The 48,097-nt window shown below is 44.6% G+C and carries 36 protein-coding genes, 1 pseudogene and 1 riboswitch; of the genes and pseudogenes, 17 read left to right on the forward strand and 20 right to left on the reverse strand.

All coding sequences use genetic code 11. The features are described from left to right. Positions 1 to 70: 70 nt before the first annotated feature. The 11 genes from AB4371_RS13680 to AB4371_RS13730 form a co-directional block, all read right to left on the reverse strand. Positions 71 to 1,483 carry an NUDIX domain-containing protein gene (locus tag AB4371_RS13680; RefSeq protein WP_372130448.1) on the reverse strand — a complete coding sequence of 471 codons (1,413 nt, stop codon included), beginning with the start codon at positions 1,481 to 1,483 and terminating at the stop codon, positions 71 to 73. Between the two features lie 86 nt (positions 1,484 to 1,569). Further along, a complete protein-coding gene (locus tag AB4371_RS13685; protein WP_009846623.1) occupies positions 1,570 to 2,049 on the reverse strand; it encodes a GNAT family N-acetyltransferase in 480 nt (159 codons plus the stop codon). Positions 2,050 to 2,270: 221 nt separating this feature from the next. Continuing rightward, complete coding sequence (locus AB4371_RS13690; RefSeq protein ID WP_017062298.1) at positions 2,271 to 2,672, reverse strand: glycine zipper domain-containing protein; 402 nt, start codon at positions 2,670 to 2,672, stop codon at positions 2,271 to 2,273. Between the two features lie 236 nt (positions 2,673 to 2,908). Next, the gene (locus AB4371_RS13695) at positions 2,909 to 3,355 is read right to left on the reverse strand and encodes a hypothetical protein (protein ID WP_050648228.1); all 447 of its coding nucleotides are present in this window, start codon (positions 3,353 to 3,355) and stop codon (positions 2,909 to 2,911) included. Between the two features lie 147 nt (positions 3,356 to 3,502). Next, entirely contained in the window at positions 3,503 to 5,407 is a 1,905-nt protein-coding gene (locus tag AB4371_RS13700) for a propionyl-CoA synthetase (protein WP_372150105.1), read from the reverse strand. Positions 5,408 to 5,525: 118 nt separating this feature from the next. Then, on the reverse strand, positions 5,526 to 6,698 hold the full coding sequence (gene prpF, locus AB4371_RS13705; protein ID WP_372130446.1) for a 2-methylaconitate cis-trans isomerase PrpF: 1,173 nt from the start codon (positions 6,696 to 6,698) through the stop codon (positions 5,526 to 5,528). Positions 6,699 to 6,707: 9 nt separating this feature from the next. Beyond that, positions 6,708 to 9,362 (reverse strand): Fe/S-dependent 2-methylisocitrate dehydratase AcnD, encoded by a 2,655-nt coding sequence (acnD, locus tag AB4371_RS13710; protein WP_372150108.1) that lies wholly within the window; start codon positions 9,360 to 9,362, stop codon positions 6,708 to 6,710. A gap of 101 nt (positions 9,363 to 9,463) precedes the next feature. After that, positions 9,464 to 10,678 carry a 2-methylcitrate synthase gene (gene prpC / locus AB4371_RS13715; RefSeq protein ID WP_372150110.1) on the reverse strand — a complete coding sequence of 405 codons (1,215 nt, stop codon included), beginning with the start codon at positions 10,676 to 10,678 and terminating at the stop codon, positions 9,464 to 9,466. 146 nt (positions 10,679 to 10,824) lie between these two features. Beyond that, a complete protein-coding gene (prpB, locus tag AB4371_RS13720) occupies positions 10,825 to 11,721 on the reverse strand; it encodes a methylisocitrate lyase (protein WP_065204711.1) in 897 nt (298 codons plus the stop codon). A 96-nt stretch (positions 11,722 to 11,817) separates the two neighbouring features. Then, positions 11,818 to 12,537, reverse strand: coding sequence for a GntR family transcriptional regulator (locus tag AB4371_RS13725; protein WP_102393494.1), 720 nt, complete (start codon positions 12,535 to 12,537; stop codon positions 11,818 to 11,820). Positions 12,538 to 12,929: 392 nt separating this feature from the next. Continuing rightward, on the reverse strand, positions 12,930 to 16,103 hold the full coding sequence (locus AB4371_RS13730) for an HD domain-containing phosphohydrolase (RefSeq protein WP_372150113.1): 3,174 nt from the start codon (positions 16,101 to 16,103) through the stop codon (positions 12,930 to 12,932). A 499-nt stretch (positions 16,104 to 16,602) separates the two neighbouring features. Between AB4371_RS13730 and AB4371_RS13735 the strand changes: the two genes are divergently transcribed. The 5 genes from AB4371_RS13735 (at position 16,603) to AB4371_RS13755 (ending at position 21,220) form a co-directional block, all read left to right on the forward strand. Next, positions 16,603 to 17,574 carry a tripartite tricarboxylate transporter substrate binding protein gene (locus tag AB4371_RS13735; protein WP_102393492.1) on the forward strand — a complete coding sequence of 324 codons (972 nt, stop codon included), beginning with the start codon at positions 16,603 to 16,605 and terminating at the stop codon, positions 17,572 to 17,574. 245 nt (positions 17,575 to 17,819) lie between these two features. Next, positions 17,820 to 18,320 (forward strand): tripartite tricarboxylate transporter TctB family protein, encoded by a 501-nt coding sequence (locus AB4371_RS13740; RefSeq protein ID WP_004733594.1) that lies wholly within the window; start codon positions 17,820 to 17,822, stop codon positions 18,318 to 18,320. Between the two features lie 10 nt (positions 18,321 to 18,330). Then, positions 18,331 to 19,851, forward strand: coding sequence for a tripartite tricarboxylate transporter permease (locus AB4371_RS13745; RefSeq protein WP_012603793.1), 1,521 nt, complete (start codon positions 18,331 to 18,333; stop codon positions 19,849 to 19,851). Positions 19,852 to 20,043: 192 nt separating this feature from the next. Then, positions 20,044 to 20,802: a sulfite exporter TauE/SafE family protein gene (locus AB4371_RS13750; RefSeq protein ID WP_102333369.1), complete on the forward strand. Its 759-nt coding sequence runs from the start codon at positions 20,044 to 20,046 to the stop codon at positions 20,800 to 20,802. A gap of 226 nt (positions 20,803 to 21,028) precedes the next feature. Further along, the gene (locus AB4371_RS13755; protein WP_017059711.1) at positions 21,029 to 21,220 is read left to right on the forward strand and encodes a hypothetical protein; all 192 of its coding nucleotides are present in this window, start codon (positions 21,029 to 21,031) and stop codon (positions 21,218 to 21,220) included. Between the two features lie 149 nt (positions 21,221 to 21,369). Here the strand turns inward: AB4371_RS13755 and AB4371_RS13760 are convergent, their stop codons facing one another. Continuing rightward, positions 21,370 to 21,783: a VF530 family DNA-binding protein gene (locus tag AB4371_RS13760; RefSeq protein ID WP_010438513.1), complete on the reverse strand. Its 414-nt coding sequence runs from the start codon at positions 21,781 to 21,783 to the stop codon at positions 21,370 to 21,372. 428 nt (positions 21,784 to 22,211) lie between these two features. Here AB4371_RS13760 and AB4371_RS13765 point away from each other — a divergent pair, with 428 nt between their 5' ends. Then, positions 22,212 to 23,372 carry an HD-GYP domain-containing protein gene (locus tag AB4371_RS13765; RefSeq protein ID WP_372150116.1) on the forward strand — a complete coding sequence of 387 codons (1,161 nt, stop codon included), beginning with the start codon at positions 22,212 to 22,214 and terminating at the stop codon, positions 23,370 to 23,372. Between the two features lie 132 nt (positions 23,373 to 23,504). On the opposite strand, the gene gnd is transcribed toward AB4371_RS13765, so the two are convergent. From gnd to AB4371_RS13790, 5 genes are all read right to left on the reverse strand, one after another. Further along, positions 23,505 to 24,953, reverse strand: a complete 1,449-nt coding sequence (gnd, locus tag AB4371_RS13770) for a decarboxylating NADP(+)-dependent phosphogluconate dehydrogenase (protein ID WP_017059712.1) — start codon at positions 24,951 to 24,953, stop codon at positions 23,505 to 23,507. A gap of 28 nt (positions 24,954 to 24,981) precedes the next feature. After that, on the reverse strand, positions 24,982 to 25,716 hold the full coding sequence (pgl, locus tag AB4371_RS13775; protein ID WP_017066266.1) for a 6-phosphogluconolactonase: 735 nt from the start codon (positions 25,714 to 25,716) through the stop codon (positions 24,982 to 24,984). Continuing rightward, positions 25,713 to 27,215, reverse strand: a complete 1,503-nt coding sequence (gene zwf, locus AB4371_RS13780) for a glucose-6-phosphate dehydrogenase (RefSeq protein ID WP_017059714.1) — start codon at positions 27,213 to 27,215, stop codon at positions 25,713 to 25,715. The genes pgl and zwf overlap by 4 nt, the downstream gene beginning before the upstream one ends. A 410-nt stretch (positions 27,216 to 27,625) precedes the next feature. Beyond that, the gene (locus tag AB4371_RS13785) at positions 27,626 to 28,321 is read right to left on the reverse strand and encodes a response regulator (protein ID WP_017069356.1); all 696 of its coding nucleotides are present in this window, start codon (positions 28,319 to 28,321) and stop codon (positions 27,626 to 27,628) included. A 69-nt stretch (positions 28,322 to 28,390) separates the two neighbouring features. Further along, positions 28,391 to 30,043, reverse strand: coding sequence for an ATP-binding protein (locus AB4371_RS13790; RefSeq protein WP_372136874.1), 1,653 nt, complete (start codon positions 30,041 to 30,043; stop codon positions 28,391 to 28,393). Positions 30,044 to 30,660: 617 nt separating this feature from the next. Here AB4371_RS13790 and AB4371_RS13795 point away from each other — a divergent pair. The 6 genes from AB4371_RS13795 to AB4371_RS13820 all read left to right on the forward strand — a co-directional run bounded on the left by AB4371_RS13795 (position 30,661) and on the right by AB4371_RS13820 (position 38,116). Further along, positions 30,661 to 30,888 (forward strand): hypothetical protein, encoded by a 228-nt coding sequence (locus AB4371_RS13795; RefSeq protein ID WP_009846577.1) that lies wholly within the window; start codon positions 30,661 to 30,663, stop codon positions 30,886 to 30,888. Positions 30,889 to 31,103: 215 nt separating this feature from the next. Further along, entirely contained in the window at positions 31,104 to 32,540 is a 1,437-nt protein-coding gene (locus tag AB4371_RS13800; RefSeq protein ID WP_372150118.1) for a TolC family protein, read from the forward strand. Positions 32,541 to 32,543: 3 nt separating this feature from the next. Next, a complete protein-coding gene (locus tag AB4371_RS13805) occupies positions 32,544 to 33,518 on the forward strand; it encodes an HlyD family secretion protein (protein ID WP_017070946.1) in 975 nt (324 codons plus the stop codon). A gap of 7 nt (positions 33,519 to 33,525) precedes the next feature. Continuing rightward, positions 33,526 to 34,845 carry an ABC transporter permease gene (locus AB4371_RS13810; protein WP_372150120.1) on the forward strand — a complete coding sequence of 440 codons (1,320 nt, stop codon included), beginning with the start codon at positions 33,526 to 33,528 and terminating at the stop codon, positions 34,843 to 34,845. Beyond that, a complete protein-coding gene (locus tag AB4371_RS13815) occupies positions 34,842 to 36,014 on the forward strand; it encodes an ABC transporter permease (RefSeq protein WP_372150122.1) in 1,173 nt (390 codons plus the stop codon). Before AB4371_RS13810 ends, AB4371_RS13815 begins: the two co-directional genes overlap by 4 nt. 560 nt (positions 36,015 to 36,574) lie before the next feature. Further along, complete coding sequence (locus tag AB4371_RS13820) at positions 36,575 to 38,116, forward strand: sodium:alanine symporter family protein (protein WP_017059723.1); 1,542 nt, start codon at positions 36,575 to 36,577, stop codon at positions 38,114 to 38,116. Positions 38,117 to 38,272: 156 nt separating this feature from the next. On the opposite strand, the gene AB4371_RS13825 is transcribed toward AB4371_RS13820, so the two are convergent. Together AB4371_RS13825 and AB4371_RS13830 are read right to left on the reverse strand one after the other, a co-directional pair. Beyond that, positions 38,273 to 38,449, reverse strand: coding sequence for a hypothetical protein (locus tag AB4371_RS13825; RefSeq protein WP_372150124.1), 177 nt, complete (start codon positions 38,447 to 38,449; stop codon positions 38,273 to 38,275). Between the two features lie 324 nt (positions 38,450 to 38,773). Further along, positions 38,774 to 39,508 (reverse strand): chromosome partitioning protein ParA, encoded by a 735-nt coding sequence (locus tag AB4371_RS13830; RefSeq protein ID WP_372150126.1) that lies wholly within the window; start codon positions 39,506 to 39,508, stop codon positions 38,774 to 38,776. Positions 39,509 to 40,117: 609 nt separating this feature from the next. Beyond that, positions 40,118 to 40,237, forward strand: a riboswitch (glycine riboswitch). 128 nt (positions 40,238 to 40,365) lie between these two features. Here AB4371_RS13830 and AB4371_RS13835 point away from each other — a divergent pair. The 4 genes and pseudogenes from AB4371_RS13835 to AB4371_RS13850 all read left to right on the forward strand — a co-directional run bounded on the left by AB4371_RS13835 (position 40,366) and on the right by AB4371_RS13850 (position 45,428). Then, positions 40,366 to 41,736 (forward strand): sodium:alanine symporter family protein, encoded by a 1,371-nt coding sequence (locus AB4371_RS13835; RefSeq protein ID WP_048606947.1) that lies wholly within the window; start codon positions 40,366 to 40,368, stop codon positions 41,734 to 41,736. 384 nt (positions 41,737 to 42,120) lie between these two features. Then, positions 42,121 to 42,933 (forward strand): transcriptional regulator, encoded by an 813-nt coding sequence (locus AB4371_RS13840; protein ID WP_372150128.1) that lies wholly within the window; start codon positions 42,121 to 42,123, stop codon positions 42,931 to 42,933. Beyond that, a pseudogene (locus AB4371_RS13845) lies at positions 42,930 to 43,391 on the forward strand (hypothetical protein). The gene AB4371_RS13840 and the pseudogene AB4371_RS13845 overlap by 4 nt, the downstream one beginning before the upstream one ends. 561 nt (positions 43,392 to 43,952) lie before the next feature. Continuing rightward, the gene (locus AB4371_RS13850; RefSeq protein ID WP_372150131.1) at positions 43,953 to 45,428 is read left to right on the forward strand and encodes an aerolysin family beta-barrel pore-forming toxin; all 1,476 of its coding nucleotides are present in this window, start codon (positions 43,953 to 43,955) and stop codon (positions 45,426 to 45,428) included. A gap of 107 nt (positions 45,429 to 45,535) precedes the next feature. Here the strand turns inward: AB4371_RS13850 and AB4371_RS13855 are convergent, their stop codons facing one another. Beyond that, positions 45,536 to 46,171, reverse strand: coding sequence for a LysE family translocator (locus AB4371_RS13855; protein WP_372150133.1), 636 nt, complete (start codon positions 46,169 to 46,171; stop codon positions 45,536 to 45,538). A 298-nt stretch (positions 46,172 to 46,469) separates the two neighbouring features. Here AB4371_RS13855 and AB4371_RS13860 point away from each other — a divergent pair, with 298 nt between their 5' ends. Next, a complete protein-coding gene (locus AB4371_RS13860; protein ID WP_372150136.1) occupies positions 46,470 to 47,942 on the forward strand; it encodes a carboxypeptidase M32 in 1,473 nt (490 codons plus the stop codon). The last annotated feature ends 155 nt before the right edge of the window (positions 47,943 to 48,097 follow it).

Here is a 48,097-nt window from a genome sequence, read left to right on the forward strand (position 1 = left end):
CCATGCTCGGCGCACAATGACAAAGGCTGTGCACTGCACAGCCTTTTTGATTTTGTGTTAGTCGAGTCGCTTACTCTCTTTTCCATGGCAGACGAAATGCCACCACACCAAACAGAATCAAGATTGGGAAACGTAACGTTTCAACAATAAATGAAGCAATACCGCTGAAAGAGACAAAGCTTCCAGCCCAGCTAATCAGCAGATTTCCCGCTAACAACATCGCCATCACTCCAAGAACGATCTTGAATGAGAACTGACCAACCAAAGGTTTCGAGTCTGTTAACGTCACTAGGCATGCAATCGTCATCAAAATCGCCACCCAGTATGAGAATGTTGGCAGTGGCCATATCACCGTCAGAACAATCGACAGTAAGCACAATGCCCACCAAACACCTTTAGAACTCAATAAGGCGCTAATATCAACATCCGGTTTCGCGTCTAATCTCACGATATGCCACGTCGTTAAAGCGCCTAATACGCCACCCATTAATACATCACTAAAAAACGCACTACCTGAATAAGACTTAAATAGCATGATCCACAGCAGGCCAGCGAGCACTACCAGAATGGCTTTTTGCTCCAAGAGGCGCTTTAGTTTCCAAAAGACTAACAAGGTTAAACTGACCCACAAGGCAGCCAACAGACTTGGAAAACTATACCCACTGCTCATCACCAGTTTCAATGTTGGCAAGTAAGCGTGTGGACGTGGAAAACCAAAACCTTGGTGCGCGATTAAAGTAAGTAGTGTCACCGAGATCAAAGTGAAGCCAAACTTCAACGCGAAGTTACGGCCAAAGTACCAAGCAATTAACGGCAATATCACAATGAAAATCCATGGCTTGGCCAACAAGTCAGTCAAAAGCACAGTATTCGCAAATACGCTTGGCATCTTATCGAACGTGTTTTGAAGTGACACAATCCAATTTAATTCAACTTGATGGACTTTGGGTGCCGCGCCCACCAGCTCAGTCACATACGTCACCGGTTGATCTGTCGCAGATAAAAACAGCTCGTTAATCTCAGACCACTGTTCTGGGTAGCGGTATTGGTGATCTTGCAATTCAGTAGGAGGAAGTAACATCGCTCGGCTGACTTCCACGCCATAATGAGGAGCAAACCAAATCGGCAGCTCAAAGCCACCTAACTCATTTCGAGCCTTGTAACTGATCACTTCAGAGTCAGAAATACAATCAAACACGACGGCACTGTCGGTATAACCTAGCACATCACCGACCGTTACCGACAAACCAGCCTCTTCCCACGTTTCACGTTGCGCCGCGACGGCTGGCGGCTCACCTGAAACAACAGTGCCTCCCGGTAGAGACAATTGACCGGTGATCAACTCATCAACCAACACGATTTGGTTATCAGCACGTACTACACACAAGGCGCCCGCGATATGATCGGGCAAAGTGTCGTTTGCCCAAGCGGAAGTAGTACTCAAAAGAGACAGTATGAAAACTAATAAATATCGAATAACCAACGAGTTTACCTAAAAAATAATAGAAGAATATTGAAGACTGCTGTTGCAGTTGAACTATTGTAATCAAAGCCACACAAAATCGCTGTCTACGTTTTGTGCAAAGCCTTCCTCATCCATTGAATGTGAGGTGTGAACCCCATTTTTTGATAGAAGTCCTTGGCAGGCGAGTTAAAGTCCCAAACTTCTACAAAGACTTGTTCAACCCCATAATCATCAAAAGTACTTTCAACTTTGTTAAACAACTTTTCAGCAATCGATTCTTTTCGATAATCAGGCAAGACAAACAGTTCATCGACACTTCCCATCGGCACTGGTTTGCTGACCGTTGAGATAAGCTCACAAAAATGCCCAGAGATAAAGCCAACAATGAGCTCTCCTTTTAATGCCACATAAACCAAACATTCAGGGTCATCCAAGTATCGTGCAATGCTTTTTTCCTGCTCAATCTCTTCTGCCGTTTTAAAGTGCTCTGGGCTAGCAAGGTGGTGGTGATGGTGGAGATCGAACATTAACTCGTTAAGTTGTTCTAAATCCGCGTGCTTTGCGGCCCTTAAGGTGACATTCATGACTATTGCGCTTCTCAAACCAAATTAATATCTAAACTGAGTCTAGTTTACTTGGCGTGAGTATCTATACAAGTTATTGAATTAATTCATTGTTTGAAGTGTGTATTTTAGATACAAAAACGGCCACATTACGTGGCCATTCTGTTTGAATGATTTTGAATTAAACGAATATCGAAGCTATGGCTTTTGTTGTAGCTGTGGTTTTTACAGTAGCTATAGCTTTATGCACCGTTATCTTCTTTCTCTTCTTTGAGATCAGCAAGCTGTTGTTCCAGTTCAATAAGCTTAATTTCCGCCTCTACTTCCGCAACTCGCTTTTCTGCATCAGTGCGATTGTCTTGCGCTAGACCATCAGCAGTAACTTGGGTTCGTTGTGCGTTTCTTGCATCGTCCGTATCTTTCATTGAACCCGCAACACCACCGGTCACACCACCTAATGCAGCGCCCTTAACGGCTAAACTCGCATCTCCAGTTAGAGCGCCGGCTGTTGCTCCTAATAAAGCACCACCTACCGCACCACGATTACGTGCGGCATTCTCATTTTCGTTATCCATTGCTGGTGATGCGCAACCAGAAAGAGTCACAATCAGTGTCGCTAAAAGAAAAGGTTTAGTGAATTTCATAGGAGTCTCGCTTAGTTCTTCGTTTGGAGTAGAGCCATCTTAAGCACAGCCGTTAATGAAATAAATAAAGCCACGTTTAGACGATACATCATGTTCAGTTATGTATCATTCAACCATCGCATAAGTGCTTATTGATATATATCTTTGAGCTCGCCTTAGCCTGACAAACAAAAAAGGCGACCAATAAGGTCGCCTCAATCGCGCTTTCTCTATAATTCTTGCCTTTCACATATCTCTTAGCCTTTAGACCAAAAGTTTTGCATGTTTGCTACGCTAGGTGGAGGCCTAACACCACAATCTCGATAATGATTTTTATCGCCGATCCCCAGTATCTTGCCATTTTCGTCATCAATCATAGCCGCAACTTTAACACCGTCTCCCACATGGCGAGTCAACACAACAATTTCACCAGCTCTTTCAGACCTTACTGCGCCTAAGATTTGATATTCGTAGCGGCCTTTCCTTGAATTAACGATCATCTTCGAGTTAATAGGGTCGGCTTCATATCCCACACCAATATCAAAAACCGCTTGATAGAGATCGACGCCAGTCTTTGATACACATTTAAATACCTTGGGATGACTCAAAGGTTCTAACAACGCTCTACTCGCTTCATCCTTTGAAATACTGGCACTAGCAGCACCACTGACCAATAAAGCAATCAACAAAAAGTAAGCTCGCATAAAAAGACCTCAATATGTGGGATTCATAATGAAGTCATAGTAAACGCAATGGATAAGCGGATGAATAAAGTAGAGTTTAGGTAAACCATCACGCCGGATTATGTATAAATCAACAAGCCGAAGGTGAGATTACCTAAACTGCGACGTCTATTTGCCGAGCTTTTCAGCAATTTCAGTTAAGCTGGTAGGGTCGTCAATAGTTGAAGGCACCACATATTGTTCACCTTCTGCGATCTGCCGGATCGTTCTACGTAAGATCTTACCTGAGCGTGTCTTAGGTAACCTCTCAACAACCAAGGCTTGCTTAAAACAAGCTACCGCGCCGATCTCATTACGAACCTTGCCAACCAATTCCCTTTGCAACTCAATGCCATCGACTTTTACGCCATCTTTTAACACAACTAGACCTAAAGGAAGTTGTCCTTTTAAGTCATCGTGAATACCGACTACCGCGCATTCTGCAATGGCTGGGTGACCACCCACGATCTCTTCCATTTCTCCCGTCGACAGACGGTGCCCCGCCACATTTATCACATCGTCGATACGGCCCATGATAAATAGATAGCCGTCTTCATCAAGGTAACCGCCATCCCCCGAGACGTAATACCCTGGGAATTGGCTTAAATAACCCGATTCAAACCTATCGTGGTTACGCCATACCGTCGGTAAGCAACCAGGTGGAAGTGGTCGTTTTAGTGCCACGAAACCTTGTTGGTTAGCTTGTGCAGGCTCGCCTAACTCATTGAGGATCTCCACTTGATAACCCGGCACAGGTTTAGTTGAAGAACCCGCTTTCACAGGTAAAGACTCAAGTCCTGTAGGATTAGCTGAGATAGCCCAACCAGTCTCAGTTTGCCACCAATGGTCGATAACTGGTTTATTCGTCTGAGATTCAACCCAGTCCAACGTTGGTGGGTCTAAACGCTCTCCTGCCATGAAAATCGACTTGAGCGATGATAAGTCATACTTGGTGAGTAACTCGCCTTCAGGATCTTCTTTCTTGATAGCTCTAAATGCCGTTGGCGCAGAAAATAACACATCGACGTTGTACTCTTCACACACACGCCAGAATGCCCCCGGATCTGGCGTTCTAACTGGCTTTCCTTCAAACAAGATGGTTGTGCAACCATGAATCAATGGCGCATACACAATATAGGAATGCCCCACTACCCAGCCGACATCAGAAGCCGCCCAAAACACACCATCTTGCGGCATATCGTAGATAGTGCTCATCGAGTATTTCATCGCGACCGCATGACCACCATTATCGCGCACCACGCCTTTTGGCTTACCCGTCGTCCCTGATGTATACAAGATATATAGTGGGTCAGTCGCTAGAACAGGCACACATACGTGAGGCAAAGCATCCTCAACAGCTTGCTGCCAAAGTACATCGCGTTCATTGTTCAATTCGGCTAGAGACTGCTCTCTTTGGAATACCACCACTTTCGCAGGCTTCCAACGACTGTCCATGATCGCTCGATCAACCATCGGCTTATATGGCAGGACTTTATTTATCTCGACACCGCAGGAGGCAGTAATCAAGACCTTCGGTTCAGCATCTTCGATACGAACGGCAAGCTCATGAGGAGCAAACCCACCAAACACCACCGAATGCACCGCGCCTAGTCGAGCACAAGCCAGCATTGCCATCGCCGCTTCAGGAATCATCGGCATGTAGATCACCACACGATCACCTTTGGTCACGCCTTGCGTGGCTAACATACCAGCGACTTTAGCCACTTGGTTACGCAATTGATTGTAAGTGTACGAGGATTGAGTTCCTGTAACTGGAGAGTCGTAAATCAGTGCGGTATTGTCACCTCGCCCATTTTCACAATGGTAATCAAGCGCGAGCCAGCAGGTGTTCATCACCCCATCAGGAAACCAACGCTCAATTCCGTTATCGTCAGTTTGTAATATCGTTTTAGGTGACTCAAACCAATCAATTGCTTGTGATTGTGTTTCCCAAAACGAATTTGGGTCTTCCCTCGCCCATTGATACTCGGTGATGTAATCTGTTTTTCTAGTCATTCGATTCGTAGCAGACATAGTGCCTCCTCCATGATTTATCCATTAGTCCAAGCGACTAGCTTTTAACAGTTTCACTTGGGTGCACTCTTTTCTCAGCGTTGTATTCGTGAACATTTAACCGTTCACGACAATCGCTTTACTTGGGAAAAGGCACACGAATGGCACCTTCCATGATCACTCGGGCACTACGACTCATAATCACCCTCTCTATTTTCCACCCACTTTCGGCCTGCAGCGCTTTCGCACCTACCTTTAAGGTTCCTGACGGGTGTCCAAAGGTCACGAAATCACGACTTCCCTCACCGGCTGCCAAGTTCACTAAGGTGCCAGGAACACTTGCCGCTGAAGCAATAGCAACCGCAGCCGTACCCATCATGGCATGATGCAGTTGCCCCATAGACAAAGCACGCACCAGAAGGTCTGTATCTTCGACAGCAACCGATTTTCCACTGGAAGCTTGGTACGCTTGAGGCTTAGCAACAAACGCAACTTTAGGTGTATGTTGGCGTGATTCTGCTTGTTCTAAAGAATCAATAAGACCCATCGCTACTGCACCATGTGCTCGTATGGATTCAAACAGAGCCAAGGCTTTGGTATCACTATTGATATCTGATTGAAGTTCAGTGCCTTGGTAACCAACCGATTCAGCATCAACAAAAATGGTGGGTATCCCAGCATTAATGTATGTCGCTTTGATGCAACCCAGATCGGGAACATCTAAAAAATCGACAACATTCCCTGTTGGGAACATAGAGCCACTCGCATCGGCGGGGTCTAGGAAATCAACTTGGATCTCAGCGGCGGGGAAAGTCACACCGTCGAGTTCAAAATCACCTAACTCTTGAACTTCGCCACCAGCGATAGGTACATGAACAATAATGGTTTTCTCTATGTTCACTTGCCATACTCGCACCTCGACCACACCGTTTTCTGGAATACGATTCGAGTCGACTAGGCCACTATGAATAGCAAATGGGCCCACTGCAGCAGACAGATTGCCGCAGTTACCACTCCAGTCCACAAACGGCTTATCAATGGCAACTTGGCCGAATAGGTAGTCAACATCGTGATCGGCTTTACTACTTTTCGAAACAATCACGGTTTTACTGGTACTGGATGTTGCACCACCCATACCATCGGTTTGTTTGCCATAAGGATCTGGACTACCAATCACGCGCAGAAGTAATGCGTCTCGAGCTTCTCCGGCAACTTGCGCAGCTTCAGGTAAGTCACTTAAGTTGAAAAAAACGCCTTTGCTTGTTCCGCCCCGCATGTAGGTAGCAGGTACTTTTATCTGTTTGATGTTCATAACTAGCTCCTACTGTGAAAGAAAGTCTTTGGCAAAACGCTGCAACACACCACCAGCGCTATACACATTCACTTCATCTGCGGTATCTAATCGACAGGTTACTGGCACATCAAGCTTTTCACCGCTTTTACGAGTGATCACTAAAGCCAAGTCTGAACCTGCTTCAATGTCGCCGTACACGTCGTAAAGCTCGGTACCGTCCAATTCTAAGGTATTGCGATTGGTCCCCGCTTTGAATTGCAGAGGCAACACGCCCATGCCAACCAAGTTGGTTCTGTGAATTCGTTCAAACCCTTCAGCAACAATCACTTCAACACCCGCTAAACGCACACCTTTGGCTGCCCAGTCCCGTGAAGAGCCTTGCCCATAGTCTGCGCCAGCAACGACAATCAAAGGTTGCTTGCGATTCATGTAGGTTTCTATCGCTTCCCACATTCGCGTAACTTGACCTTCAGGTTCAACTCTTGCTAATGAACCTTGCACGACTTCTCCAGCGTCCTTCACCATTTCGTTAAACAGCTTAGGGTTGGCGAATGTTGCTCGTTGCGCGGTTAAGTGATCGCCTCGATGGGTCGCGTAAGAGTTAAAGTCCTCTTCCGGCACTTCCATTTTGGTGAGGTATTCCCCCGCAGCGCTCGAAGCGAGAATCGCATTTGAAGGGGATAAGTGATCTGTGGTGATGTTGTCACCCAAAATCGCTAAAGGTCTCATACCAGATAGGCTTCGCTCTCCCGCCAGAGCTCCTTCCCAATAAGGTGGTCTGCGAATATAGGTACTTTGAGGTCGCCAGTCATAAAGCGGTTCAGTAGTCACCTGTTCCTCGTCTGGCTGGAACATTTTCACGTAGATTTGTTGGAATTGCTGAGGCTTAACATGTTCACCGACCACTGCATCGATCTCTGCATCACTCGGCCACAAGTCACTTAAATAGATCGATTTTCCGTTGCTGTCTGTACCTAAGCTGTCTTTTTCGATATCAAAGCGAATCGTACCAGCTAAGGCATAAGCGACGACCAATGGCGGTGATGCTAAAAACGCTTGTTTGGCATAAGGGTGAATTCGACCATCGAAGTTTCGATTCCCCGATAGCACAGCGGTTGAATATAGGTCACGGTCGATGATCTCTTGTTGAATTTTAGGATCCAACGCACCACTCATTCCATTACAGGTTGTGCACGCATAACCGACGATACCGAAGCCTAGTTTTTCCAGTTCAGGCAACAAACCGGCGGACTCAAGATAAAGCTTGGCAACTTTTGAGCCTGGCGCGAATGACGTTTTTACCCATGGCTTACGAACTAATCCAAGCTGATTGGCCTTCTTCGCAACCAATGCTGCGGCGACGACATTTCTTGGGTTACTGGTATTGGTACAAGAAGTAATCGCCGCAATGATCACGGCACCATCTGGCATTTGTTCATCAGAATATTGTTCAGCGTGTTGCTCTTTCCAAGAAGCTTGGCTGATGCCTTGTTTGGCAAGTTCACTGGTTGGTAAACGACGATGTGGATTGGATGGCCCTGCAAGGTTGCGCTCAACTTTAGACAAATCAAACTCAAGCACACGTTCGTATTGAGCGGAATCTAAATCATCGGCCCATAAGCCAGTTTGCTTAGCGTATAGCTCAACTAACTCAACGTGTTCAGGCTCGCGTCCTGTCAGCTTTAGGTATTGTATGGTCTGCTCATCGATGTAAAACATACCGGCTGTTGCACCATACTCTGGCGTCATGTTGGAGATGGTTGCGCGGTCACCAATGGTCAGTGCACGAGCCCCTTCACCGAAGAATTCCAAATAGCTTGAGACCACTCTCTCATTGCGAAGGAACTCAGTAATCGCAAGCACAATATCCGTTGCAGTTATCCCTTCTTGTCGTTGACCCGTCAGTTTAACGCCTACAATATCAGGCAATCGCATCATCGACGGACGACCGAGCATCACTGTCTCAGCTTCCAAGCCGCCCACACCAATCGCAATAACGCCCAGAGCATCAACGTGCGGTGTATGGCTATCGGTACCAACACAAGTATCAGGAAACGTGATGCCTTCTTTAGATTGAATAACTGGAGACATTTTCTCCAAGTTAATCTGGTGCATGATCCCGTTACCCGCTGGGATCACACTCACGTTTTTAAACGCGGTTTTACACCATTCAATAAAATGAAAACGGTCTTCGTTTCTGCGCTCTTCAATCGCGCGGTTTTTATCAAATGCTTCGTTATCAAACCCGGCATGTTCCACTGCCAAAGAGTGATCAACAATCAGTTGAGTTTCGACAACGGGGTTCACCTTGGCAGGGTCTCCGCCTTGGTCGGCAATCGCATCGCGTAAGCCAGCTAAATCAACTAAAGCGGTCTGACCTAGAATGTCATGACACACCACTCGCGCAGGATACCAAGGAAAATCTAAGTCGCTCTTGCGTTCAATGATCTGTTTTAAGCTGTCTTCAAGGGTTTCAGGATCACAGCGTCTTACTAATTGCTCTGCCAACACTCGCGACGTATAAGGCAAGGTTTTATAAGCGCCCGGGGATATTGCTTCTACCGCTTCGCAAGCGTCGAAATATTCTAAGCCCGTTCCCGGTAGAACCTTTCTGTACTTTCTATTTTCAAGGCTTGCATTTTCATCAAGGCTCTGGTTTTTCTCAACTTTCACATCAGACATACATCCACCATTATCTGTTAAATTCTATTCGTTGGTTCTTGAGGCCTTGTCATATGAAGACGGAAGTCACCTCAAGACATAAGTCGGCTCGATATAGAGAACTAACGTAAGTAGATTGGTAGCCAGTCTTGATGCTCTGGGCCGGTGTAGTCTGCACTTGGACGAATGATGCGATTATTTTCTCTCTGTTCGAACACGTGCGCCGTCCAACCCGTAAGGCGGCTCATCACGAAGATAGGAGTAAACAATTTGGTTGGGATGTCCATGAAGTGGTAAGCGGAGGCGTGGAAAAAGTCCGCATTACAGAACAGTCCTTTCTCGCGCTTCATTACCGCTTCAACACGCTCAGAAACGGCGTAAAGCTGTTCATCTCCCACCTCTTGAGCTAGCTCTTTTGACCAGCGCTTGATTAGAGCATTTCGTGGGTCGCTTTCGCGATAAATCGCATGACCGAAGCCCATGATTTTGTCTTTGTTAGCAAGCATCTGCATGATGTTAGTTTCTGCTTCATCAGCGGTTTTCCAATCTTGGATCATTTCCATTGCCGCTTCATTCGCACCACCATGCAGCGGGCCTCTTAGTGTGCCAATTGCTGCTGTAACGCACGAATGAATATCAGACAGGGTTGATGCACAAACCCGAGCCGCAAAAGTAGAGGCATTAAATTCATGCTCGGCATAAAGCGTTAGCGAACAGTGCATTACCTTCTTATGCAGTTCACTCGGTGCTTTGTCCGTTAGCATCTTCAAGAAGTAACCACCCAGACATGCTTCGCTTTGATCTTCAGTGTCAATGCGCACGCCATCATGGCTAAAGCGGTACCAATAACAAATAATCGCAGGGAAAAGCGCAAGCATTCGTTCGGTCGCGGGGAGTTGCTCAGAAAAATCAGACTCTTGCTCTAGATTACCTAGCATTGAACAACCCGTTCTCATCACATCCATTGGATGAGCGTCTGCAGGGATAAGCTCTAGTGCTGCTTTCAAAGGTTGAGGCAAGCCACGTAAACCAATCAACAACGTTTTGTAATTGTCTAACTCTTTTTCACTGGGTAAGTGACCCCTTAGTAGCAGATGCGCCACTTCTTCGAACTGAGCATGATTAGCAAGGTCGGTAATATCGTAACCACGATAAGTTAAACCCGTTCCTGACTGGCCTACGGTACATAGCGCGGTGGTTCCCGCACTTTGGCCACGTAGACCAGCACCACCGATTGCAGGTGCGCTGGCTGGTTTGATTTCGGGTTTTTCGCTTTGTTGTTGGTTTTCTGTTGAAGCCTTTTCGACAGCTGCTTTATCACTCAAAGATACAGACATGGTGAACTCCTTTTCTGTGTTAGCCGCCTGCACTCTTTGGTGCTGCCTGTTTATATGTCCGATGATCTTTATGATCGGTACTGGATATGGCGACTAACCATTTCACGTTATTGGATTAAGTTGATTTTTGATTAATTGAAACTGGTTTACCCTTCACTTGAAAACAACTGATCAAGCTTGTTTTCGTAGTCGTGGTAATTCAGGTGTTCGTAAAGCTCTTTACGGGTTTGCATTGAATCCAACAGAGCTTCTTGATTGCCTTCAACTAACAAGTGCTTGTAAACATTCTCCGCCGCTTTGTTCATCGCACGGAACGCACTCAATGGATAAAGCACCATGTCGACACTTGATTGGGCCAACTCATTACAGTTGTAGAGTGGCGTTTGGCCAAACTCAGTGATGTTCGCAAGAATAGGCACGTGCTTACCCGTTGCTAATTTCAACGCCGCCGAGAACTTCACGTATTGGTCTAGCTGATTCATCGCCTCAGGGAAAATCATGTCAGCGCCCGCTTCAACACACGCAATCGCTCGTTCAATCGCACTATCAATACCTTCAACCGCCAATGCATCCGTACGCGCCATAATCACAAAGCTCTCATCGGTTCTAGCATCGGTTGCCGCTTTGACTCTATCGACCATCTCTTGCTGGCTCACAATCGCTTTATTTGGTCGATGACCACAGCGTTTCTGGGCCACTTGATCTTCCATATGAATTGCAGCTGCGCCTGCCTTCTCCATAGCGCGAATGGTACGTGCAATATTGAATGCGCCACCAAATCCCGTATCGATATCCACCAGCAATGGCAGATCACACGCGTTGGTAATACGTTCAACATCCACCAACACATCGTTCAATGTCGTAATACCTAAATCAGGCAAACCATAAGACGCATTGGCGATACCTCCACCCGACAAATAGATCGCCTGATGCCCTAAGTTCTTTGCCATCATCGCGCAATACGGATTCACCGTACCGACGATCTGCAATGGGTCGTTGTCTTGCACAGCTTGTCGGAACTTAGCTCCTGCTGATAACTTCATAATGACGCTCCCTGTTAATTGTTAATTTCTAATCTTTATGACTACTGATGTTTAGCTCTCGCCAGCGAAGAACCGCTAGCAAATACCAGTCGCCAATTAATCAAGATCTTTGGATTGAATTTGTTGCTCTATAAGTAATCGGCTTCCCGAGATGTGTCTTCGCATTAGCATTTCTGCTAGCTCTTCATCACGGTTGCGAATCGCTTGTAGGATGTATTTGTGTTCATCGAGCGCCTCTTTGGGCCGAGACTGAGCCCTAGGCGATTGATAGCGGTACATGCGTAATAGGTGATAAAGCTCATCACACAGCAGCGAAATGAGTTTGCTGTTACGACTCGCTTTAATAATGCGGTAATGGAAATCGAAATCCCCATGTTGATGAAAGTAAGAAGAACCTTCGACTTCATCGATGTATTTTGAGTGTGTCGACAATAATCCTTCAAGCCCGACAAGCTCTTCTTGTGTGATATGTCTTGCTGCTAAGCGAGCCGCCATGCCTTCCAATGCCTCTCGTACCGCGTACAACTCGAGTAGTTTGTCTGCCGAAAAAGTAATAACTCGAGCCCCTACATGAGGAATGCGTTCAATCAAGCCAAGCCCTTCAACACGCATTATCGCTTCACGTAATGGGCCTCGGCTTACCTCAAAGCGTTTAGCCAGTTCAGGCTCCGAGATCTTACTGCCCGGTGCTAATTCACCGTTAACAATCGCCTCAACGAGATACTCTGTCAGATTTTCCGACTTGGTGTTTTCTTTGTTGCTCACACGTGTTTTCGTGTTTGCACTTAAGGTGAGATCTTTTATCGCAGTATTCATATTCACGCTGCTCACTTCTGATTGCCGACCCTAACTGTCAACAATTTCATAACATGAACATAAAATACACGATTGAATTGTCGACAATCAAGCCAATTGTCGACAATTTAGACTAAGGTAGTATTTTTCATAGACGATTAAAACTAATCCAAAAGGACACTACAAACAACTCAACCATCTGTTATTTATCGATTTAATCAGAGTAAGAGTCACTAACCCCCTATCTACCCTAAAATCATTTGAAATCGATATGTCGACAACTTATAGCCGAAACTTGTCAAAAGCAGCCCCCTTCGTATCTATCCACCAGCTCACCGATAAACAGATATAAAAAAGGCGCACTCATGTGCGCCTTTCATTCATCGAACCCGTTCTAACAAGCCAACCTTTAATCAAGCTATCTGACGAGTAACTTCTAGGTATTTGTTGATATCAACGAAATCAATTTGTTCCGGTTTGAGATACTCTTCTGCATAACGCAGGTGAGTACCGCTGGTTAAGAACAATCTAAACAGTTCGATATCGAGATGCTCGTCCAACGCCATTTTGTACATGATGTCGACAGCAACACTGATTGGCTTCGCTTTCTTATACGGCCTATCCGCAGCGGTTAATGCCTCAAAAATATCGGAGATCACCAGAATACGTTCTGGAATTGAAAGATCGTCGCCAGTCAACTTCCTTGGATATCCCGTGCCTTTGAGTGTTTCGTGGTGCGTCGAAGCATAGCGAGGAACACGGCTTAGCTCTTTCGGGAATGGCAGATTCTCAAGCATCTTAATCGTGCCAAGCATATGCTCATTTATCTTGAATCGGTCTTCAGCAGTTAACGTACCACGTGCAATGCTCAGATTGTAGACTTCGCCTAAGTTGTATAGATGCTCCGGCACATCCATTTTGATTTGATGTTTCGGGTCAAACTCTAACGGCCTATCTCTTTTCACTATATGTTCAGGCTTATCACTTAACAGCAGCTCTGTCGCTGGCAAACTTGAACTCGATTCTCGATTCAAGGCTTCTATCGGTGATAGACCAAGTTGATCATCAAAGTTACGCATCCAAGTCGTCTCAGCTATCGAACGAATGCGAGCAACTTTGTCGTCACTCATGAACTCACCACCAACGTTTGATATCGCGATAAAGGCAAAGTCATCTTGTAGCTGCTGTTTCGTTGCCGCAAGCTCATCGGCTATCAGTTGCGTTGATAGAGTACCTTCAAGTTGTTTTCTCAAAGCAGTGATTTCCGCATCACGCCAAAGTACTTCAAAACGAGTTCTCACCTCGTGGATTCGGTTGTAGTTCGCTTCTAGCTTCGTACCTTTATCGACGATGTGTTCCGGTGTCGTGATCTTGCCACAATCATGAAGCCAAGCCGCAATTCTAAACTCACGGCGTTCGTCATCATTTTTAAACTCAAAGTCTTTGAAGTGCTCAGATTGTGATTGTTCAGCCGCGTCAGCCAACATCAAGCCGAGTTCTGGTACACGATTACAATGCCCTGCCGTATAAGCGGACTTATCATCGATCGCTTGAGCGATGAGCTTGATAAACGACTCAACAAACGCCTCTTGCATCTGTTCATGTCGTTTAATCTCCATAGCCATATCTTTTACGGCAACAGATAATTCCCACACTTCTTTGATTCGAGTATCAAGAATTGTCACGTTGTCATAATCACGCAGCTTAACCTTATGAGTCTCTTCCTCTAATTGGCGAATTGGATGCACTATCGGCGCACCAAAAGTCCAAGCAATAGGCAACGTCAAACTCATCAGTAACACCGTTACACCAACAGAGGTTGCTAGACGTTTATTGACTGTACTGAAGATTTCAGATTCGGGAATCAATACCGCAAAATATTCAGAGTAGTGTTCGCCCGTGTCTATTTTCTTTAAATAGAGATGCTTGATCTCGCCATTCAACTCTACCCTTACCATACTGCCTTCAACCGTTGCTTCCTTAGTCAAATCATAAAGTTCAATATAAGGAACCGTCGTATTCGTATTAAAGCCGGTATCATGGAGCCACTTTTTCGCTAAGGTATCAAGTTGTTCATCACTTAACCTGCCGATAGCTTTGTCAATAATTGGAAGCAATTGCTTATGCTTGCTCTGCAACACCAAATGGAATTGATTTGAGTAGTTCTGTTTTAGATCTTCTAGAGCCCCATTTACAACAAGGCCTGGTTGGAAAAACCTATCTAATGCAAACGAGAGTACGGGTTCAGCGTCTAAGAATGCAAAGTTCTCTCCGCTTTCAATTGAATCAAGTGCGGACTCTAGGTTTTCAAACTCAACTAAATCAATATTCGGAAAGCCTTCCCTTAGCTTAGGAATAATTGACCACCCAGATAAAATGGCCACTTTTTTATCCTCAAGCTCGGCATAATTAGTAATAATCTTCGCGTCTTCTCTGGTCACGATAGCAAACGGTAAATCATAGATTGGAGTGGTGTAGAGGCCGGTTATGCCATTATTTTTATAATTTTGCACCGATTGCAGCCCATCTATAGTTCCTTCTTGAAACTTATTAACAAGCTCTCCCCAAGAAAAACCATTCACAAATTCAAACCTGATCCCAGTCATACCACCAATCATTTTGAGAAGGTCTATCGCATAGCCGTCTGGTCTTCCCGCCACTGAAAAGTCCATCGGCCCCCAATCATTTTGATTAGACACTAAAAGCGGAGGAGTATCATTAACCAAGGCTTTTTGCTCAGATGATAGCATCAGTTTTGATACATCAAACTCCGATTCCTGATTATTAACCTTGAGGTTAGACGCAATAATGTTACCCGATTTCGAATATAAGAAAGACTCAACCTTACTATCTTCTGCTAATCCAAGCGCCGTACCTGATAATTTGTTAGCCAAAGAAGACAGCACAATATCAATACCAATCACATGTTGAATTTCAGATTCGATTTTCGACTCAAACGCTAAAGAATAAGTTTGTCCGGTAATTTGTAAATGCTGAAAAAGATATGGCTGAGTTTTTTCGACCGACAGAACATTGGCAGCAACATACCAAGGCCTGGTCGTTGGAAAGTAGTTGCTCTGCTCCGTAGTTGAGCTTCTGAGGGAAAACTCTTGGTCAAAGTATTTCGTTGTCCGGACTCGCTCCTGCCCTATATTTTGAATCTCAACCACAACCCAACGATCCGTTTGTTGTGCTCCTATTTTTTCTCTAACGACAGGGGCAGATTCTAGGTTAATAATTTGGAAGAAATTTTCATCGGATGAGCCAATGTAAATACTATAAAAGAGAGGGTTATCTTTAATGGCTTCAGAAAGAATACTACGCGACTCTTCTTTCGATATTTTGTTACTGATAGATCGTTTCACTGTAGCAAGTAAACGCGCGGTGTTGGCTGCGTCAGAGTCAATCGCGCCGATATAATCACTCAGGTCATGAGATACCATCGTCAACTTTGACAGAGTATTCTCCGTCGCCATTTTTTTACTGAAGTAGTATTGAAGAGAGACCGCAACCACAGCCGTTAGCACAGTCGCGAGTATGAACATTGTTCCAACGGTAAAGCGTAACGAAATTTTTTTTAATGCCATTATTTCATCCTTGAATAATCGCCAACTCCAAAGTTAACAGCCTAGCGCAATCAATACCGCTTAAGTTGCATATCAACTATAGTAACTCATTATTCCACATCTAAAATCTAACACCTCTATACACCTGACTCTTTTGCAGAAATAGTTATCGTAGTCACATCTAACAATATAGACCAACAACCAATGCACTCGAGTAGAAAACGCTAGTTAAATCCAACCTTTGTCAATGAATTCAATCATTCTGAGACAATAACTACGATTTTAGAATCCAGATATCATTCAACAGTAAATGGACAAAAACACGTTACCGTGAACTTTATGAACAATATTAATCCAATGTTCTTTATTCTCAATATCGCCGCATTACAGACATTTCATTAACACACCGTTAACTTTAGCTTCATCTGCTAAGCAATATCCTACTCATCTGTTTAGTAGCTGGAAATAAAACATAAGTTTCTCTCCATTGAAGAGATCCCCTACATAAGGAACGTGAACCATGTTCAAGGCACTGAAACCTACTCTTGCGGCTTCTATCATCGCAGCAACCTTTTCTTTCAACACTTTTGCTGCTGACGTAGAAAAAATCCACTTCCTAATCCCTGGCGGCGCTGGTGGTGGTTGGGATATGACAGCTCGTGGTACGGGTGATGTATTGGTGAAATCAGACATCGTAGAAAATGTCTCTTTCCAAAACCTGTCTGGTGGCGGTGGCGGTAAAGCGATTGCTCACCTAATCGAAACAGCACAACGCCAAGAAGACACGCTAATGGTGAACTCAACGCCTATCGTTGTTCGTTCACTAACAGGTATCTTCCCTCAATCTTTCCGTGACCTAACTCCGGTAGCAGCAACCATTGCCGATTACGGCGCAATCGTCGCTCCTGCGGATTCTAAGTACGACACTTGGGAAGACGTCGTTAAAGAGTTCGAAACCAACCCACGTAAAGTGAAGATTGCTGGCGGTTCAGCTCGTGGCAGCATGGACCACCTTGTAGTAGCGGCAGCGTTCAAAGGCGAAGGTTTTGATGCGAAGAAAGTACGTTACATTGCCTACGATGCTGGCGGTAAAGCGATGGCGGCACTGCTTTCTGGCGAAACACAGCTGCTTTCAACGGGCCTTGGTGAAGTACTAGAGATGTCTAAATCTGGACAAGTAAAAGTACTGGCAGTAACGGCACCAAAACGTCTTGAAGCGGCACCAGATATCCCAACACTAACTGAGTACGGCAATGAAACTGTATTTGCGAACTGGCGTGGCTTCTTCGCGGCTCCAAACACAAGCCAAGCGAAGATCGACGAGTGGAATGTAGCGCTTGGCAAAATGTACAAAACCGATGAGTGGCAAGTGGTTCGTGACCGTAACGGTTGGATCGACAACTACAAAGCTGACAAAGATTTTTACGCCTTCCTAGAAGATCAAGAAAAACAGATGGGCGACCTAATGCGAGAGCTTGGTTTCTTGAAATAACCAACAACCATAGAGGGCCTATGTGCCCTCTTACTCTTTCCTTGTTTCGCCGTGCATGAGTTAACTTCAAACTCCTTTGTTTATTCGTAGACGTATTACTAACGCTTGCCGATTCGTTGTAAACGCAAGTGGCTGATAAACCAGTACCGTAATTCGCTTACCTTTGGTTAGTGATCCCAGACATTTCATTGACTCGCTCATGTACGGCTTTTTTACTTTTTATACCACCCCAAATGGAGTTGGATATGTCGGACTTACCAACCAAATTTCTGAGTAAGGAATCTTTGCTTTCGAAGGATCGCATCGGAGCCATGCTCTTTATGCTTGCATGTTTATGCTATGGCTACCAAACCACGCTGATTCCTTTGTTCCCCGGTGACGAGTACGAACCCTTCACAGCAAGAACCTTACCTATCCTGCTAACGTTTATCGGCATTGGCCTTTCGTTGATCCTGCTTATAACCGGACAGCCGGATAAAAAAGTTACATGCGACACTACGCCGCTGAACTGGAAACTGCTGATTGGCTTCTTGGTGTTAATGGCTCTGTACGGTGTTGGGCTGACTTATCTTGGCTTTGTTTTAGCAACCAGCTTCTTCTTACTTGCAGGCTTTTACCTACTGGGTGAGCGCCGCAAAGCTGTCTTATTTGGCGCGTCGTTTCCTTTCGTTATCGCGTTCTTTCTTTTATTAACTCAAGGCTTAGATATCTACCTAGAGCCGGGTTTAATCTTCACTCTTTGGTAGGGATAACATTATGTTAGACGGAATTTTACAAGGACTTTCGACCGCCGTGATGCCAATGAACATCATGATGGTAATTGTTGGCTGTTTTGTTGGTACCTTTATTGGGATGCTACCGGGACTCGGTCCAATTTCAGCAATCGCGTTGATGATCCCGATTACATACGGCCTAGACCCTTCTTCTGGCCTAATCTTGATGGCTGGTGTGTACTATGGCGCTGTATTTGGTGGCTCGACGTCATCCATCTTAATCAACGCTCCAGGTTGTTCTTCAACGGTAGTAACCGCATTCGATGGCTACCCGATGGCACAAAAAGGCCAAGCGGGTAAAGCACTTGCACTCGCGGCTTACTCTTCTTTCACTGGTGGCACACTTTCGGCAATCATGCTTTTGATTGCGGCTCCGGCTTTAGCCAGCGTGTCATTGAGCTTCCAGTCTTCAGACTACTTTGCGTTGATGCTATTAGGTTTATCGGCAGTAGCGGCGTTTGCGGGCCCAGGTCAGGTAATCAAGGCATGGATGATGACTATTCTTGGTTTGATGCTATCAACTGTAGGTATCGACAAAGGTGTTGGCGTTGAACGGTTCACTTTTGGCCTTACGGATCTGATGGATGGCTTTAGCTTCCTATTATTAGCGATGGCAACATTCGCACTGGGTGAAACCTTGATGGGTATTCTAAAACCAGAGCAAGACACCAGCGCGGAAGAAAGCCAAAAGATGTCGGATATTGGTAGCATGAAGGTCACCAAAGAAGAGTTCAAAGAAGTGGCACCAGTTTCAATTCGATCTTCTATTCTCGGTTTCTTTACCGGTGTTCTACCGGGCGCAGGTGCCACTATTGCGGCATTCCTAAGCTACGGTATGGAGCGTAGCCTCGCGCCAAAAGACAAGCAGAAAGAGTTCGGTAAAGGCAGTATCCGTGGTCTTGTTGCTCCTGAATCAGCAAACAACGCCGCTTCAAGTGGTTCATTCGTTCCGCTACTAACGCTGGGTATTCCGGGCTCTGGTACAACTGCGATTATGCTTGGTGCATTGATTGCCTACGGTATTCAGCCTGGTCCTCGCTTGTTCGTTGAACACCCAGACGTATTTTGGTCGGTGATTATCTCGATGTACTTTGGCAACATCGTGCTGGTTATCTTAAACCTACCGTTGATCCCATATATCTCTAAACTGCTAGCGGTACCTAGAACGGTTCTACTGCCAATGATTATCTTCTTCTCAATCACTGGCGTGTACTTGGTGTCATTCAACACGATGGACGTATTTGTGATGCTACTGGTAGCGATGGCTGCGATAGCATTAAGGCTAGCCAACTTCCCATTGGCACCATTACTGTTAGGCTTCATATTGGGCGGCTTGATGGAAGAGAACTTAAGACGAGCATTGATGATCAGCGATGGTGAGTTGAACTTCTTATGGGAACGCCCTATTACGATGACCTTCACTATTCTGGCGGTATTGGTGCTGTCTAGCCCGATTCTAGTGAAACTATTTAAGAGTTTTAGAGCGAAGCCAGTAGAAGTGTAAAGCTTTATCGAATCAACTAAACCTCAACGAAAGGAGCCATTGGCTCCTTTTTTCATTTAAAGCCTCAATTAAAACCAGCGGTTAAAGATGGTAGCAAACTCACAAACCTATCTTTACAACACACATGGCGCTGATATTCATAACAAATTCAAGTAAGGTAACCAGTTAGTTAACGTATTGGATTCTAAAACTATGGATTGGTTGATTCTATTCTTATCAGGGGTGGTTGGCGGTGTGCTTAACTCCATTGCGGGTGGCGGCAGCTTCATCACTTTCCCTGCTTTGTTATTTGCTGGCGTTCCACCAATAGCAGCCAACGCGACCAACACCTTTGCTTCATGCGCTGGTTACATCAGTGGTGCTTACGCACTGCGCCACGAAATTCAATCTGGTACCAAACAACTCAAGCTCGTTGTTGGGCTATGCGTAATTGGCGGCGGCATTGGTGCATTTTTACTACTACACACACCAGAAGCGCTATTTACCCAATCCGTACCTTGGTTATTACTGTTCGCCGCTCTGCTTTTTACCTTTGGTGGCACTCTCAACAAATGGCTAAAGAAAGTAACCGCTAAACATAAGCACGCCACCAGCGCAGGGGCGTTCTTTTCCGCTGTATTGCTTTTGATCGTGTGTGTTTATGGTGGTTATTTTAATGCAGGCTTAGGCATTGTGACATTGAGCTACTTGGCGCTGGCTGGTTACACCAACATCAACGTGATGAATGGCATCAAACTGCTCGTGTCCGCGTGTGCTTCCCTCGCAGCGATCGTATTTTTTATCGTCAATGGTTCGATTGATTGGCCGTCTGGCATGGCTGTATTATTGGGTACATTGGTTGGTGGTTATTATTCAGCAAAAATCTCTCGCCGCATCCCTCAACACTATGTTCGAACCACAGTGATCATCGCGAGCTTTTTGATCACCGCTTACTTTTTCTATGCTAATTAGACGTTCGGTTTAATTAGACTTGCAACTGAAAAGATAAAGCCAAAAGACTCCACCCTGCTCATACCGATTTGGCTATTTTATTACTTATAAAATAGCCAAGCCAAAATGTGTGAGACGAGTCCTTCAATTAGCAAATTTGATAACAATTTAGACTGTTTTTTAGCCTTTATTTTGCCAAAGGTAGGATAATTCTCCTGTCGAAAGTGAGACTTCATTAGGAGGCGTTATGAACACTAAACTCGGTCATGTCATGTCATCAAGTCGACTCATTTGCTTTGTCGCTTTTCTTGCTGCCACATTCGCGTGGATCTTAAAAATGCCCGCTCTGTTTTCTGTGTCAGCGCTATTCTTACTGGTCAGTGCGATCGTTTATGTCACCGATCTTTGGAAGAATCAAAGAAAGAACCGCGAAGCTTAGCCAATTACGGTTTAATCGAACGAATTAAAAAAGGAGCTCATAGGCTCCTTTTGTGTTTTTCGCTTATCTAATTAGCCGTGCTAATCGCCGACGCCTTATTTAGCGACGGTTCTTTCTAGCGACGTCTTCTTGTTAACGACGCCTTCTTGTTAACGACGGAAGTTACGACCGTTACCGCCGCGGCGCTCTTTAAATGCAGACGCAGCTTTAGCTTGAGAAGCGTGGATAGACTCAACCGTTAGTTCCATTGGCTCACGAGGCTCTAGCCCATGGCGGAATGTACGTGAACGCGGAGGCATCTGGTATTCGATGTCCGATGCTTTAGGCATGCGCTTGAAACGGTAAAGGTAGAAGTTTTCAACCTTCTCACGAGCCCATTCGGTTTTCTTCAGGTATTTAACTGCGCTTGCCACTGTAGGCTTAGTGTTAAAGCAGTTCATACGCATTGCCGCATCTAAAATTTCCCAACCATAATGATCCACTAATTCAGTGATCATGGTTTCAAGCTTTAAGCCGTGTAGCGGGTTATTTTGTTGCAGTTCGATTCTTTCTTCTTCAGTCATAACATTACCTTTTTCAAGGCAACTAAAGGCCTTGAATTTACTCTAGAACACCGTCATCACTGACCATTTCTAGCTCAATCACTTGGGCATTACATCCATTGCCCTTATTTATGCCTTTATGATGGCATAAAGCATACTCGTTATCCTATTTATCTTTGAAATTAATTTCGAATTGGTCACTTAACACCCTACCTTAGCTCGCTATACAGACTAAGACATTCTGTGAACAAAATTTCCCCTTAAAGATTATGAGACTGGTTTAACTTAACAAAACCTACGGTAACCGTATGCAAAAGCCATATATTTAGTGATGACATTAAAGTTTTTCAGTACGCAGTATTACATTTTAATAACACAGTGCTATGGTTTTATTGAATATCGAAACGGTAAAAAACCCGATTAAACAGTGGCATAATTATAATTAAAGGTTGGCTTGCCACATGTTTGACTACTCCCATTTCAGTAGAGCAGCGGCCCAAGACAAAGACATCGTCGCCATAGTCGATGCTCTCTTCCAGCTAGCTCGTGAACACTACCCCATATTATCTCGGCTATCCGTGGTGCTGTGCAGTGAAAATAAAGCATCGAATTATTTTGTATCGGATTCACTGTGCCAAAACGCCAAGCATCATTACATCGAACAGGAGATCAAACCCAACTCTGCGTTGAGTCGTCTGGCTGAATCATTGGAAACAAGAATTGTTGATGACCTCTCTTTGATGAATCCGACTAAACAAATCTCTCATCTACTCGAGATTGGTCACCAAAGTAGCTATACCACTCCAATCCACTACCAAGAGAGTAACCTTGGGTTCGTTTTCATCAACGCCTCATGCACTGACTTTTTTGCTAAGCAGACAATACAAAGCGACATCGCCTACCTCACCCAAGCGATTTCGAACCTGTTTGTGCAACTCTTCGAACGCCAGAGACATTTTCAGTCCTCATTAGCAATCGCCCTAAACATGGGGCACGCACGTGATCCTGAAACCAAAGAGCACCTCATTCACATGGGTAAATACAGGGAGCAGCTGGCACGTGCGCTTTCGCATAGTAACAATGAGATTACCCACCAATTCGTTCACCGCATTCGCTTGTATGCCCCGTTTCACGACATAGGGAAGTACCGAATCCCAGACAAAGTGCTCTTCAGTACTGAGCGTTTTTCGGAAGAAGAAAGAAACATCATGAACAATCACACGATATATGGCGAAGAGATGATTGATGACGTGGTTGCCCTTTCCCACCACAGCTCAATGTGTAGCGAAGAAGTTCAGTTCATCAAGAATATTGTACGTCACCATCATGAACGGTTTGATGGCTCAGGGTTGCCAGATGCGCTCGTTGGAGAAGCGATTCCACTGGAGGCAAGAATTGTAACGCTAGCGGATGTGTTCGATGCTTTACTGAGTAAACGAGCTTACAAACACGCATGGTCAGCATCTAAGGTAATGGACTACATTGAAGCGCATACAGGGTTGATGTTTGATCCAGAGTGCGTCTCTGCGCTGAAGCAAAACCTTGATTACTTCATGTCGATACGAGAGCAATACAGTGATATGCAAAGTCCACAAGCTGCACTCGCTTAACGGGTTGTATTAAATTTGCTGTCTGTGACTCTCTTGCAGAACCAACAAAAAAGGATGCCAGTTGGCATCCTTTTGTTTTCTAGTTTACAGCTAATAAGAACAACAAGGTTCTTAACTGATTCTAACTAACGATTATACGTCGTAAGTTGTAGAAGCAGTATCGCCGCCTGTACCAGTCCAGTTTGTGTGGAAGAATTCACCACGTGGACGGTCAGTACGCTCGTAAGTGTGAGCACCGAAGTAGTCACGTTGAGCTTGAAGCAGGTTCGCTGGTAGACGTGCAGTTGTGTAACCGTCTAGGAAAGATAGCGCAGAAATCGTACATGGCATTGGGATACCAGACTCTAGAGATTTCGCTGCTACTTTACGCCATGCCACTAGGCTGCCTTGTAGGATGTTTTTGAAGTACTCGTCAGAACCTAGGAACGCGATGTCTGGGTTTGCTTCGTACGCATCACGTATGTTGCCTAGGAATGCAGAACGGATGATACACCCACCACGCCACATTAGCGCTACGTTACCGTAGTTTAGGTCCCAGCCGTTTTCGTTCGACGCTTCACGCATTAGCATGAAACCTTGAGCGTAAGAGATGATCTTAGAAGCCAGTAGAGCTTGACGTAGTGCATCAACCCACTCTTGCTTGTCGCCTTCAACTGGAGTGATTGTCTTCTCAAACAAAGCTTCAGCTTCAACACGTTGGTCTTTAAGAGCAGACAGGCAACGAGAGAATACAGACTCAGAGATCAGTGTTAGTGGGATACCTAGGTCTAGTGCGTTGATACCCGTCCACTTACCCGTACCTTTTTGGCCTGCAGTGTCTAGGATCTTCTCAACTAGCGCTTCACCGTCTTCATCTTTGTAGCCAAGGATGTCAGCAGTGATTTCAACTAGGTAGCTGTCTAGCTCAGTCTTGTTCCAGTCAGCGAATACTGCTTGCATCTCGTCAGCAGACATACCTAGGCCATCTTTCATGAACTGGTATGCTTCAGTGATAAGCTGCATGTCACCGTATTCGATGCCGTTGTGTACCATCTTAACGAAGTGACCAGCACCGTCGTTACCAACCCAGTCACAGCAAGGCTCACCAGCGTCAGTTTTTGCCGAGATACCTTGGAAGATTGGCTTAACCGCTTCCCAAGCTTCAGCCGCACCACCTGGCATGATTGAAGGACCGAAACGAGCACCTTCTTCACCACCAGATACACCAGTACCGATGAAGTGGATGCCTTTCTCACGACAATGCGCTACTCGACGGTTAGTGTCTGGGTAGTTAGTGTTACCACCATCAATGATGATGTCGCCTTCGTCTAGAAGTGGGATTAGATTTTCGATGAACGTGTCTACAACGTCACCAGCACGAACCATAAGCATCACTTTACGTGGCGCTTCTAGCTTCTCAACTAGCTCTTCTAGAGAGTAAGCACCAACAATGTTAGTACCTTTAGCTGGGCCTTCTAGGAACTCGTCTACTTTAGCAGCAGTACGGTTATGAGCCACAACTTTGAAGCCGTGGTCGTTCATGTTTAGGATAAGGTTCTGACCCATTACTGCTAGGCCAATTACACCGATATCACCTTTCATTATTTTATCTCCTTGCGGCTATTCGCACTTATGCGATAGCACTTGCTGCATTTGAATCTAGGAACCACTCTGTTTCGCCAGTTTTAGACTGGATTTTCGCTGCCGGGTAAGGCAGTTCTGAAGCAGGAGTTGTATGAATTTCTTTAACGATCTCAACTTTACCTGCACCCAGTACTAGGTAGCTGATTCGTTTTGCTGCTTCTAAAACTTTCGCTGTTTTAGAAACACGGATTTGACCAGACTCAGGGTGAGAAGCTAATACAGATAGGTTCTCATCTTGGTAGTTGGTTGCACCTGGGAATAGTGAAGCTGTGTGGCCGTCTGCGCCAACACCAAGCAGAATCCAATCGAATACAGGCGTGCCGTTTTCTGTTGGGATTACGTCTGCCATCTCTTTTGCGAAACGCTCTGCTTCTGCTTTTGGTTCATCTTCACCACGGATGCGGTGGATGTTTTCAGCAGGAAGGTTTACTTGAGTAAACTCTTTTAGTTTTGAAAATAAGAGCGCGTTTGCTTCACCGAAATTGCTTTCAGCGTCGTCTGGTACAACGCAACGTTCGTCGCCCCACCAGAAGTGAAGGTTATTCCATTGAATACCTTCCGCGTATGGCGCCTGTGCTAAAAGTTTGAAAAGCATTTTTGGCGTGCTGCCACCAGACAGTGAAATGTGAACAGGTTTGCCCTGCTCGCTGTATGCTTTCATTTCATTTGCTAGGTTTTCAACAACCAGTTCAGGCGTTGCAAAGATCTTGTGATTGATCATAGTTCGCAGTAATCCGTGTCTGTTAAGTTTTTGCATGGGAAACGCCATGCGCGGCCATCACGTTGCAGAAGTTCATCTGCTTCCTGTGGACCCCAAGTACCACAAGCATAGCCAAACAGTGCTTGAGGATCTTGCTTGAAGTCTAAGATTGGTTGAACGTACTTCCAACATGCTTCTACCGCATCGGTACGTGCAAACAGAGTCGCATCACCGTTCAGTGCATCAAGAAGAAGACGCTCATAAGCCGTCAGCATCTGAGTTTCAGGCAAGTCAGAGTAAGAGAAGTTCATTTTCACTTCTTTTGCTTTGAAGCCTGCGCCTGGCTCTTTCAAACCAAAGCTCATCTGAATACCTTCATCCGGTTGGATGCGGATAATCAGCTTGTTCTCTGGTGCATCTTGACCAAATACTGGGTGTGGCGTGTTCTTAAAGTGAATCACGATTTCAGTCACACGTGTTGGTAAGCGTTTACCTGTACGTACGTAGAAAGGAACACCATTCCAACGCCAGTTATTGATGTGAGCTTTCAAGCCGATGTAAGTCTCGGTACGAGAATCATCCGCTACACCATGCTCTTCACGGTAACCTAGTAGGTGCTGACCACGAACATCTGATGCTGTGTACTGACCTAATACTAAGTCTTTACGCAGATCATCTTCTTCTAATGGTTTCAGACACTGAAGCACTTTAACCACTTCATCACGAATAGAATCAGCGTTAATTTGTGCAGGCGGCTCCATACCTACCATCGCTAGCACTTGCAGCAGGTGGTTTTGGAACATGTCGCGAACTGCGCCAGAACCGTCGTAGTATCCGCCACGCTCTTCAACGCCAAGGAACTCAGCACCTGTGATTTCAACGTATTCAATGAAGTTACGGTTCCACAGTGGTTCAAACATCGCGTTTGAGAAACGAAGCACTAGAAGGTTTTGAACCGTCTCTTTACCAAGGTAATGGTCGATACGGTAGATCTGGTGTTCTTGGAAGTGATGATGGATCTCTTCATCCAACGCTTGAGCTGATGCTAAGTCGTAACCAAATGGTTTTTCGATGATCAGACGACGCCAGCCGTTCGATTCATCGTTAAGGCCATGCGCAGCAAGGTTTGCTGGAATCACACCGTATAGGCTTGGCGGGGTTGCCAAGTAGAACAATGTGTTATGGTTTTCGAATTGGTAGTCTTGCTCAAGCTTGTCTAGACGTTGTGCTAAACGAGCATAGTCGTCTACATCTGAAGTATTGATCGCTTGGTAATGCAGATGTTCAATAAATGCATTCAGCGTCTCTGGTTCAGTTTTTTCCATTTCCTGAAGAGACTTCTTCAGCTTCTCACGGTAAGACTCATCGCTGTACTCAGTACGGCTCACTCCAAGAATCGCAAAGGATTCTGGTAGTTGATTGCTAGCATACAGGTGGTATAGAGCAGGAATTAACTTGCGGTAAGTTAGATCTCCCGACGCACCAAAAATAACGATGCTGCTGTTTTCAGGTATTACCATCATCTTTCCTATAAAAACAAGGTTTTTAGTATTCGCCAAAGGTATCAGCGACATACGAAAATAGATAATAGGTCTTAACTATTACATCAATAGTAAGCGCCTATTAAATTTGAGAATGCGTTTGGTAAACGAGGGTGAAAGCTATCACCTCTATTCGGGACAGTATTGTCTATGACTATTTGATTTACATCAACCACTGTGAAAGCAATCGATTAAATATTGACTCATTTCGAACAAATTCTAATCGATAGTTCCGTTCATTTGACCCGAGGGAGAAGCAAATCGGCATTCTCAAACAGTGTAGTCAAGAAAGAACGGTATCTGGTCGGTGGAGTGAGCAATAGGAAAGGGAGAAAAAGGTAAAACCAGCTTATTCAACTGGCTTTATATTTATTTTGATGGTGTCGTGTTTATCTTTGCGCTTTGTTGTAGCAGCGCTCCGGGCGACCTACGGTACCGTAATTTAAGTCTGCGACTAACTCACCAGTGGTAATCAAAAATTCTAAATAGCGTCTGGCGGTGGTTCGGCTAGCACCAATTCGTTCTCCGGCTTCATCGGCGGTAATATTAACGGCATCAGCTTGCTGAAAAATGGCTCTGATCTTATCCAACGTTACGCCATCAATGCCTTTGGGTAAGGTGGATACTTTTCCAGAGTCCGCTTTGGCATTGGCTTGCAGCATCTTATCAACCAAACCTTGATTCAAATCCGACACACTTTCAAACTCTTGCTGTTGAGATTGATACTTTTTCAGTGCCGCTTCCAAACGAGGGAACATTACTGGTTTCAATAGATAATCGACCACCCCACCACGCATTGCTTGCTGCAGCGTATCGACATCCCGAGCAGCAGTAATCAAGATAACGTCGCAGCCTTGATTGCTCCCTCTTACGTGATTAAGAATATCGAGCCCACACCCGTCCGGCAGATACACATCCAATAACACCAAATTCGGTTTTAAGATGTCCAGTTGCATCAGCGCTTCAGACTGTGTAGTGGCAATGCCGACCACGTCAAAGCCACCCATCTGTTCTAAATAACGATGGTGTAGCTCTGCAATCGCAATATCATCTTCAATGACCATGACTCTCGTGATTGCGTTCATTTATGTTCTTCCTTTAACCATGTTTTTTCCGTCACGATGATCTTCACAAGATCGCTTCGTGCTTAATTATTATTGTTCTTCTTTTGGCAAATAAACCGTCATTCGCGTGCCAAAATCTTGGTTGTCGACCATTTCAAGCTGCCCTTGATATCGGTCTGCCAGCTGCTTTATCAGATACAAACCCACACCACGATTTTGCTTCGCTTTGCTCGATACGCCTTTTTCGGTAAGTGCTTTGGTCGCCAACTCTTTCGGCAAACCGCACCCTTTGTCTTCTACTTCTACGATAATTTCATTACCAAAATCACTGATTGAAACTTCAATAACCCGACGCGCTGGCGCAATTTGACCCTCTTGCTTAATCGCCGTCATGGTGGCGTCAAAGGCGTTATCAATCAGGTTGCCAAGAATTGTGACAACGTCATCCGCGTTTAACCAGCTAGGCAGAGCTTCAAGCCTTGATCCCTCTTCCACTTTAAGCTCTAACCCAATCTCTCGAGCTCGCTCTGTTTTGCCTAAAAGCATGCCTGCAATAAGAGGGTCTTTCACCGTCTCTCTTAAGAACTCAATTAAGCTCTGGTAATGAGCGGTTTCTTGACCAATCAATTGTTGAACAGAGTCCAGCTCGCCCATCTGAATCAAGCCACTGATGGTGTTGAGCTTGTTTTGATGCTCGTGGGTTTGTGAACGCAGTAGATCAGCATATTCTTTGGTTTGTGAGAGCTGGTCTGTTAAATCGTTGATTTCATCTCGTAATCGGAAACTCGATACCGCCCCGACCACCTCACCTGCCACTATAATCGGGCTTCGGTTAGCAATGATTCGCTTATTGTTTAAATACAACTCAACATCGTGGTCGGTGTCGCCGGTTGATAGCAGTTGTTCTAAATCACTGCCTGGCAATACATCAGAAAGGCGCTGTTGATTGAGTGCTTTATCCCTGTCTATCGATAAAATATCGCAGGCACTCTTATTAATTGAACGTAAAATGCCGTGCTTATCGATGCTCAGAATGCCCTCTTTCACGGTACTCATGGTTACATCTAGCTCAACATACAACCGGCCTATCTCTTCAGGCTCAAAGCCCAAAATAGCGCGTTGAAAACGGCGAGATACATAACTCGAAATCAAAGCGTTGACCGCAACCACCAGCAACGCCATCACAATCAAAAAGGCTAAGTAAGGTTCGATTCGATCTTGCAACGAATCCAATAAGTAACCAACTGACACCACACCAATAACGGTACCTTGGGTGTCTTTTACCGCGGATTTACCACGAACTGAAAAACCCAGCGATCCTTTGGCTGTCGACACATAAGACTCGCCCAATACCAATGCTTTTTGGTTATCGCCACCACGCATGGGTTTGCCGAGCCTGTCATCGTAAGGGTGAATCAGGCGGATACCTTTATCATCTCCAACAACGATAAACGCCGCGCCAATGAGCTGAGTAAGGTTACGAAATTTAACTTGGGTTTTTTCAGACAAAACGTAGGGAACGCCATCAGGGTCCAACGTTCCATTTTCTTGAATAATGCTGGTGACAAGTGGCGATTCAGATAGAAATTCAGCAACACCTAACGCTTTCAAACCCATCTCTTGTTCTTGAGATTGTTTGATGTAGTAAAAACCAGCCGCTGCAAGAATCAAAAGTTCAACGAGGCCAGTGACCGTCATGATAATCAGTAACCTTTTACGGAAACTGATACTGCTCCATTTCATATTCCACCGTCCCTAGTGTTAGACGATCAATGTTAACACCAAGTTAATCGCATGACCTTTCTAGGGACGTGAATTTGTGACTGCTACTCAACTAAATAATTGAGCAGATTGTTAATTGATAATCCTTTACGTTGTTCATCTCGATTAATCGTTCATTTTTAGGACTGATTAGCTTAAAAACCAAAATAAACGAATAAATATTGAGCTAGATCACTAAGCTTTTAGGTGTTTTTTAGGTTGTTTAAAATAAATACAATTATAATGGTTGCATATGAAGAAGTTTATTGTTGCTAAGCCATAGGTCATGATTTTCAGACCGCGCTTTGAATCGAAACTTCGATTAACAAAATAGCAACAACCCTTCGCTCGCTGGACGTATCTATAACTAAAAGTTGCACGCTCGCCGTTGCGAATGATGAACAAACGGATTAAGTATTCTCCCCTATTCATCCATCGCTATTTCAAACTCGGCTAGCCAGACAACGAAGAGGTGACTGATAAAAGCATCACCCAATAATAAAACATTGATGAGCAGGAAGTATCGATCAGTGGCAACGTCCAATAGAAACAGGATAACAAACATAACGTATAAACATTGTTGAAAAGGAAACAAGGCAATGAAACGCGATAACTTTGGAATTTGTCTTACTAAGACTATGCTGTTCAAACACTTACAATCGACTTTTACTCACGTAAGAGCCTATGAGAAAGATGGCACCTCCCCACTCGATCTCAAGGTATTGTTAGCATTCCCGCAAATGTCAGGGAGAGATTTATTACAAACAATGCAAGGTTCAAGACAATTGGTATGGCGCGCCGATCACCATTGTCCTAGCTTTAAATAAGCCACTTCATTTTGTAAAAACACTTCTATACTGAACTTAAAGAGCACGCTTATGCGTGCTTTTTAAGTTTCATTTATCTTTGATATTCACGTCACTCAATCTTATTTACACTTGATTAACGAGTTATGAAAATTTCTATTCATATGAGACAATCTATTCAAGACAAATGACTATCGCCCTGTTAACATTAGAGTTAATACTCTAATTGGTATTTAATGCAGATGACCAAACCAAAATTCCGATACCTTGCGATCGCCAGTATGCTTCTCGGCACTATGGCTTCGCCAGGCTATGCAGCTCCGCTCACTTTTTCTGAAGCGTGGCAAATATTGCAAGAAAACAACAACTCACTTGCGGCTCAACAAGCCAACGTTGAACGTTATCAACACCTTCAGAACTCAACAAGTAGCCTTAATCTACCTTCTATTACCTTAGGGGCTAACTACACGCACCTTGATAGTGATGTGACGATTAATGGTGAACAGTTCGGTGACAGCTTAAGCGGCGTAAATCCAGCATTTGCTCCCTTCTTAGCTCAGTTAGGTGGCATCACCTCTACCATTACCGAACAAGACATCTTTAGCTCTTCCATTCGTGCTGTGTGGCCTATCTTCACTGGTGGTCGAATAACCGCTGCGCAAAATGCCGCTGAAGGTAAAAGCGAAGAAGCGCAAAGCCAACTGTTGATGGAGAAACAAGCTCGCTACGAAGACTTAAGTAAGTATTACTTCTCGGTGATCTTAGCGGAAGACGTGGTGAGAACGCGTCAAGCCGTTGAAGCAGGCTTAACTCAGCATCGTGATTTCGCCATCAAGCTTGAACAGCAAGGACAAATCGCCCGAGTAGAACGCCTACAAGCCGATGCTTCTTTAGATAAAGCGATTGTAGAGCGCACGAAAGCTCAGAACGATCTTAAAATTGCGCAATTGGCGTTGACCCAAATCCTTGGTCAAAATGAAAGTGTAGAACCCTCTGAACAACTGTTTATCAATAAGAACCTGCCTCATATGGACGTGTTCATTGACCAGACACTCATGACCTACCCCGGCCTTAAGATTCTTGATGCAAAAGAGAAACAAGCAAGCAGCTTAATTAAAGCCGAGAAAGGTAAATACTACCCAGAGGTTTACCTTTATGGTGATTACAGCCTGTATGAAGATGACTCTCTAGCCAGTGAAATGAAACCCGATTGGTTGGTTGGCATTGGTGTGAATGTGCCACTGCTTGATACCTCTGGCCGTTCCGACAAAGTCGCTGCGGCTCACAGTGCCGTATCACAGGTTCAATTCCTTAAGTCACAAGCTAAGCAAGACTTAACCGTGTTGGTACAAAAGACTTACCTTGAAGCAAACCAAGCCATTGAAGAGGTTCAAGGCCTAAACTCGAGCTTGTTTTTAGCTCAGGAAAACCTATTACTTCGTAAAAAAGCCTTCACACAAGGGTTATCTAACTCATTAGAAGTGGTTGATGCCGAGCTTTATCTTGCGAGCATTAAAACCCAGCAATCTGCTGCTCGCTTCAAATACCTAATCTCTCTCAACAAGCTGTTAGCGCTAACCAGCGAAATGAATGCTTACTCGAGTTACTTAACCTCCTCTGTTCCGTCTGATTTCGACTCAAAAACAGACACCGTTAGCCAGTCAAAAGGATAATTCATGAAACCTATTAAGCCCCTTCTTCTATCTTTAGTTGGTATCGGCGTTATTGGCTGGGTCGGATACAGTTTCTATCAAGCTTATCAACCTCAGCCGGTTAAGCTTCAAGGTCAAATCGATGTGCAGCAATACAGCATCTCATCGAAAGTACCTGGCAGAATTGATGAAATATTCGTGCGCAAAGGCGATTCGGTTGAAAAAGGCGAATTGATCTTCTCTCTACTAAGCCCTGAGATTGATGCGAAGCTAGAGCAAGCAAAAGCTGGTCAGAAAGCCGCTGGTGCATTAGCACAAGAAGCAGAGAATGGCGCGCGTACTCAACAGATTCAAGCGGCTAAAGACCAATGGTTGAAAGCCAAAGCAGCTGCCGATCTGATGGACAAAACCTACCAACGTGTAAACAACCTTTACAACGATGGTGTGGTTGCCGAGCAGAAGCGTGATGAAGCCAAAACACAGTGGCAAGCGGCGAAGTACACCGAAAGCGCTGCATTCCAAATGTATCAATTAGCGCAAGAAGGTGCGCGTGACGAAACCAAAGTGGCCGCCGCTCAAAAAGCGTTAATGGCAGCGGGTGCGGTAGCGGAAGTTGAAGCTTACGCAAAAGACACACAGATCCACAGCTGGTTTAATGGCGAAGTCTCTCAGGTTCTATTGAGCAGTGGAGAACTTGCACCACAAGGCTTCCCTGTTGTGACTGTTATCGACACCAAGGATGCTTGGGCTGTGCTCAATGTTCGTGAAGACATGCTTAAGCATTTCGAGAAAGGCAGCCAGTTTGAGGCGTACCTACCGGCTCTGGATAAATCATTAACTTTCCAAGTAACTCACATCGCCGTAATGGGTGATTTCGCAACTTGGCGCTCAACAGACGCAGCACAAGGCTTCGATTTACGTACTTTTGAAGTAGAAGCACACCCTGTCGATACGAGCGAAACACTGCGTATGGGCATGAGCCTAGTGGTTGAGCTTTAGGTGACTTATGTCTGCTAACTCTCAATATACTGGATCGCAATCTAGAGGCTCGCAATCAACTGAGCATCATAGAGCGAAGAATACCTTGCTTCGGCAGTGGGCGATTGTCCGCAAAGACAAATGGTTGTTGTCTTGCCTAACTTGGATTCCTTTGCTGCTTGCTGCCAGTATCTGGCTGATTTTTTCACAAGGGATCGCTCGTGACTTACCGGTCGCAGTTGTCGACCTTGAGCACAGTCAAATCTCGCAACAGTTCACACGCCTTGTTGATGCGTCACCTACGCTGCAAGTCACTCAGAAATACAGCTCTGCGAGTGATGCGGCGAAAGCGATGATCGAACGTGATATCTATGGTTATGTTGTGATACCAAGGCACTTCGACCGAGACCTTCTGCTCGGCTTGAATCCGCAAGTGTCTGTATTCTATAACAGCCAATTTATCTTAATCGGTAAGCTGGTGAACTCTGCCTTGCTGCAGGCTCAAGGGACTTTTAACGCGCAACTTGAAGTCGTGAAACAGCTGTCACACGGTGATACCACGGTGCAATCCGCATTAGGCCAAGCAGTAACGGTACAAAGCCAGATCACGCCGCTGTTCAACAAGAACACCAGTTATGCACAGTTCTTGGTGTCTGCGGTTATTCCTGCACTGTGGCAGATCATGATTGTGGTGGGCACGATATTGGTTTTGACGGCGAACGTTAGAGCTCGTGGGCTTCACGCTTGGTTATCCAACGCCCCTATGAAGTCACTCGCATCAACATTAACGCCCTACCTTGTCTTGTTTTTGATGTTTGGTATCGCGTTTAGTTTTTGGTTCTATGTGCTCTTAGACTGGCCATTTAACGGCAGCTTTGTGGCATTGACTATTGCCCAACTGCTAACCGTGATCAGTTGTATCATTATGGGTTGTTTGTTTTTCTTCTTAACACTTGATCCAGCAAGGGCGATGAGTTTCGCTGGCGCATTTACGGCACCAAGCTTTGCGTTCATGGGTATTACCTTTCCAGTAACAGACATGAATACAGCTGCTCAAATTTGGAGAAGCTTATTGCCCGTGAGTCATTACATCGAAGTACAAACGGCGCAGTCTAGTTATGGTGTGAGCGCAGCACAGTCTTTGATCAGCCTCTCTTCTATGTTGTGGTATGCAGTTCCTGCTTTCGTGGTAATGTTGCTAATTAAGAAACACTTGGCGCAATCAACTCTAACTGCACAAGCAGATCTATCGACACAAACAGGTCTATCAGCAAAAACAGCTATATCAGCAAAAACAACGCCGTCAACACAGCCAGAAGCATCAGCACAACAAGGAGTAAAACGATGAGCTTTACTCAACTGCTCAAGCAAGAGCTCTTAGCGGTACTGCGCAACCCTGTCGTGCTTCTTACGGTGTTTGGTGGTGTGGTCTTCTATTCATTCTTGTATCCATTGCCTTACGCGAATCAAGTTCCTCAACAACTGAAAGCTTCGGTTGTGAACTTGGATAAGAGTCAAAGCAGCTATCAATTAGAGCGTATGGTGGATGCCACCTCTCAAATCGAATTGGTTCGTCGAGACTCCACCATCGCCGATGCGAAACAAGCCGTACTTAACCAAGAGATTGGTGGGTTCCTCGTCATTCCAGAAAACTTCTATAAAGACTTGCTGCTCGGTAAGAGCCCGACACTTTCTTACGCTGGTGATGCTTCTTACTTCTTGGTCTACGGAACCATTGTTGAAGGGCTTGCCAAGGCCGGTGGTACGTTAGCTGCGCAAGTTAAGGTCAGCCATTTGTTAGTCGAAGGTGTGCCTTTAGAATCGGCAGCCAAAGGTTACAGTGCATTCAGCTTGAACCTGAAACCAACGTTTAATAGTCACATGGGATACATCGATTACGTGGTTCCAGCCGTCTTTGTTTTGATCCTGCAACAAACCTTAGCCATGGCTTCTGGTTTAGTTGGCGCGACCCAAAATGCTCAATCGACATTTGGTTACTGGAGCAAAACCTCTCCAGCGAAACTGATGCTTGCTCGCTGTTTTACCTTAGTCGGCATTTATTATTTGTTGTCGATGTACTACTTCGGCGCTAGCTTTTCGATGTATGGGATAAACCAGATCGCCTCAACAACACAGATCTTAACCTTACTTCTGCCCTTCTTACTGGCCAGTTGTTTGATAGGGATTTTGATTGGTGAGTTAGTACCACGAAGAGAACTCGTCACGGTAGTAGTGTTAATCAGTTCAATGCCACTGATCTTCTCTTCAGGTTTTATCTGGCCAGTTGAAATGATGCCTGAATGGTTAGTTCTGTTATCACAGCTATTCCCAAGCACACCGGCTATCCAAGGCTTCTTAGCACTTAATCAGATGGGTGCATCTTGGCAAGAAGTGGCATCTCAATGGACATTACTCTGGGGACAAGTTTTGTTGTGGGGTTCGTTATTGGCACTTAAGCTCTACCACAAATCCAGCAAAAGCACGGTTGGCAATAGCAATAGTGATCGAGCCGTTTAGTTTTATGTGCTATCGGAAAGTAGTCATGCTTTCCGCTCATCAAAAAAGCTCTTATAAAGGGCTTTTTTAATATCCTAAGATCCGAATACACTTTCAGCCTTAGAATGTTTATACACCTCGAAAACATATCGAATACTCGAAATCCCCTACGCGCCCTCTATGTCCCTCCAGCCCATCACTCTGAATTCTCCTTCACCCGACTCTATAGCAGCTACTGCATATGCTTTTCTCAGCATAAAAAGCATCGACTTATTCCCAAATGATGACAAAACCCGAACAACTGTAAATTTATTGTAAAAATTTCTTTGTTGGCATTATTTTTATGTATAGGATTATCAGTAGGACTTGGTAGCCCGAATACCATAGTCTTATTGGTGCACATACCAAAAGGATATCCATACAAAGCAAGATCAGTACTTATATTTATTTCGTTTTTCGACCTAGCTACAGCCGTTTATGTTGCCGTCGAATGAAGTAGATAAACCACTGAGATATACAAATCAAATAGAAAACAAACACAACAGCAACAAACATAATTTATTAAAAAGACAGGGAAAACCATGAAAAACATACGTGAATTATTTTTTGGGTTTATATTATTGTTTAGTTCCAGTGCATTTGCAGAAGAAGGATCATTTAACCAAGCTATCAGCAACTTAAGTCAAAGTGTTGATGGTTTTTTCAACGAATACACAGGTTGGTTCGTTGGGCTGATATTTAAAAGTGTACCGATTGGTGAAGCTAACTTCCCAGTGATTGTTGGCTGGCTGTTGCTCGCTGCGATCATCTTCACTGTTTATTTTGGCTTTGTTCAATTTAAACGTGTCGGCATGGCGATAGACATTATCAAAGGTAAGTATACCGATCCTAACTCTAAAGAGGACGGCGAGGTTTCTCACTTTCAAGCGTTAACAACGGCGCTTTCTGGTACTGTCGGGCTTGGTAACATTGCCGGTGTAGGTGCTGCACTTGCGATTGGTGGCCCTGGCGCGACATTCTGGATGATCTTGTGTGGCCTTCTGGGTATGGCTTCTAAGTTCTGTGAGTGTACCTTAGGTGTGAAATACCGAACTATCCTACCTTCAGGTGTTGTTTCGGGTGGTCCAATGTACTACCTAAGCCAAGGTCTGGGTGAAAGAGGTTTAGGCGGACTAGGTAAAGTGCTCGCTATTGGTTTCGCATTAATGTGTATTTTAGGCGCATTGGGCGGCGGTAACATGTTCCAAGCTAACCAAGCACACGCCATGTTAACTTACGCATTTGATGTACCAAGTGAATACGGTGTGATCACTGGCCTTGTACTTGCCTCTTTAGTTTTCTCTGTGATTGTTGGTGGTATGCCTTCTATCGCATCGGTAACAGAAAAAGTTGTTCCTTGGATGGCTGCTCTGTATATCGGTATGGCTCTGATTGTCATCGGTTCTAACCTTGATCAAGTTGGCCCTGCGTTCAGCGCAATCTTTACAGGTGCATTTACTGGTGAAGGTGTTGTTGGTGGATTTATTGGTGCGCTAATTCAAGGCTTGAAACGTGCAACGTTCTCGAACGAAGCAGGTGTAGGTTCAGCAGCTATCGCTCACTCAGCGGTTAAAACAAAAGAACCAATCACCGAAGGTCTAGTATCACTATTAGAACCGTTCGTTGATACGGTAATCATTTGTACAATGACCGCATTGGTTATCACTATCGCTGGTTTAAACGTAGGTCCATTCGATGGTTCTGGTTTAACAGGTGTAACGCTGACTGCTGCATCGTTTACTGAAACGGCAGAAGTATTCAAATACACACTCGCTCTCGCGGTAATCATGTTTGCGTTTTCTACCATGATCTCTTGGTCGTACTACGGTCTTAAAGCTTGGACTTACCTATTTGGTGAAGGCAAAACAACGGAGCTGATTTTTAAAGTGATGTTCTGTGTGTTCGTTGTTATTGGTGCCACGATTCAATTTGGCGCGGTAATCGACTTCTCTGATGCAGCTATCTTTGCGATGTCTATCTTCAACATTCTTGGTCTGTACTTCTTGATGCCAGTTGTGAAGAAAGAACTGCAATCGTTTGTTGCTCGTGTGAAATCAGGCGAAATTAAAACGTATGAGAAATAACGTTTAGTGGAATGAGGTTGCTCTAGTAGCTAACTGGATTCTAAGAAACGACACAGCTCTATAAACGAAACTGTTCTAAAAATTTTTGTAAGACCCTTTGCTTGAGAAAGCGAGAACAGGACTGCAACTTATCCAAAATCCCTACTGGCTTAAGGCTTAGCTCGTAGGGATTTTTGTATCTGGATTTTCTTGTTCAAGCCGTTCAGGATCTTGGCTTACTTTTTTGCGCTCCACCAGCTCTTCTACTTCAATCATTTCTCGTTGCGCTAATGGCGAATTACAATCATCGAAGCAATAGGCTACGGTACAGTTCTCACACAGATATTCATTCATGGTTTAATCCCTGTCTATTGAGATGGTCTAATCACAAAATGACAACAGACCGCGTGTTCATCCTAGAACACCACTATTATGCTGTTTCTCAACCCTATAAATATGCGTGCAAAGTCACCAAGTATTCAATTAATCACATATTAAAACCATTTTACGGCTCTAATCACGAATAGCTTGGTAATCGTGTGAAAACGGTTATTAGCCATGCTACGAAACCGATTAGTAGCAGAAATAAACCAACTAGAACGAAAACGCCCACATCATTTTCATGATGTGGGCGTTTGAATAGCTATAGATAAAGACGAATGAGTTAAAGGTTTGGGTCTATAAACCCATCTCTTCGGTTAGCGTTTTGATCTGCTTGAGATCCATGGTGTGGACTTCAATCATTTGTCTGATATCACTCAGTCGAGAGTTAGCGTTATCTTGCTTCTCACACGCGTCAGATTTCGCATCCCATGATGTGCCATCTAAGTAAACGTCACACGCTTTCTTAAGAGAGCCAAGGTTTTGCTCGAGTTGTTCTCTTTCTTTCTCAAGCTTTTCAAGTTCTTGAGAAATCTGCAATTCTTTTCGGAAAACTTCACGCGAACGCTCAAACAAAGTCGATTGCATGTCAGCCTGACGATTAAGTTTCTGGTTGTCTTGCTGAGTTTGCTCTAACGTTTGCTTCTGTTCATTTAGCTGTTGCTCTAACGAGTAGTTCGCCTTCTCTAAAACCGAAGACTGCTTGGCTAATTCGTGGAGCTCTTTTTGATGCTCTTCCGTTTGTTTCACTAGAGCGGCTTCTACTTTCGCATCGATTTCGGTATCAACTTTTGCCACTTTAGTTTCAACGGATGTCATCAACTGTGCTCTGCTGTCATGCAGTTCTTGATAACGAGTTTCGAGTACCTGATAAGTGGACTCCCACTTAGAAGCCGTAACTGTAGAACCAATTAAGCCACCCAGAGCTAAACCTATAACCGCAGCAATGCCGATATAGAGCTGACTGCGCTTATCGCGTTCTTCAATAACAACCACTTCATCTTGTTCGCTTTGTCCAGATTGCTGGTTCACTAGCGGGTACTCCCAAAAATTTGTTTAACGTTACGCGGTCACTGGCACGAATGCCAATACTGATAGTGCAGGCTCAGTTAAACCTATCGCTCAAGCCAGAAGCACTTAAGCTCTGCTAACACATTCATCCCACCTGTTCACAGGCAGGTTTAACGAGTTAACTCCGAAATCATCAAGCTGGCAGTATACAAAAGGAAGCTGCTAACGATAACTATCACTACCCATTTTTGCAGTTTTTCGTTTGTCCGGTAACGAAATAGTACAAATGCCAAAGCCAATAAAAAAACAATCGCTATTAGTCGAGTCATAACTCCTCCTTGTTTCTCTATTTTATACCATTTAAATAAGCAAGTTACGTCAGAGACTCGTTGTTTGATCATTTAGTTGAACAACATTTGTGCAAACAGATATTTTGTAGCTGACATCACATTTTATATGATCTAGGATACGCCTACAGATTACCTAATTATTTAGGTAATTGTTCCGATGAAGACTGCAGGAGAGTGGTTTTTAACTAAATATTAACATTTAGTTAGATTGACCCGCCGAAGAAGTAAATCTTTCAGGTGCTTTATGCTGGAGAAATCCAGAAAAGTGAGGACTGTCGTTGGAGGAACCTCTGGAGAGAACCGTTAGATCGGTCGCCGAAGGAGCAAGCTTAGTGCCCGTTACTTATCTATAAGTGATTCACTAAGTGAAACTCTCAGGCAAAAGGACAGAGGAGTGGAAAGCAACAGCCTTAATTAACAAAAGAATTCTATCTAGAAATCCGTATGTATTAAGTAGTGCTCCCGATCCCTGCGATCTGCACTGCCTTCCCTCTTCTCCTTAAATTTTTAATTTATTAAGGGGAATCTATGAACCACCTACAAGCTACACTACAAACCATCAACCAATTCGTTTGGGGACCACCGCTGCTTATTCTGCTAGTGGGTACAGGTATCTACTTTACTTTTCGCTTAGGCTTACTCCAGTTTAGACACCTCCCAACCGCACTGAAAATGGTGTTCAGCAAAGACAAATCTGGTACGGGTGACGTATCGAGTTTCGCCGCTTTGTGTACTGCACTTTCAGCAACCATTGGTACAGGTAACATCGTTGGTGTAGCGACCGCAATCAAGATTGGTGGCCCTGGTGCCCTATTCTGGATGTGGCTTGCCGCTGTATTTGGTATGGCGACCAAATACGCAGAATGTCTACTCGCCGTTAAATACCGCAGAACCGATAGCAATGGCGAAATGGTTGGCGGCCCAATGTACTACCTGCAATACGGTGTCGGCTCACGAATCTTGGCGGTAATGTTCGCTGTCTTCGCGCTCGGTGTTGCTTGCTTCGGTATCGGTACCTTCCCACAAGTCAACGCTATCTTAGACGCAACTCAAATCTCATTTGGCGCTTCTCGAGAGATGTCTGCTGTCGTTCTTACGATATTAGTGGCGGTGGTAACCCTTGGTGGTATCCAATCTATCGCTAAAGTAGCAGGGAAAGTCGTTCCTACTATGGCGGTGATGTACGTCGTCGCGTGTTTAAGCGTTCTGATTTCAAATGCAGACCAACTACTGAATGCCATTACCCTTGTTGTTACTTCTGCGTTTACCAACACAGCAGCAACCGGTGGTTTCTTTGGCGCGAGCATCATGCTTGCTATCCAATCAGGTATCGCTCGCGGCGTGTTCTCGAACGAATCAGGCCTAGGTAGCGCACCAATGGCTGCAGCAGCGGCTAAAACAGACTCATGTGTGAAACAAGGACTTGTCTCTATGACAGGTACCTTCTTCGACACCATCATCATCTGTACGATGACAGGCTTGGCACTTATCTTAACGGGTGCTTGGCAGACGGACCTTTCTGGCGCTGCGATGACCACTCACGCATTCGCTGTTGGTTTGAATGCAGACACCCTTGGCCCTATGTTGGTTTCTGTTGGCTTAATCTTCTTTGCGTTTACAACAATTTTAGGTTGGAACTACTACGGTGAGCGCTGTGTTGTGTTCTTGCTAGGTACCAAAGCAGTATTACCTTACAAGATTATCTTCATCGCCTTGGTGGCTTCTGGTGCATTCTTAAAGCTCGACATGATCTGGATAATAGCCGACATCGTGAACGGCCTAATGGCAATTCCGAACCTAATCGGGCTTATCTTGCTGCGCCACGTTGTTATCGAAGAAACCAAGCTATTCTTCAAACCGTTAACTTCTTCAAAAGATTGTGAAGCAGTTAAAGCGTAACCTGAATTGATTGAATACCAAGCCCGCACTCAACTGCGGGCTTTTTATTTTCATCACATAGCGAAACGTCTTAAATTATTATGCAGCACATATGCCCTTATAAATAACAAGAATATTAAATCGACTACTATGCGATTTAATAAAGCAAATAGAAGGCTACTAAAAAGGACACTAATAAAACCAACACTTAATTAGATATTACTTATATTTAACAGATTGTGCGTTGGTGTCAGGCGTTTTGTCACAAACATATTAAATTTCTTTTTTGTTTCAACAACACAAAAAACCAGAAGAATAAAACATGTGACTTTAATTCATATATTAGTCAGTTTATAGTCATCTACATTGTAGAGAGAATTATAATAAAAATAAAACGTTGGCTATATGATCAGATTCGACCCGATTAAAAACCGTATTTATAACGATGAACGTTCTATTAAAGTAGGATACCGTGAAACTCGAGTTCTGGAGTTATTACATAAAAACTCACCCGATATTGTTAACAAACAAGATATTATTAGCTTCGCTTGGGGAAACGAGTTCATCGGGGATACGTCACTAGCGAAAAGTATAAGTCTACTGCGCCAAGGGTTCGTTAGATTAGGCATCAAAGAAACCCCAATCGTCACCGTTCCTAAGGTGGGCTACCGCCTTATCGATGAGTGCGTGGTAATCGACTCGCCCGTCAATAATGCAGCCACAACTCCCCTTGCTGCTGCGAGCAACCTAATACCCGTCGGCAATAACGGTATTGCTATCGGTGCAGCAGTTGCAGTCGAACCTAAGCCTAACCCTAAACAAAGTTCTTCGGCTTACTTCCCCACAGCTGAAAGCCGAAACAAGTTGTGCTACTTCACCACTGGCTGCTTACTGTTAGCATCAGCGCTATTGGCTTTTGCTAAGGTTAATGAGAGAAACCTCAGCGAGATCAATCCCATTAACCGGCTCAGTGAGCAATGGATAGGTCAAATACAAGTTTTCCAAGCCCCTGAAATGGCGATGACGCCAGAGCTAGAAAGCATTCTCTATCAGTATCAATGTGATTGTGTGGCGTACATTAGCGAAGAAGCGGAGTATTCAGAGCTCTCTATTCTCAACAAAGCCACACGCCAGTCCGTCAACATCTTTTACTCGCCAACCCAACTAGATCAAGCCAGTACCGAACTGGCCCTATTCCTAGAAAGAGGTCAATTATGATGCCAATCGTTGCGCTCATTTCTGCATTCGTTTTATTGGTTGGCATATGGAGTATCCCTTCTCCCCAACCAAAAGAAGAGCATCGCTACCAACATAGCGTGGTGGACCTGATAGTGAATGACAATGTATTACGTACCGACGGGTAAACGAAAATAAGTAACAACAAGGTGCTACACCTGATGTCCGTTCAAGACGACAACATGCCCGACCCACTTGTTCTGCGATTCAGGGGAACAGCCCGCCCTTCGCAATCACTTTTCTTTTCTATTTCTGGCACCATCGACTTAGTCTCTGTGCAAAAAATAAATAAAACAATGAATGACAGCCGATTGTCGCCTTACCTGTTAATCAACAATGACCCATTAACGGTAAAGATTGATATCTTAAGTTCGAATGATTTATTCGCCATCATTAAAACGTGTAATACAGGCCGAACACAACTTCTGGCCAAACGATAATTAGAGATAGTTTAGCCACTAGTAACAAGTACCCTATTATCAAATAGCAAGCTTTACCTATATTACACATAGAAAACGGATGGTTATTTTCATTGTTCTATCAGTAATGCAATTATTACCGTCTTCCTTACTTTAAGTGTTTACATTTTAAATACCGATAGCAAATCAAGATATTCAAGTTAGATTTTTACTCCTTGTCACTCACTACGTGCCCACCTTAAAACTACGAGCATTGTGAATGGTTATATCTGTTCTTCCAATTAACCATTCATACAGTCGCCAAAAATAACGTCAAATAATTTTGACGTCTAAGCCCGAATAATGGGTCTTCATTTTTCTAAAAACGGTTTGAGCCCCATCAAACAATTTACGTTCAGTTGCATACTCTTTCACCGTAAAAACACTAATGACAATACAAGACATTGAATTTAATGGGTAATTTAATTCAACCCTTTTCAGTATCTATCTATTTATCAACATGAAAAAGTGAACTTGTCTTGTTAACTGCACGGCACACAAAACATTATCAAAATAGAAAAATTACAAATGAGGGAATTGTTAATGATCACAGTAAACAGAAGTCTCTTAGCAACCGCAGTGTTGTCTGTTCTATCAACCGGTGTAAATGCGAAGATTTACCCAGACCAAATAGTGTTTGACCAACTTGGTGAAGATGTATGTCGGTCTGGTTATCGCCCTATAGACCGTTATGAAGCCGAAGAGCAGAAGAGTGCTTTGGTCGCTCGTATGGGCACTTGGCAGATCACCGGGTTAAAAGGAAACTGGGTAATCATGGGGCCTGGTTATCATGGCGAAATTAAGCAATCAAGCAGTGGGTCAACGTTCTGTTACCCAAACAACGACCAATCTGAAATCCCTAACTATTCCGCCAAATCGGTTCAGGAAGGCAGCGAAATCGATGTTCAGTATGAATTAGTAAACAACCGTACCGATTTTATTCGCCCATTAAGCTATTTAGCTCACAACCTAGGTTACGCTTGGGTTGGCGGTAATAACAGTCAGTATGTTGGCGAAGACATGACGATAAAGCGCTCTGGCGACAGCTGGGTAATACAAGGAAATAACAATGGTTCTTGTAGTGGCTATCGCTGTGATGAAAAAACCAAAATCACCGTCGACAATTTTGCCTACACCGTTAACGATGACAACTTTTGGCATGGTGATGTTGTCGAGTCAGATCGTGAACTAGTGAAAACGGTTTACGCGACGGCAAGAAACAACAGCAACATCGCACAACAAGTGGTGGTCGACCTAAAAGTAGACGAATCAACAAACTGGTCGAAAACGAACAGCTATGGATTCTCACAAAGCGTTCAAACAGAAAACACCTTCAAGTGGCCTTTGGTTGGCGAAACTAAGCTCACCGTTAAGTTCGAGGCTAACCAAAGCTTCGCTGAAACAAATGGCAACTCCACTAGCGAACAAGTAACACTCCAAGCTCGTCCTATGGTTCCTGCAAATTCGGAGCTACCGATTCGAGTTGAGCTGTATCGTTCAAGCATTTCTTACCCGTACCGATTCAACGCCGATATTAGCTACGATGTTGAATTCAACGGCTTCCTTCGTTGGGGTGGCAACGCGTGGCACTCCCATCCAGATAACCGCCCATACAAGGCTCATACCTTCACCATGGGTCGTGGCAGCAGTGAATCTGCCGACATTCGCTACCAATGGGATCACCGTTACATCCCAGGTGAAACAAAATGGTGGGATTGGGGCTGGGCGATTAAAGAAGCTGGACTATCAAGCATGCAATACGCAACAGGCGGAAGCTTGCGCCCATTCCACTCTTACGTGTCTGGTGATTTCTACGCTGAATCTCAATTTGCAGGTACTATTGAAATTGGACAAGCAACACCAATCACTAACAATCTACGCAGCAAAAGGAGTGTTGATTCGGCTAATGAAACCAGTGAACGCATTGGCGACATCGAAGTTACCACCAACTTTAACGCCGATGAGTTGAGTGACTTAGGTTTCGAAGGTGCTGAGATGAACATTAGCGTCGTTGAATAACTGCGCTGTTGAATAAGATCGGTACAAAGATCTACCAGTAATAAAGCACAAAGCCCACGACGCATCGTGGGCTTTCATATATTCATGTTCAACTGGAAAACGGTGAACTACACAGGCTCTTCCATCAGAAGCTTAACACCTAGTCCCACCAGCACCATGCCCGTCACACCTTCCATCCACTTCATAAAACTCGCGTTTTTGAGCAAGTTTTTAGCGGAATTAAGAGCGCCAGCCAAACCACATTGCCATACCATCGCAATCATAAAGTGTACCGAAGCCATCACCATAGATTGCAATAAAGGCGAACCTTCAGGATTTACAAATTGAGGTAAAAAGGCCAGATAGAAAACTGCTGTTTTTGGGTTAAGAACGTTAGACAGAAAGCCTTCACGCAAAGAACGCTTGGCGCTGTATGCTTGCTGAGCTTGTTCACCGACTTTCAAACCGCCACCGTTTTTCATCAAAGCTCGTAAACTGCTTAAGCCAAGCCAGATGAGGTAAACCGCACCCACCATCTTAACGGCTTGAAAGAGTTCAGCGGATTGGGCGAGGATTGCAGATATACCCACAGCAGAGAAAAACGCGTGTACATACAAGCCGCTACAAATACCAAAGCTCGTCATACAACCGTCAGCTAAGCCAGAGCGGCTGGTGTTGCGAATCACCAAAGCCGTATCTAAGCCCGGCGTTAGCGTTAAAATAGTGATGGCAATTAGAAATGCCTCAAAGTTCAAAATATCCATATCATTGTCATTCTTGTTCAGCGATCTATCATCAATACCGTGTATCTGAACAATTCGCAAGCAACAATTGCCACCAGCTATACAACTCACTGATTTTGTGCACAATAGAACAGTTTAATTTGTTAAAAAATAGTAAATTCAAGGCATCGTACCGCCTCATGCTTTTCTCGCTATATCTTCGACTCCGAAAGTCAGCGTCTTTAAAAAGCAGAGCCATAATAAAAGTACATGAGAGATGAGCCTTAACGCTGACACAGCCCTAAGGATCATTTAAAGAAACCAAATTAAGAGTAGTCAAATGAGCGCATTCAAAAAACTAGTCGAACACTCTCAAAAATGTTCACGCTTTCAACACCTAGCCTCTATTTGTGGTTGGGACCAAGCTTCAATGATGCCAGCAGGTGGTAACCAAGCTCGTAGTGAAGCGATGGCCGAGCTTTCTGTTCATATTCACGGCTTAATGACTCAACCACAGCTTGGCGATTGGATTGCAGACGCTGAAAATGAAGCGCTGAACAACGAGCAACAATCGTCACTTCGTGAAATAAAACGCCAGTGGCAACAAGCAAACCTACTTCCAGAAAAACTGGTTGAAGCGAAATCTCTATCGGGTTCAAAATGTGAACATGCGTGGCGTAGCCAACGCGGTAACAACGACTGGGTTGGATTCGAAAAGAACTGGCGTGAAGTGGTTGAGCTTTCTCGTGAAGAAGCGCAGATTCGCGCAGACGCAGCCAATCTAACGCCTTATGATGCGATGCTGGATATTTATGAACCGGGCACCAGCTCTACTTCACTTGATACCCTATTTGCAGACGTTAAAACTTGGCTTCCAGGTTTAATTGATGAAGTGATCGAAAAACAATCGAGCGAGCAATTTAACGCACCATCAGGTATCTATTCGACCGAGAAACAGAAAGCACTGGGTTTAGAAGTCATGAAGCTGCTTCAGTTCGATTTTGAACACGGCCGATTGGATGAAAGTGTTCACCCATTCTGTGGCGGCGTGCCTTCAGACGTGCGTATCACAACACGCTATGACGAAGCGGAATTCGTTCAAAGCTTAATGGGTATTGTGCATGAAACAGGCCACGCACGTTACGAACAAGGCTTACCAAAACACCTAGCAGGACAACCAGCGGGGGAAGCTCGTTCTATGGGCATTCATGAATCTCAATCTTTATTCTTCGAGATGCAAGTCGGCCGCAGCGACCCGTTCATTGGACACTTAGCGAACTTGGCTGGTCAGCAATTCTCAGGCTCAGAATTTGAGAAAGAAAACTTCCAGAAGATTTACACGCGCGTGAAGAAAGACTTCATCCGTGTCGATGCTGATGAACTCACCTACCCTGCACACGTTATCCTGCGTTACGAGATTGAGCGTGACTTGATCAACGGCAAGATCAAACACACTGACGTGCCAGAGTTATGGAATACCAAGATGCAGTCTTACCTTGGTTTAAGCACTCAAGGCAACTTCACTAACGGCTGTATGCAAGACATCCACTGGACAGACGGCGCATTTGGTTACTTCCCATCGTACACATTAGGTGCGATGTACGCGGCGCAGTTCATGGCTTCAATGAAGAAAACGGTAGATATAAACTCTGTGATTGAAAGCGGTGACCTATCCCCTATCTTCACTTGGTTAGAATCAAACATTTGGAGCAAAGGCAGCCTGCTGACCACTGATGACTTGGTGAAAGGTGCAACGGGCGAAACCTTGAATGCGCAATACTTCAAAGACCATTTGAGAAGTCGTTATCTGTAGATAAAACGCCCAACTACATTGAAGGTTTCTACTTGCAGAGCTTGCTGTGTAAGTAGAACCAAGCTGAAAAAAGCATAGTACAAGTATTGTAAGTCAAAAGTCACAATTATGGCTGAAGGGTAGCTTTGGTTCTAACTTGATGTATGGAATCCACT

This window comes from Vibrio sp. 10N.261.51.A3, from assembly GCF_041471965.1.
Lineage (GTDB): Bacteria > Pseudomonadota > Gammaproteobacteria > Enterobacterales > Vibrionaceae > Vibrio > Vibrio crassostreae_C.

Coding starts and splice junctions, on each gene's coding strand:
- AB4371_RS13685 (WP_009846623.1), bottom strand. CDS start 2,049: ATGAATGTCACCTTAAGGGCCGCAAAGCACGCGGATTTAGAACAACTT.
- AB4371_RS13690 (WP_017062298.1), bottom strand. CDS start 2,672: ATGAAATTCACTAAACCTTTTCTTTTAGCGACACTGATTGTGACTCTT.
- AB4371_RS13695 (WP_050648228.1), bottom strand. CDS start 3,355: ATGCGAGCTTACTTTTTGTTGATTGCTTTATTGGTCAGTGGTGCTGCT.
- AB4371_RS13700 (WP_372150105.1), bottom strand. CDS start 5,407: ATGTCTGCTACGAATCGAATGACTAGAAAAACAGATTACATCACCGAG.
- prpF (WP_372130446.1), bottom strand. CDS start 6,698: ATGAACATCAAACAGATAAAAGTACCTGCTACCTACATGCGGGGCGGA.
- acnD (WP_372150108.1), bottom strand. CDS start 9,362: ATGTCTGATGTGAAAGTTGAGAAAAACCAGAGCCTTGATGAAAATGCA.
- prpC (WP_372150110.1), bottom strand. CDS start 10,678: ATGTCTGTATCTTTGAGTGATAAAGCAGCTGTCGAAAAGGCTTCAACA.
- prpB (WP_065204711.1), bottom strand. CDS start 11,721: ATGAAGTTATCAGCAGGAGCTAAGTTCCGACAAGCTGTGCAAGACAAC.
- AB4371_RS13725 (WP_102393494.1), bottom strand. CDS start 12,537: ATGAATACTGCGATAAAAGATCTCACCTTAAGTGCAAACACGAAAACA.
- AB4371_RS13730 (WP_372150113.1), bottom strand. CDS start 16,103: ATGGCATTAAAAAAAATTTCGTTACGCTTTACCGTTGGAACAATGTTC.
- AB4371_RS13735 (WP_102393492.1), top strand. CDS start 16,603: ATGTTCAAGGCACTGAAACCTACTCTTGCGGCTTCTATCATCGCAGCA.
- AB4371_RS13740 (WP_004733594.1), top strand. CDS start 17,820: ATGTCGGACTTACCAACCAAATTTCTGAGTAAGGAATCTTTGCTTTCG.
- AB4371_RS13745 (WP_012603793.1), top strand. CDS start 18,331: ATGTTAGACGGAATTTTACAAGGACTTTCGACCGCCGTGATGCCAATG.
- AB4371_RS13750 (WP_102333369.1), top strand. CDS start 20,044: ATGGATTGGTTGATTCTATTCTTATCAGGGGTGGTTGGCGGTGTGCTT.
- AB4371_RS13755 (WP_017059711.1), top strand. CDS start 21,029: ATGAACACTAAACTCGGTCATGTCATGTCATCAAGTCGACTCATTTGC.
- AB4371_RS13760 (WP_010438513.1), bottom strand. CDS start 21,783: ATGACTGAAGAAGAAAGAATCGAACTGCAACAAAATAACCCGCTACAC.
- gnd (WP_017059712.1), bottom strand. CDS start 24,953: ATGAAAGGTGATATCGGTGTAATTGGCCTAGCAGTAATGGGTCAGAAC.
- pgl (WP_017066266.1), bottom strand. CDS start 25,716: ATGATCAATCACAAGATCTTTGCAACGCCTGAACTGGTTGTTGAAAAC.
- zwf (WP_017059714.1), bottom strand. CDS start 27,215: ATGGTAATACCTGAAAACAGCAGCATCGTTATTTTTGGTGCGTCGGGA.
- AB4371_RS13785 (WP_017069356.1), bottom strand. CDS start 28,321: ATGAACGCAATCACGAGAGTCATGGTCATTGAAGATGATATTGCGATT.
- AB4371_RS13790 (WP_372136874.1), bottom strand. CDS start 30,043: ATGAAATGGAGCAGTATCAGTTTCCGTAAAAGGTTACTGATTATCATG.
- AB4371_RS13795 (WP_009846577.1), top strand. CDS start 30,661: ATGAAACGCGATAACTTTGGAATTTGTCTTACTAAGACTATGCTGTTC.
- AB4371_RS13800 (WP_372150118.1), top strand. CDS start 31,104: ATGCAGATGACCAAACCAAAATTCCGATACCTTGCGATCGCCAGTATG.
- AB4371_RS13805 (WP_017070946.1), top strand. CDS start 32,544: ATGAAACCTATTAAGCCCCTTCTTCTATCTTTAGTTGGTATCGGCGTT.
- AB4371_RS13810 (WP_372150120.1), top strand. CDS start 33,526: ATGTCTGCTAACTCTCAATATACTGGATCGCAATCTAGAGGCTCGCAA.
- AB4371_RS13815 (WP_372150122.1), top strand. CDS start 34,842: ATGAGCTTTACTCAACTGCTCAAGCAAGAGCTCTTAGCGGTACTGCGC.
- AB4371_RS13820 (WP_017059723.1), top strand. CDS start 36,575: ATGAAAAACATACGTGAATTATTTTTTGGGTTTATATTATTGTTTAGT.
- AB4371_RS13825 (WP_372150124.1), bottom strand. CDS start 38,449: ATGAATGAATATCTGTGTGAGAACTGTACCGTAGCCTATTGCTTCGAT.
- AB4371_RS13835 (WP_048606947.1), top strand. CDS start 40,366: ATGAACCACCTACAAGCTACACTACAAACCATCAACCAATTCGTTTGG.
- AB4371_RS13840 (WP_372150128.1), top strand. CDS start 42,121: ATGATCAGATTCGACCCGATTAAAAACCGTATTTATAACGATGAACGT.
- AB4371_RS13850 (WP_372150131.1), top strand. CDS start 43,953: ATGATCACAGTAAACAGAAGTCTCTTAGCAACCGCAGTGTTGTCTGTT.
- AB4371_RS13855 (WP_372150133.1), bottom strand. CDS start 46,171: ATGGATATTTTGAACTTTGAGGCATTTCTAATTGCCATCACTATTTTA.
- AB4371_RS13860 (WP_372150136.1), top strand. CDS start 46,470: ATGAGCGCATTCAAAAAACTAGTCGAACACTCTCAAAAATGTTCACGC.